Source organism: Neorhizobium huautlense (genome assembly GCF_002968575.1).
In the GTDB taxonomy this organism is placed as follows: Bacteria; Pseudomonadota; Alphaproteobacteria; order Rhizobiales; family Rhizobiaceae; genus Neorhizobium; species Neorhizobium huautlense.
In genome coordinates this window covers 1-54,744 of the sequence record NZ_PVBM01000002.1, presented here as the reverse complement: position 1 = coordinate 54,744, position 54,744 = coordinate 1, and the positions used below count along the sequence as shown (strand labels likewise).

60 protein-coding genes (1 of these 60 only partly in view) are annotated in these 54,744 nt (G+C 61.1%); 38 read left to right on the top strand and 22 right to left on the bottom strand.

The annotated features are described in order from the left end of the window. On the top strand, window positions 1-904 hold the 3' portion of the coding sequence (locus C5L12_RS02365; RefSeq protein WP_105370427.1) for a threonine/serine dehydratase. It extends 53 nt beyond the left edge of the window; only the last 904 of its 957 coding nucleotides appear in the window; the start codon falls outside the window, past its left edge; its stop codon occupies window positions 902-904. Between the two features lie 10 nt (window positions 905-914). Here C5L12_RS02365 and C5L12_RS02360 read toward each other — a convergent pair whose 3' ends face one another. Next, window positions 915-1,442, bottom strand: coding sequence for an Lrp/AsnC family transcriptional regulator (locus C5L12_RS02360; protein ID WP_105370426.1), 528 nt, complete (start codon window positions 1,440-1,442; stop codon window positions 915-917). Between the two features lie 82 nt (window positions 1,443-1,524). Here C5L12_RS02360 and C5L12_RS02355 point away from each other — a divergent pair, with 82 nt between their 5' ends. Beyond that, on the top strand, window positions 1,525-1,911 hold the full coding sequence (locus tag C5L12_RS02355) for a RidA family protein (RefSeq protein WP_105370425.1): 387 nt from the start codon (window positions 1,525-1,527) through the stop codon (window positions 1,909-1,911). 6 nt (window positions 1,912-1,917) lie between these two features. Here C5L12_RS02355 and C5L12_RS02350 read toward each other — a convergent pair whose 3' ends face one another. Then, window positions 1,918-3,501: a peptide chain release factor 3 gene (locus C5L12_RS02350; RefSeq protein ID WP_105370424.1), complete on the bottom strand. Its 1,584-nt coding sequence runs from the start codon at window positions 3,499-3,501 to the stop codon at window positions 1,918-1,920. Between the two features lie 90 nt (window positions 3,502-3,591). On the opposite strand from C5L12_RS02350, the gene dut reads away from it, so the two are divergent. Then, complete coding sequence (dut, locus tag C5L12_RS02345) at window positions 3,592-4,062, top strand: dUTP diphosphatase (RefSeq protein ID WP_105370423.1); 471 nt, start codon at window positions 3,592-3,594, stop codon at window positions 4,060-4,062. A 130-nt stretch (window positions 4,063-4,192) separates the two neighbouring features. Further along, on the top strand, window positions 4,193-5,161 hold the full coding sequence (gene cysK, locus C5L12_RS02340) for a cysteine synthase A (RefSeq protein ID WP_105370422.1): 969 nt from the start codon (window positions 4,193-4,195) through the stop codon (window positions 5,159-5,161). Between the two features lie 19 nt (window positions 5,162-5,180). Here cysK and C5L12_RS02335 read toward each other — a convergent pair whose 3' ends face one another. From C5L12_RS02335 to rsmI, 9 genes are all read right to left on the bottom strand, one after another. After that, window positions 5,181-6,716: a YifB family Mg chelatase-like AAA ATPase gene (locus tag C5L12_RS02335; RefSeq protein WP_105370421.1), complete on the bottom strand. Its 1,536-nt coding sequence runs from the start codon at window positions 6,714-6,716 to the stop codon at window positions 5,181-5,183. 184 nt (window positions 6,717-6,900) lie between these two features. Next, complete coding sequence (gshB, locus tag C5L12_RS02330) at window positions 6,901-7,851, bottom strand: glutathione synthase (RefSeq protein ID WP_105370420.1); 951 nt, start codon at window positions 7,849-7,851, stop codon at window positions 6,901-6,903. A gap of 75 nt (window positions 7,852-7,926) precedes the next feature. After that, window positions 7,927-8,430, bottom strand: a complete 504-nt coding sequence (locus C5L12_RS02325) for a cupin domain-containing protein (RefSeq protein WP_105370419.1) — start codon at window positions 8,428-8,430, stop codon at window positions 7,927-7,929. 108 nt (window positions 8,431-8,538) lie between these two features. After that, window positions 8,539-9,639, bottom strand: coding sequence for a sn-glycerol-3-phosphate import ATP-binding protein UgpC (locus C5L12_RS02320; protein ID WP_105370418.1), 1,101 nt, complete (start codon window positions 9,637-9,639; stop codon window positions 8,539-8,541). 1 nt (window position 9,640) lies between these two features. Next, window positions 9,641-10,489 (bottom strand): sn-glycerol-3-phosphate ABC transporter permease UgpE, encoded by an 849-nt coding sequence (ugpE, locus tag C5L12_RS02315; protein WP_105370417.1) that lies wholly within the window; start codon window positions 10,487-10,489, stop codon window positions 9,641-9,643. A 9-nt stretch (window positions 10,490-10,498) separates the two neighbouring features. Continuing rightward, entirely contained in the window at window positions 10,499-11,383 is an 885-nt protein-coding gene (gene ugpA / locus C5L12_RS02310) for a sn-glycerol-3-phosphate ABC transporter permease UgpA (RefSeq protein WP_105370416.1), read from the bottom strand. Window positions 11,384-11,461: 78 nt separating this feature from the next. Continuing rightward, complete coding sequence (ugpB, locus tag C5L12_RS02305) at window positions 11,462-12,784, bottom strand: sn-glycerol-3-phosphate ABC transporter substrate-binding protein UgpB (protein WP_105370415.1); 1,323 nt, start codon at window positions 12,782-12,784, stop codon at window positions 11,462-11,464. A gap of 111 nt (window positions 12,785-12,895) precedes the next feature. Continuing rightward, window positions 12,896-13,261, bottom strand: a complete 366-nt coding sequence (locus C5L12_RS02300) for a YraN family protein (protein WP_105370703.1) — start codon at window positions 13,259-13,261, stop codon at window positions 12,896-12,898. Continuing rightward, window positions 13,251-14,168 carry a 16S rRNA (cytidine(1402)-2'-O)-methyltransferase gene (gene rsmI / locus C5L12_RS02295; RefSeq protein ID WP_105370414.1) on the bottom strand — a complete coding sequence of 306 codons (918 nt, stop codon included), beginning with the start codon at window positions 14,166-14,168 and terminating at the stop codon, window positions 13,251-13,253. The genes C5L12_RS02300 and rsmI overlap by 11 nt, the downstream gene beginning before the upstream one ends. 258 nt (window positions 14,169-14,426) lie before the next feature. On the opposite strand from rsmI, the gene dnaN reads away from it, so the two are divergent. The 4 genes from dnaN to pyrF all read left to right on the top strand — a co-directional run bounded on the left by dnaN (window position 14,427) and on the right by pyrF (window position 17,539). Next, entirely contained in the window at window positions 14,427-15,545 is a 1,119-nt protein-coding gene (gene dnaN, locus C5L12_RS02290; RefSeq protein ID WP_105370702.1) for a DNA polymerase III subunit beta, read from the top strand. 116 nt (window positions 15,546-15,661) lie between these two features. Next, window positions 15,662-16,255, top strand: coding sequence for a phospholipid N-methyltransferase PmtA (gene pmtA / locus C5L12_RS02285; RefSeq protein ID WP_105370413.1), 594 nt, complete (start codon window positions 15,662-15,664; stop codon window positions 16,253-16,255). Further along, the gene (locus C5L12_RS02280) at window positions 16,255-16,857 is read left to right on the top strand and encodes a histidine phosphatase family protein (protein WP_105370412.1); all 603 of its coding nucleotides are present in this window, start codon (window positions 16,255-16,257) and stop codon (window positions 16,855-16,857) included. Before pmtA ends, C5L12_RS02280 begins: the two co-directional genes overlap by 1 nt. Continuing rightward, window positions 16,844-17,539, top strand: a complete 696-nt coding sequence (pyrF, locus tag C5L12_RS02275; RefSeq protein WP_105370411.1) for an orotidine-5'-phosphate decarboxylase — start codon at window positions 16,844-16,846, stop codon at window positions 17,537-17,539. Before C5L12_RS02280 ends, pyrF begins: the two co-directional genes overlap by 14 nt. 87 nt (window positions 17,540-17,626) lie before the next feature. Here the strand turns inward: pyrF and C5L12_RS02270 are convergent, their stop codons facing one another. Further along, window positions 17,627-18,004: a winged helix-turn-helix transcriptional regulator gene (locus tag C5L12_RS02270; RefSeq protein ID WP_105370410.1), complete on the bottom strand. Its 378-nt coding sequence runs from the start codon at window positions 18,002-18,004 to the stop codon at window positions 17,627-17,629. A gap of 124 nt (window positions 18,005-18,128) precedes the next feature. Here C5L12_RS02270 and C5L12_RS02265 point away from each other — a divergent pair, with 124 nt between their 5' ends. The 5 genes from C5L12_RS02265 to C5L12_RS28335 all read left to right on the top strand — a co-directional run bounded on the left by C5L12_RS02265 (window position 18,129) and on the right by C5L12_RS28335 (window position 21,548). After that, a complete protein-coding gene (locus C5L12_RS02265; protein ID WP_105370409.1) occupies window positions 18,129-18,854 on the top strand; it encodes an SDR family NAD(P)-dependent oxidoreductase in 726 nt (241 codons plus the stop codon). Window positions 18,855-18,946: 92 nt separating this feature from the next. Continuing rightward, the gene (locus C5L12_RS02260) at window positions 18,947-19,588 is read left to right on the top strand and encodes a DsbA family oxidoreductase (RefSeq protein ID WP_105370408.1); all 642 of its coding nucleotides are present in this window, start codon (window positions 18,947-18,949) and stop codon (window positions 19,586-19,588) included. A gap of 178 nt (window positions 19,589-19,766) precedes the next feature. Beyond that, window positions 19,767-20,054 carry a DUF1330 domain-containing protein gene (locus C5L12_RS02255; protein WP_105370407.1) on the top strand — a complete coding sequence of 96 codons (288 nt, stop codon included), beginning with the start codon at window positions 19,767-19,769 and terminating at the stop codon, window positions 20,052-20,054. A 102-nt stretch (window positions 20,055-20,156) separates the two neighbouring features. Continuing rightward, complete coding sequence (locus C5L12_RS02250; RefSeq protein ID WP_105370406.1) at window positions 20,157-21,137, top strand: complex I NDUFA9 subunit family protein; 981 nt, start codon at window positions 20,157-20,159, stop codon at window positions 21,135-21,137. A 258-nt stretch (window positions 21,138-21,395) separates the two neighbouring features. Next, entirely contained in the window at window positions 21,396-21,548 is a 153-nt protein-coding gene (locus C5L12_RS28335; RefSeq protein ID WP_165924080.1) for a hypothetical protein, read from the top strand. Between the two features lie 48 nt (window positions 21,549-21,596). On the opposite strand, the gene C5L12_RS02245 is transcribed toward C5L12_RS28335, so the two are convergent. After that, window positions 21,597-22,403, bottom strand: coding sequence for an undecaprenyl-diphosphate phosphatase (locus C5L12_RS02245; protein WP_105370405.1), 807 nt, complete (start codon window positions 22,401-22,403; stop codon window positions 21,597-21,599). A gap of 156 nt (window positions 22,404-22,559) precedes the next feature. On the opposite strand from C5L12_RS02245, the gene C5L12_RS02240 reads away from it, so the two are divergent. From C5L12_RS02240 to guaA, 13 genes are all read left to right on the top strand, one after another. Next, window positions 22,560-23,252: a glutathione S-transferase family protein gene (locus tag C5L12_RS02240; RefSeq protein ID WP_105370404.1), complete on the top strand. Its 693-nt coding sequence runs from the start codon at window positions 22,560-22,562 to the stop codon at window positions 23,250-23,252. Then, window positions 23,233-24,408 carry a tRNA epoxyqueuosine(34) reductase QueG gene (gene queG, locus C5L12_RS02235; protein ID WP_105370403.1) on the top strand — a complete coding sequence of 392 codons (1,176 nt, stop codon included), beginning with the start codon at window positions 23,233-23,235 and terminating at the stop codon, window positions 24,406-24,408. Before C5L12_RS02240 ends, queG begins: the two co-directional genes overlap by 20 nt. Then, window positions 24,408-25,280 carry an SDR family oxidoreductase gene (locus tag C5L12_RS02230; protein ID WP_105370402.1) on the top strand — a complete coding sequence of 291 codons (873 nt, stop codon included), beginning with the start codon at window positions 24,408-24,410 and terminating at the stop codon, window positions 25,278-25,280. Before queG ends, C5L12_RS02230 begins: the two co-directional genes overlap by 1 nt. A gap of 383 nt (window positions 25,281-25,663) precedes the next feature. Further along, complete coding sequence (locus tag C5L12_RS02225; RefSeq protein ID WP_105370401.1) at window positions 25,664-26,074, top strand: septal ring lytic transglycosylase RlpA family protein; 411 nt, start codon at window positions 25,664-25,666, stop codon at window positions 26,072-26,074. Between the two features lie 83 nt (window positions 26,075-26,157). Then, a complete protein-coding gene (locus C5L12_RS02220; RefSeq protein ID WP_105370400.1) occupies window positions 26,158-27,447 on the top strand; it encodes an RsmB/NOP family class I SAM-dependent RNA methyltransferase in 1,290 nt (429 codons plus the stop codon). 134 nt (window positions 27,448-27,581) lie between these two features. Beyond that, complete coding sequence (locus C5L12_RS02215) at window positions 27,582-28,856, top strand: imelysin family protein (RefSeq protein WP_105370399.1); 1,275 nt, start codon at window positions 27,582-27,584, stop codon at window positions 28,854-28,856. A gap of 50 nt (window positions 28,857-28,906) precedes the next feature. Further along, complete coding sequence (locus tag C5L12_RS02210) at window positions 28,907-30,445, top strand: di-heme oxidoreductase family protein (protein ID WP_105370398.1); 1,539 nt, start codon at window positions 28,907-28,909, stop codon at window positions 30,443-30,445. Then, window positions 30,445-31,548, top strand: a complete 1,104-nt coding sequence (locus tag C5L12_RS02205; RefSeq protein ID WP_105370397.1) for an imelysin family protein — start codon at window positions 30,445-30,447, stop codon at window positions 31,546-31,548. Before C5L12_RS02210 ends, C5L12_RS02205 begins: the two co-directional genes overlap by 1 nt. Window positions 31,549-31,553: 5 nt before the next feature. Further along, window positions 31,554-32,636, top strand: a complete 1,083-nt coding sequence (locus C5L12_RS02200) for a DUF1513 domain-containing protein (RefSeq protein ID WP_105370396.1) — start codon at window positions 31,554-31,556, stop codon at window positions 32,634-32,636. 37 nt (window positions 32,637-32,673) lie between these two features. Then, a complete protein-coding gene (locus C5L12_RS02195) occupies window positions 32,674-33,126 on the top strand; it encodes a TspO/MBR family protein (protein WP_105370395.1) in 453 nt (150 codons plus the stop codon). 71 nt (window positions 33,127-33,197) lie between these two features. Beyond that, on the top strand, window positions 33,198-33,647 hold the full coding sequence (locus C5L12_RS02190; protein WP_105370394.1) for a PaaI family thioesterase: 450 nt from the start codon (window positions 33,198-33,200) through the stop codon (window positions 33,645-33,647). Beyond that, a complete protein-coding gene (locus tag C5L12_RS02185) occupies window positions 33,644-34,297 on the top strand; it encodes a 5'-methylthioadenosine/S-adenosylhomocysteine nucleosidase (RefSeq protein WP_105370393.1) in 654 nt (217 codons plus the stop codon). The genes C5L12_RS02190 and C5L12_RS02185 overlap by 4 nt, the downstream gene beginning before the upstream one ends. A 39-nt stretch (window positions 34,298-34,336) precedes the next feature. After that, window positions 34,337-35,926, top strand: coding sequence for a glutamine-hydrolyzing GMP synthase (guaA, locus tag C5L12_RS02180; protein WP_105370392.1), 1,590 nt, complete (start codon window positions 34,337-34,339; stop codon window positions 35,924-35,926). 133 nt (window positions 35,927-36,059) lie between these two features. On the opposite strand, the gene C5L12_RS02175 is transcribed toward guaA, so the two are convergent. Together C5L12_RS02175 and C5L12_RS02170 are read right to left on the bottom strand one after the other, a co-directional pair. Beyond that, window positions 36,060-36,566, bottom strand: a complete 507-nt coding sequence (locus C5L12_RS02175; RefSeq protein WP_105370391.1) for a ClbS/DfsB family four-helix bundle protein — start codon at window positions 36,564-36,566, stop codon at window positions 36,060-36,062. Between the two features lie 127 nt (window positions 36,567-36,693). Then, window positions 36,694-37,251 (bottom strand): methylated-DNA--[protein]-cysteine S-methyltransferase, encoded by a 558-nt coding sequence (locus tag C5L12_RS02170; protein ID WP_105370390.1) that lies wholly within the window; start codon window positions 37,249-37,251, stop codon window positions 36,694-36,696. A gap of 256 nt (window positions 37,252-37,507) precedes the next feature. On the opposite strand from C5L12_RS02170, the gene C5L12_RS02165 reads away from it, so the two are divergent. After that, a complete protein-coding gene (locus tag C5L12_RS02165) occupies window positions 37,508-38,107 on the top strand; it encodes a 2'-5' RNA ligase family protein (protein WP_157948977.1) in 600 nt (199 codons plus the stop codon). 82 nt (window positions 38,108-38,189) lie between these two features. Continuing rightward, window positions 38,190-38,699 carry a VOC family protein gene (locus tag C5L12_RS02160; protein ID WP_105370388.1) on the top strand — a complete coding sequence of 170 codons (510 nt, stop codon included), beginning with the start codon at window positions 38,190-38,192 and terminating at the stop codon, window positions 38,697-38,699. On the opposite strand, the gene C5L12_RS02155 is transcribed toward C5L12_RS02160, so the two are convergent. Further along, complete coding sequence (locus C5L12_RS02155; RefSeq protein WP_105370387.1) at window positions 38,696-40,132, bottom strand: methyl-accepting chemotaxis protein; 1,437 nt, start codon at window positions 40,130-40,132, stop codon at window positions 38,696-38,698. The two genes, C5L12_RS02160 and C5L12_RS02155, sit on opposite strands and share 4 nt — an antisense overlap. A 128-nt stretch (window positions 40,133-40,260) precedes the next feature. Further along, entirely contained in the window at window positions 40,261-40,422 is a 162-nt protein-coding gene (locus C5L12_RS28330; RefSeq protein ID WP_170109037.1) for a hypothetical protein, read from the bottom strand. A 174-nt stretch (window positions 40,423-40,596) separates the two neighbouring features. Here C5L12_RS28330 and C5L12_RS02150 point away from each other — a divergent pair, with 174 nt between their 5' ends. From C5L12_RS02150 to C5L12_RS02135, 4 genes are all read left to right on the top strand, one after another. Further along, entirely contained in the window at window positions 40,597-40,950 is a 354-nt protein-coding gene (locus tag C5L12_RS02150; RefSeq protein WP_105370701.1) for an ArsC family reductase, read from the top strand. Between the two features lie 4 nt (window positions 40,951-40,954). Beyond that, the gene (ybaK, locus tag C5L12_RS02145) at window positions 40,955-41,428 is read left to right on the top strand and encodes a Cys-tRNA(Pro) deacylase (RefSeq protein WP_105370386.1); all 474 of its coding nucleotides are present in this window, start codon (window positions 40,955-40,957) and stop codon (window positions 41,426-41,428) included. Between the two features lie 8 nt (window positions 41,429-41,436). Next, window positions 41,437-42,327 carry an MBL fold metallo-hydrolase gene (locus C5L12_RS02140; protein ID WP_105370700.1) on the top strand — a complete coding sequence of 297 codons (891 nt, stop codon included), beginning with the start codon at window positions 41,437-41,439 and terminating at the stop codon, window positions 42,325-42,327. A 107-nt stretch (window positions 42,328-42,434) separates the two neighbouring features. Beyond that, the gene (locus tag C5L12_RS02135; protein WP_105370385.1) at window positions 42,435-43,688 is read left to right on the top strand and encodes an aminopeptidase; all 1,254 of its coding nucleotides are present in this window, start codon (window positions 42,435-42,437) and stop codon (window positions 43,686-43,688) included. Between the two features lie 5 nt (window positions 43,689-43,693). Here the strand turns inward: C5L12_RS02135 and C5L12_RS02130 are convergent, their stop codons facing one another. Then, a complete protein-coding gene (locus C5L12_RS02130) occupies window positions 43,694-44,803 on the bottom strand; it encodes an endonuclease/exonuclease/phosphatase family protein (protein ID WP_105370384.1) in 1,110 nt (369 codons plus the stop codon). 159 nt (window positions 44,804-44,962) lie between these two features. Between C5L12_RS02130 and C5L12_RS02125 the strand changes: the two genes are divergently transcribed. Continuing rightward, window positions 44,963-45,904 (top strand): cyclase family protein, encoded by a 942-nt coding sequence (locus tag C5L12_RS02125; protein ID WP_105370383.1) that lies wholly within the window; start codon window positions 44,963-44,965, stop codon window positions 45,902-45,904. Between the two features lie 3 nt (window positions 45,905-45,907). Here C5L12_RS02125 and C5L12_RS02120 read toward each other — a convergent pair whose 3' ends face one another. Together C5L12_RS02120 and xseA are read right to left on the bottom strand one after the other, a co-directional pair. Continuing rightward, entirely contained in the window at window positions 45,908-46,501 is a 594-nt protein-coding gene (locus C5L12_RS02120; protein WP_105370382.1) for an NAD(P)H-dependent oxidoreductase, read from the bottom strand. Next, window positions 46,501-48,111: an exodeoxyribonuclease VII large subunit gene (xseA, locus tag C5L12_RS02115; protein WP_105370381.1), complete on the bottom strand. Its 1,611-nt coding sequence runs from the start codon at window positions 48,109-48,111 to the stop codon at window positions 46,501-46,503. The genes C5L12_RS02120 and xseA overlap by 1 nt, the downstream gene beginning before the upstream one ends. 292 nt (window positions 48,112-48,403) lie before the next feature. On the opposite strand from xseA, the gene C5L12_RS02110 reads away from it, so the two are divergent. Together C5L12_RS02110 and C5L12_RS02105 are read left to right on the top strand one after the other, a co-directional pair. Continuing rightward, window positions 48,404-48,721 (top strand): hypothetical protein, encoded by a 318-nt coding sequence (locus C5L12_RS02110; RefSeq protein ID WP_105370380.1) that lies wholly within the window; start codon window positions 48,404-48,406, stop codon window positions 48,719-48,721. Between the two features lie 74 nt (window positions 48,722-48,795). After that, entirely contained in the window at window positions 48,796-49,026 is a 231-nt protein-coding gene (locus C5L12_RS02105) for a hypothetical protein (RefSeq protein WP_105370379.1), read from the top strand. A 19-nt stretch (window positions 49,027-49,045) separates the two neighbouring features. Here the strand turns inward: C5L12_RS02105 and C5L12_RS02100 are convergent, their stop codons facing one another. After that, window positions 49,046-50,893 carry a hypothetical protein gene (locus tag C5L12_RS02100; RefSeq protein ID WP_245422730.1) on the bottom strand — a complete coding sequence of 616 codons (1,848 nt, stop codon included), beginning with the start codon at window positions 50,891-50,893 and terminating at the stop codon, window positions 49,046-49,048. A 139-nt stretch (window positions 50,894-51,032) separates the two neighbouring features. Here C5L12_RS02100 and C5L12_RS02095 point away from each other — a divergent pair, with 139 nt between their 5' ends. After that, window positions 51,033-52,037 carry a glycosyltransferase gene (locus C5L12_RS02095; protein ID WP_105370377.1) on the top strand — a complete coding sequence of 335 codons (1,005 nt, stop codon included), beginning with the start codon at window positions 51,033-51,035 and terminating at the stop codon, window positions 52,035-52,037. Beyond that, entirely contained in the window at window positions 52,034-52,408 is a 375-nt protein-coding gene (locus C5L12_RS02090; protein WP_105370376.1) for a GtrA family protein, read from the top strand. The genes C5L12_RS02095 and C5L12_RS02090 overlap by 4 nt, the downstream gene beginning before the upstream one ends. Before the next feature lie 12 nt (window positions 52,409-52,420). Here C5L12_RS02090 and C5L12_RS02085 read toward each other — a convergent pair whose 3' ends face one another. After that, on the bottom strand, window positions 52,421-53,407 hold the full coding sequence (locus C5L12_RS02085; RefSeq protein WP_105370699.1) for a Gfo/Idh/MocA family protein: 987 nt from the start codon (window positions 53,405-53,407) through the stop codon (window positions 52,421-52,423). 196 nt (window positions 53,408-53,603) lie between these two features. Here C5L12_RS02085 and C5L12_RS02080 point away from each other — a divergent pair, with 196 nt between their 5' ends. Beyond that, on the top strand, window positions 53,604-54,554 hold the full coding sequence (locus C5L12_RS02080) for an aldo/keto reductase (protein WP_105370375.1): 951 nt from the start codon (window positions 53,604-53,606) through the stop codon (window positions 54,552-54,554). The last annotated feature ends 190 nt before the right edge of the window (window positions 54,555-54,744 follow it).

Sequence of the window (54,744 nt, the reverse complement as noted above, 5' to 3'; positions counted from 1 at the left end):
AGCCGAGGCGCTGATCCGTCCGTTCATTCGCCACACGCCGGTGATGCGGGTCGACCTCAAGAATTTTGGCGGCACGGCGCGGCCGGTCGACCTGAAGCTTGAACTGCTTCAGCATTCGGGTTCCTTCAAGGTACGCGGTGCCTTCACCAGCCTGCTGACCCGCGATATCCCGGCAGTTGGCGTGGTGGCTGCATCCGGCGGCAATCACGGTGCAGCGGTCGCCTATGCCGCCCGCGAACGCGGCGTGCCGGCGCTTATCTTCGTGCCAAGCGTCGCCTCGCAGGCGAAGATCGACCTGATCCGCTCCTATGGCGCCGAACTGGTGGTTGGTGGCGAGCGTTATGCGGATGCTCTTGCGGCAAGCGAGACCTATGCGGCGGCAAGCGGCGCGCTGCCGATCCATGCCTATGATCAGGCAGAAACACTGACCGGCCAGGGCACGCTTGGCAAGGAGATCGAAGAGGATTTGCCGGATATGACGACGCTGCTCGTCGCGGTCGGCGGCGGTGGGCTGATCGGCGGCATCGCCTCGTGGTTCCGCGGCCGGGTGAAGATCGTCGCGGTCGAATCGGACGGCGCGCCAACACTCGACCACGCTTTCAAGGCCGGCAAGCCGGTGGATGCGCCGGCCGGCGGCATCGCTGCGGATTCGCTCGCACCGAAGCAGGTCGGCCAGCTGATGTTTCCGATCGCTAAAAAATACGTTGAGCCGCCTGTGCTAGTCTCAGACGATGAGATCCTCACTGCACAGAAGGCGCTCTGGGCGGGCGCACGGCTCGTTGCAGAGCCGGGCGGAGCGGCGGCATTGGCAGCATTGCTTTCCGGCAAATACGTGCCGAAGCAGGATGAAAAGGTTTGCGTCCTCGTCTGCGGCTCCAATACGACCGCCGTCAAGTTCGGCTAAACGCCGGCACCTATTCCGGCGGAAGAGGCACGCCCGGCCAGTCGGTCGTGACCTCCGCCTGGACCGGCCGGTCCAGATAGGTGGAAAGCGCGATATAGCTCTTCGTGCCGCGTACGCCCGGCACCGAATGGATCTGCCCAAGCAGGAATTCCAGCGCCTGCGGGCTTTCCATCCGAACCTTGAAGATCACGCTCGCGTCGCCAGCGACGGAGTGCATCTCTTCCACCTCCGGAAAGCGGGCAAGCTGCATCAAACGCTCGCTCTTGCCCCAGCCGGCCGCCTCCACATGCACGAAGGCTGTCAGCGGCTTGCCGACAGCAGTTCCATCGAGCCGGGCTACCATATCCCGGATGGCGCCTGCCCGCTTCAATCGCTTGACCCGCTCGTGCACCGCGGGCGGCGAAAGCCCTACCTTTTCGCCGAGCGCCGCATAGCTTTGATCGGCATCGGCAGCCAGTGCGCCTAATATCTTTCGGTCAAAGGGATCGAGCGGGAGTGGCCCCCGCCGCTTCGGCCGAATGTCTTCTGTATTTTCCATCCAGCCGCCTCCTTTGCTTTTCTGGCGAATAATCTTCGGCGAAACTGCCTCAATTCCAGATAAAATTCCAGAGGAGACCGAGATGGAAATGATCGTCTGCAATCCACAAGAGGGTGTCTATGCCGCTACGCCCGACTACGTACATGCCATGGAGGTGCGCCAGCCGGAGCGCTTGCTTTTCGTCAGCGGGACGATGGGCCTCGATGAAGCGGGCATTGCCGGAACAGACCTTGATATGCAGCTCAAGCTGATCTGGTCAAACCTGAAGCGGATCCTCGCCGAAGCGCATATGGGCACGGACAATATCGTGCGGCTGACGAGCTATCTGCGCGACGCGGCGTACGTGGAGGCGAACCAGAATGCACGCCTCGCGGCACTCGGAAACCGCCGCATACCGACGACTGCCATCGTCGTCGAAACGCTGAGCGACGACTGGCTGGTGGAGATCGAGATAATCGCCGCTGCCTGACGGAAATCACGCCGCCTTGGCGACATGATATTCCTTGATGGCCACCATCTTGATGCTCGGATAGCGCTCTGCTTCGTAGCGCAGGGAAAAGGCATCCTGCGCCAGGAAGACCGGATCGCCGTCCAGATCGCGGGCGATGTCGCCGCGCTTGACGGTGAGGAACTTTTCAAGATCGGCCGGCTGATCCGAGGAGATCCAGCGGCAGACCGAGAAGCGCGACATCTCGAACGAGACCGGCAAACCATATTCGGCCGATAGCCGCTCCTTCAATACGTCGAGCTGCAGCGCGCCGACGACGCCGACGATGGCGGGCGAACCGTCTTCCGGCGAGAAGAGCTGCACGACGCCTTCTTCAGCCATCTGCTGCAGGGCTTCCTTGAGCTTCTTCGCCTTCATGGCATCCTCTAGCCGCACGCGGCGAAGGATTTCCGGCGAGAAGTTCGGCACGCCCTGGAAGACCAGCGGCTCACCTTCGGTCAGCGTATCGCCGATACGAAGGGTGCCGTGGTTCGGGATGCCGACCACATCGCCGGCATAGGCGGTGTCTGCCAACTGACGCTGCGAAGCAAAAAAGAACTGCGGCGCCGTCAGACCAAGCTGCTTTCCAGTCCGCGCCAGCCGCGCCTTCATGCCGCGCTCCAGCTTGCCGGAGCAGACGCGCGCAAAGGCGATGCGGTCGCGATGGTTCGGATCCATGTTCGCCTGGATCTTGAAGACGAAGGCGGTCATCCTGTCTTCGGCAGCGTGGACCTTGCGGATGTCGGCGACCTGGTCGCGCGGCGGCGGGGCAAAATCTCCCAGCGCGTCGATGAGATCGCGGACGCCGAAATTGCGCAAGGCAGAGCCGAAGAACACCGGGGTCATATGGCCTTCGAGGAAGGCCTGTCGATCGAAAGGCCTGCAGGCCTCGATCGCGAGTTCCGTTTCCTCGATGAAAGCCGCCCGTTCGTTTTCCGGCAGGCGATCGGCAACCGACTGCGGGCCATTGACCTTGGTCGGCTTCACTTCCGTGTCCGATCCCCGCACCGTGTTATCGGCGAGATGATAGGAACCGCAGAAGGTCTTGGAGCGGCCGATCGGCCAAGTGACCGGCGCCGTATCGAGCGCCAGCTTCTCCTCGACCTCGTCGAGAATCTCGAAGGGGTCCCGGCTTTCGCGGTCCATCTTGTTGACGAAGGTGATGATCGGGATGTCCCGCATGCGGCAGACTTCGAAGAGCTTCAGGGTCCGCGGCTCGATACCTTTTGCCGCGTCAATGACCATGACGGCCGCGTCTACCGCGGTCAGCGTGCGATAGGTGTCGTCGGCGAAATCCTCGTGGCCGGGGGTATCGAGAATGTTGAAGACATTGCCGCCATATTCGAAGGTCATCACCGAGGTGACCACCGAGATGCCGCGCTCCCGCTCGATCTTCATCCAGTCGGACCGGGTCTGGATGCGATCTTTCTTCGCCTTGACCTCGCCAGCGAGCTGAATGGCGCCGCCGAAAAGCAGCAGCTTTTCGGTCAGCGTCGTCTTGCCGGCGTCCGGGTGGGCAATGATCGCGAATGTGCGGCGGCGGGCAACCGCCTCGGCAATAGTCTCGGGCATGACATAAATCCTGTGAATTGCCGGCGTATCTAGCGATTAAAGCCCGCCATTGCAATTGACCCGCCGGCTACGGGGACAAAGTAATACCTTATGAACATGCACACCCCCTCCGCGCCCAAGCTCAGCCTCATCCGCCTGCCGCATGGCATGGACATGGACCTGCCGTCCTACGAGACTTCCGGGGCGGCCGGAATGGACGTGCGTGCGGCGGTGGCTGAAGATGCGCCGCTGACAATCCCGCCGGGCAAGCGGGTACTGGTCCCGACCGGCTTCATCTTCGAAATTCCAGACGGGTTCGAAATGCAGGTGCGGCCGCGCTCCGGTCTCGCCTTCAAGCACGGCATTACCTGCCTCAACACTCCAGGCACGATCGACAGCGACTATCGCGGCGAAGTGAAGGTGCTGCTGATCAATCTCGGCGAGGAAGATTTCGTGATCACGCGCGGCATGCGGATTGCTCAGCTGGTCGTGGCACCTGTGACCCAGGCACGGATCGCGGAGATTGCCGAGGCGACCGCCACCGCGCGGGGCAGCGGCGGCTTCGGCTCGACCGGCGTTTGACCGCAACGCCATTTTCGGGTTCCGCCTTCTCGTGGAACAAAATTTCGATTTCTCGCCTCCACCGGTGTGACGTTGCTGGCATTCGACCGGCACAAGCCCTACCTTCTCCCTCAAACTCAGGGAGAGCACCATGTCAGAGACCAGAAAGCCGGGCCGCGGCAAGATCTATTCCTCGATTACCGAAACCATCGGCGATACGCCGATCGTGCGTCTCGACAAACTCGCCAAGGAGAAGGACGTCAAGGCAAATCTCCTGGCCAAGCTGGAATTCTTCAACCCGATCGCATCCGTCAAGGACCGCATCGGCGTGGCGATGATCGAGAGCCTGGAAGACCAAGGCAAGATTGCCCCCGGCAAGACGACGCTGGTGGAGCCGACGTCCGGAAATACCGGTATTGCACTTGCCTTCGCCGCTGCCGCGAAGGGCTACAAACTGATCCTGACCATGCCGGAAACCATGTCGATCGAGCGCCGGAAGATGCTGGCACTGCTCGGCGCGGAACTGGTGCTGACCGAAGGCCCGAAAGGCATGAAGGGCGCGATCGCCAAGGCGGAAGAACTCGCCGCTTCGCTGCCTGACGCGATCATTCCGCAGCAGTTCGAAAACCCCGCCAATCCGGAAATACATCGCAAGACGACCGCCGAAGAGATCTGGAACGACACCGACGGAAAAGTGGATATCTTCGTTTCCGGCATCGGCACCGGCGGTACGATCACCGGTGCCGGCCAGGTGCTGAAAGGCTACAACCCCAACCTCAAGGTCATCGCCGTCGAGCCCGAAGAATCTCCGGTGCTTTCCGGCGGCCAGCCGGGTCCGCACAAGATCCAGGGTATCGGCGCCGGTTTCGCGCCGAAGATCCTCGACACGAAGATCTATGACGAGATCGTCACCGTCAACGGCCCGGAGGCCATGGAGATGGCCCGCCTGGTGGCCAGACTGGAGGGCGTGCCCGTCGGCATTTCCTCCGGTGCAGCCCTCGTCGCCGCCGTCAAGGTCGGCAGCCGCGAGGAGAACGCCGGCAAGAACCTGGTGGTCATCATACCCTCGTTTGCAGAACGTTATCTTTCGACCGCGCTTTTTGAAGGGCTCGGAGCCTAGGGCCCTCCGCCGTGCAACGTCACGCCGCCGCGGTTGCCAGCCGCTCGCCGGCCATGCGGTACGAGATGGCTTCGGCCAAGTGGATGCGGCCGACCGTATCCTTGTCGTCGAGATCGGCGAGCGTACGGGCGACCTTCAGCACCCGGTGATAACCGCGGGCGGAGAATTTCAATTTCTCCGCCGCATCCCGCAGCAATTGCAGGCCGCTTGCATCCGGCTCAGCGAATTTTTCGATCAACGACGTGGAACACCGGGCATTGGTGAGGATGGCCGGATAGCCGGCATGCTCCAGACGCTCCCGCTGCCTTTCACGCGCCGCGGCGACGCGCCTGGCGACGTCAGCGCTCTTTTCCGCCGGCATGGGACGGATAAGATCGGCCGCAGAAACCGCTGGGACATCGATGCGGATATCGATGCGGTCCATCAGCGGCCCGGAAATGCGGGCCTGGTAGTCGGCAGCGCAACGCGGGCCTCTGGCGCAGGTGTGTCCCGGTTCGCCGGCCATTCCGCAACGGCAGGGGTTCATGGCCGCGACAAGCTGAATGCTGGCCGGGTAGGAGACCCGGTGATTGGCGCGGGCGATGATGCATTCGCCGGTTTCGAGCGGTTGGCGTAGCGCATCGAGCGACTGCGGCGAGAATTCCGGAAATTCGTCCAGGAAGAGTACGCCATGATGGGCAAGCGAGGCCTCGCCCGGCCTGGCGCGCAAGCCGCCACCGACCAGAGCCGCCATGGTGGCGGAGTGATGCGGCGTGCGATACGGGCGGCGATCCGAAAGCTTGCCGCCGGAAAGCTGGCCGGCGATCGAATGGATCATCGATACTTCCAGAAGCTCGACCGCCGAAAGCGGCGGCAGTATCGATGGCAGCCGGGCGGCAAGCATGGACTTTCCCGATCCGGGCGGGCCGACCATCAGGAGGTTGTGGCCTCCGGCGGCGGCCACTTCCAGCGCGCGCTTGGCGCTTTCCTGCCCCTTGATGTCCACCAGATCCGGCAGGTTGGCCGGTAGCACGCGGATTGCCGGCTGCGGCCGCGAGATCACCTGCGTGCCGCGGAAATGGTTGGCGAGCGCAATCAGGCTGCGGGGTGCCAGGATATCGATATCGGGGCCGGCCCATGCGGCCTCCGCGCCGCTATCCGCCGGGCAGATCAGGCCCTTGCCGATCGCATTGGCGCCGATAGCGGCCGGAAGAGCCCCGGCAACGGGCGCCAGAGTGCCATCGAGATTGAGTTCTCCGAGAACCACATAGTCGGTCAGCGCATCGCCGGGGATAGCCCCGAGAGCCGCCATCAGCCCGAGCGCGATCGGCAGATCGTAATGCGAGCCCTCCTTGGGCAGATCGGCCGGCGCAAGATTGACCGTCACCTTCTTCGGCGGCATCGCAAGCCCTGAAGCGTGCAGAGCCGCCTGCACCCGCTCCCGACTTTCGGCCACAGCCTTATCCGGCAGGCCGACGATATGCATGTTCATCTTGCCCGGGCCGACCATGACCTGCACGTCGACCGGAACGCCCTCTATGCCCTGAAATGCAACCGTGCTGACGCGCGAAACCATGTGACCCTGCCCCCAAACATCATGTCCGGAGCGTCAGCGATACACGCTTTCCGCGCCAGCGATTGCAACCTGACATAGGATCAGCGGAAATACAAGAACATTAAGGGAACAAATTCGCGCTTGCGATGCAACTCGGTTGCACCGGGTTGCATCGCTGGAACAAAAGCGAACGCGAGAAGGAGACTCAGCCCCGCTTTGCTTCGATGGCGTTCCACAGCAGACTTGCGACATCGGCGCCGCCGAACTTCTTGACTTCACGGATTCCCGTCGGGGACGTGACGTTGATCTCGGTCATATAGTCGCCGATCACATCAATACCGACGAAAAGGAAGCCGCGTTCGCGCAGTGCCGGCCCGATCCGAGCGCAAATCTCCCTTTCGCGCGCCGTTATCTCGGTCGGCTCTGCACGCCCGCCGACATGCATGTTGGAGCGGCTGTCATGTTCGGCCGGCACCCGGTTGATGGCCCCCACGGGTTCGCCGTCCACCAGCAGGATCCGCTTGTCGCCCTTGCGCACGGCGGGCAGATAGGCCTGGGCGATATAGGGTTCGCCGCGATACATCTGGCCGAACATTTCGAGAAGAGAGGTAAAGTTGCGATCGTCGCGCGCCGAATGGAAGACGCCCGCACCACCATTGCCGTAGAGCGGTTTGAGGATGATATCGCCCATCTCCTCCCGGAAGCGGGCGATCTCCATCGGATCGCGCGAAATGAGGGTCGCCGGCATCAGATCGGCAAATTCGGTCACGAAGATCTTTTCCGGCGAGTTGCGCACCCAGGCCGGATCGTTCACCACCAGGGTCTTCGGATGGATGCGCTCAAGCAGGTGAGTCGACGTGATATAGCCCATGTCGAAGGGCGGGTCCTGACGCAGATGAACGACGTCCATGGTCGAAAGGTCGACACGTTGCTTTTCGCCAAGCGTGAAGTGGTCGCCTTTCACGTCCCGGACTTGCATCGGCTCGACGGTCGCAAAGATCCTGCCGTCCCGCTGCGTCAACCGGTCGGGCGTATAGTGGAAAAGCTCCAGGCCTCGCGCCTGTGCTTCCAGCGCCATGGCGAATGTCGAATCGCCGGCTATGTTGACGCTGGAGATATGGTCCATCTGGAACGCGACGGTGCGGATTTTTGCCATGACTTCAGCCCCTCACAAAATGCCCGCCTGATGTAGGACGGCGGGCGCTCGAAGGCAACGGCAATCAAACCGATATCAAGCCGCCAGGCCGACCTGGGCCTTGGGGCGCAGCATGTTGCGGAGACGATAGAGCATCGCGAGCGGCGCCGGGAACGGTTTGCGCAGGAAGGCGACTTTGCGGACATAGTTGTCGATTTGCCAGGTGGCCCAGGTACCGCCCTTGAAGTAGGCCACATCGCCGCTGCGCAGGGTGCGCTCGGTGCCGTCTTCGGCGGTTACATGCACTTCGCCTTCCAGGATCACGACCGTCTCGTCCCAGCCGAAGAACCAGCGGAAGCTGCCGGCCGTGCAGTCCCATACTCCCGTCGCGGCGCATTGGTCGTCGGCTTTGGAATGAGAGGCGGCACGGGCCTGCGGATTGCCGGAGATAATCCAGGAGGGCTCGATCGGCAGCGGAGCCATTTCAAGAGAATCCGGACAGGCGCCGACAAATGCTTTAACAGGCGCCTGCTCCGGCTCGTAGGATCTGTGCCGAACGGCCATGGCCGCCACACTCGCAGCAAGAACTTGCCAGCTCATATTGCCCCCTTGTAGTTCCCAGACCGGGAAACAATAGCCGCAAAGCGTAACCTGGCTGTTCAGGCCGACACTACAATTTTAGCGGTCGGCCCGATTTCAGGACGGCGGTCAGGCGACCGGCTCGACAGGAGCAAGTTTCGCCTCCGCCGGCACATTGCCGGGCAACCGCTTGCCGGTGTCGACGGCGAAAAAATGCAGGCGGCTCGCGTCGATGGCGATCTGCATCTCGGGCGCAAGTTCGAGTTCAGGCGATACGGCCGCCGTGATCTGCTGATCGCCCACCGTGCCGTGGATAAGGCGCTGAGCGCCCAGTTCCTCCGCATATTCCAGACGGAAGGGCAGAGCCTCCTCATCCGCACGTGCAATCCGGATATCCTCGGCGCGGACGCCCACGGTGACGGTGCCGGATGCGGGCGCAAAACCGTTGAGTCCGATCACCGACGGGCCGATCGCCAGCTTGTCGCCGTGCAGCTCCCCCTTGACGAGATTCATGGCCGGCGAGCCGATGAAGCTCGCGACGAAGGTGGATGCCGGCGCGTGATAGACCTCCAGAGGAGCACCGATCTGTTCGATCCTGCCGCCGTTCAGCACGACGAGGCGGTCGGCGAGCGTCATTGCCTCCAGCTGATCGTGGGTGACGTAGATCGACGTCGTGCCGAGCCGTCGCTGCAGGCGCTTGATCTCGCCGCGCATCGAAACGCGCAGCTTCGCATCGAGGTTCGACAGCGGTTCATCGAACAGGAAGGCGGCCGGCTTGCGCACGATCGCACGGCCCATCGCCACACGCTGGCGCTGACCGCCGGAAAGAGCGCGCGGCTTGCGGTCGAGATACTGGGTGATCTCCAGCATCCGCGCCGCCTCCGTCACGCGGGCATCGATCTCCGCCTTGGGCGTGCCGCGGTTTTTCAGGCCGTAGGCGAGGTTGTTGTAGACCGTCATATGCGGATAGAGCGCATAGTTCTGGAAGACCATCGCGATATCGCGATCGGCCGGCTCCACGTTGTTGACGACGCGGTCGGCGATCTTCACCTCACCACCCGATATCGTCTCCAGCCCGGCGACCATGCGTAAAAGTGTCGACTTGCCGCAACCGGACGGACCGACCAGTACGATAAATTCTCCGTCGGCGATGTCGATCGACACCGAATTCACGGCTTTTACGCCTCCGGCATAGACCTTCGAAACCTCGGCTATGTGAATGCCGGCCATGTCATTTCTCCGTTTCAGTAAGGCCGCGGATGAACAACCGCTGCATAAAGACCACGACCAGGATGGGGGGAAGCATGGCAAGCACCGAACCTGCCATGACGAGGTGCCATTCGATGACGCCGTCCTGAACGGTGACCATGCGCTTCATGCCCATCATCAGCGTGTAGTAGCCGGGATCCGTGGTCACCAGGAGCGGCCAGAGATACTGCACCCAGCCGTAGATGAAGAGGATGACGCATAACGCGCCGATATTGGTGCGCGAGAGCGGCAGCAGAATGTCCCGGAAGAACTTCAACGGCCCGGCTCCGTCCACGCGGGCCGCTTCCAAAAGCTCGTCCGGCACCGTCATGAAGAACTGGCGGAACAGGAAAGTCGCCGTGGCCGATGCGATCAGGGGAATGGTCAGCCCGGCCCAGGAGTTCAGCATGCCGAGATCGGCGACGATCTTGTAGGTCGGCATGATACGCACCTCGACCGGCAGCATCAGGGTGACGAAGATGATCCAGAAGGCCAGAAGCCTGAAAGGGAAGCGGAAGTAGACGATCGCGAAGGCGGAAAGGATAGAGATGCAAATCTTCCCAACCGTGATTGCCAGCGCCATGACCAGCGAATTCAGTGCCATATGCGAGTAGTTGGGCAAGCCGTGGGCAGCAGAGGCGCTGGTCAGGATGGTCGAGTAGTTTTCGATGAAATGCGAGCCCGGCAAGAGCGGAACAGGACCGCTCATCAGTGTCGAAATATCATGGGTCGACGCCATGATCGCGACATAGACCGGCAGAGCGACAATAACGAATCCCAGGATCAGGAAAGCGTGGGTGAGGAAGGTCAGGAAGGGGCGGTTTTCAACCATGATCGTTCCTCAATACTGGACGCGGCGTTCCACGAAGCGGAACTGGACGAAGGTCAGCAGCATCACGATCAGCATCAAAAGCACCGATTGCGCCGAAGAGGAGCCGAGGTTCAAGCCGACGTAACCATCCTGATAGACCTTGTAGACGAGCGTGGTCGTCGCCTGAGCAGGTCCGCCGCCTGTCGTGGCGTCCACGATCGGGAAAGTATCGAACATCGTGTAGTTCACGTTGATGATGAACAGGAAAAACGTCGTCGGCGACAGGAGCGGCAGCGAAATCGTGAAGAAGCGCTTGACCGGCCCGGAACCGTCGATCGCCGCGGCCTCCATCAGCGCCTGCGGCACTGACTGCAGGCCGGCGAGGAAGAAAAGAAAATTGTAGGAGATCTGCTTCCAGGCCGCGGCGATGATGATCAGGATCATGGCATGGGTGCCGTTGAGGTCGTGATCCCAGAGAATCCCGAAGCGCTCCAGAAAGAAAGGCAAGAGGCCGGTCGAGGTGTTGAACAGGAACCACCAGAGGACGCCGGCGACGACGGGAGCGACGGCATAAGGCCAGACCAAAAGCGTTGTGTAGACCTTCGAGGTCCGCGTCAGGCGATCGACCGCAGCCGCAAATGCGAGGCCCAGCACCATCGAAAGCAACGTAACCGACACGGCGAATACCGCGGTGCGCCAGAGAGAATCCAGATAGTTCGGATCAGCGAGCAGCTGCTGATAATGTGCCAGCCCGACAAAGACGGTCGAGAACCCGAACGGATCCTCCCGCTCGAAGGAGGATTTCACTGCCTGCGCAGCAGGCCAGATGAAGAAGATGAGCGTGATAGCGAGCTGGGGCGCAAGCAGCAGATAAGGCAGCAGGCGGTTGTTGAAGGTTGTTCTCTTGGTATCCACCGATCCCTCACCACAAAATAGGAAACGAGCAAGGGAGGCCCGGCAGGCGCCGGCCCTCCCTGCAGTGAATCGGGGTGATCAGTTCGAGTTGGCCGCTTCGAATTCACGCAGCAGCGCGTTACCACGCTGAACGGCACTGTCGAGCGCCTGCTTGGCGTCCTTCTTGTTGGCGAGCAGCGCCTGGAACTCCTCGTCGACAATGGTGCGGACCTGCGTGAAATTGCCAAACCGCAAGCCCTTGGAATTGTCCGAAGGGGTACCGCGGGTGATCTGCTTGATGGCGATGTCAGAACCGGGGTTCTTTCCGTAATAACCCTGCGTCTGGCCCAGATCATAGGCAGCATTGGTGATCGGCAGGTAACCGGTGAACTGATGCCAATCAGCCTGAACTTCAGCCTTCGAGAGGTAGCTGAAGAACTTGGCGACGCCCTTATAGGTTGCCTTGTCCTTGCCGTTCAACACCCAGAGGGTCGCGCCACCGATGATGGAATTCTTCGGCTCCTTGATCTCGTCGTCATAATAAGGCAGCGGAGCAAAGCCTGGGGTAAAGGTCTTGGCGTTGTTGATGACGCCGGCGCGGCCTGCAGACGAGTTCATGGTGATTGCGCATTCCTGCGCGTAGAACATCGTCGCCGCCTGATCGCCACCGACCGGACCGCCGTACTTGAACAGGCCCTCGTCCTGCCACTTCTTCAGATTTGCCCAATGCTTGACCTGAAGCGGGCCATTGAAGTTGAATTCGGATTTCACGCCGCCAAAACCGTTCTGCAGAGTGCCGAAAGGCTTGTCGTGAATCGCCGACAGGTTCTCCGTCTGAACCCAGGTGATCCAGGCCGAGGTGAAGCCACACTTGGCCGCGCCCGAAGAGACGATCTTCTTCGAGAATTCCTCGACCTCCTTCCAGGTCTTCGGAGCGACTTCCGGGTCAAGGCCAGCCTTTTTGAAGACGTCCTTGTTATAATACATTATCGGCGTGGAGGAGTTGAAGGGCAGCGACAGGATGTTGCCCTCAGTATCGGAATAATAACCGGTAACCGGCGCCAGGAAGGTCTTGGGGTCGAAGGTTTCGCCCTCGTCGGCCATCAGTTTGTAAACCGGATAGACGGCGCCCTTGGCAGCCATCATCGTGCCTGTGCCGACTTCGAAGACCTGAACGATAGCCGGCTGCTGTTTTGCGCGGAAAGCGGCGATCGCTGCCGTCAGCGTTTCCGGATAGCTTCCTTTGTAGACAGGCACGACCTTGTAGTCGGTCTGGCTCTCGTTGAATTTCTGAGCGATTTCTTCCAGCTTCTTGCCGAGTTCGCCACCCATGGCATGCCACCAGGTGACTTCCGTCGCAGCAAGCGAAGAGGTTGCCGACAGAGCGACCGCGAATGCGGCCATCGAAAGTTTTTTCAACATTTTACGTCCTCCACCTTGATTGGTGCCGGCCCCCAATAGGGTCCTCCCATGACACCGACTTAACAGTTTTATGTCATTTTTCTAACAGAGCAAGGATCGTTGTAAGTTTCCTTAAAACGCGTCCGGAAAATGCCGAGGAAGCCGGCTCGGCATTACGGCAATTATGTCGTAACGCTGCGAAAGCCTCGCCGCATCCTTCCGCTTCGAAAGCCAGAGATCGCTTGCCGCGCGGATGCGAGCCTGTGTGGTGAAGCCAACGGCATCGATCGCTTCCTGTTCGCCGATCCGAGCCTTCACTTCGACGAAGATGACGAGATCACCCTTGCGGGCAATCAGATCTATCTCGCCGAGCTTGGTGCGATAGCGGATCGCCAGAACCCGGTAGCCCTTTGCCAGCAGGTACAACGCGGCCAGATATTCCGAGACATGGCCTCGGCGTTCGGCCTTGCGCCGCTTCAGGTCGGGATCATTTTCCACCGCCACCCGTTTCCTTCAGGTCCAGGAGCCGCTGATAGAGATCTTTTCGGCCAAGCCCCGTGAGGCGGGCGGCTTCTGCTGCCGCCTTGGCCGTCGGCATTGTGGCCGAGAGTTCCCGCAGCAGTGCTTCCACCTCCACCTCGCCCGGCGCCTCTTCCGCCTGCGGAGGCGCGACAAGCAGCACGATCTCGCCTTTCACGGTCCGCTCCTCATCATAATAAGCGGCAAGTTCCTGCAGCGATCCGCGACGGAACTCCTCGAAGGTCTTCGTGAGCTCCCGGCAGACACAGGCGCGACGGTTTTTCCCAAGCACCTCCGCCGCCGCCGCAAGAGTGGCGCCGATCCGGTGCGGCGATTCGAAGAAGGTCAGCGTGGCAGGCACTTTGGAAAGCTCCGCCAGCCGATCTCGCCGTCCCTTGTCCTTAGCCGGCAGGAAACCGGCAAAAAGAAAGGCGTCCGAAGGCATGCCGGAGCCGACAAGAGCCGCAAGCGGCGCAGACGCGCCGGGGATCGGCACGACCCTATGACCAGCCTCGACTGCCATCTGCCCAAGCCGGTAGCCCGGATCGGAGACCAGCGGCGTGCCGGCATCGGAGACGAGTGCCACCGATTTTCCTTCCTCTAGCGCGGCAATCAGCTTCGGCCCGGCCTCATCCGCATTATGTTCATGGTAGGCAAAGGGGCGGTTGACGATACCGTAACGGTCCAGCAGGACCCGGGTGACGCGCGTATCTTCGCAGGCCAGCACGTCGACGCCCGCAAGCGTCTCCAGGGCGCGCAAGGTGATGTCCCCGAGATTGCCGATCGGCGTCGCCACCAGATAAAGCGCCGGCTCCTGCGGTCTGGCAGGCACGAATGTGTTGGCAACGCGATAGCCGCGCTGGGCGGCTTTATGTTCGTCTGCCACGGGATACCTTAGGGGATAGGATGCTCATGCCTCTTTATGAGCAACGCAGCCCGGTTCGGCAAGTAAACGGAGGAGATGTTTTCTGTGTGCAGTGCAGGCCGATCTGGCGATTTGGCATGGCAACTCCTTGTTCACCTCTTGCTTTTCGCCGCCGTTGTCTGCCATTTTGCGCGTCCACATCATCCGGCTGCCTTGGAGCCGGCACAATATCAGGGTCCGGCCCTGCCGGATCCGTCACGGTCGAAAGCGATAGCGTCCATGCGTATTACTCTTGAGCGGTCCAACCTTCTGAAATCGCTGAACCACGTGCATCGCGTGGTCGAGCGGCGGAACACGATCCCGATCCTTTCCAACGTGCTGATGCGTGCCTCGGGCAACAGCCTCGACCTGAAAGCGACGGACCTCGACCTGGAGATCACCGAATCCCTCCCGGCCATGGTGGAGAATGCGGGAGCGACGACGGTTCCGGCGCATCTGCTTTATGAAATCGTCCGCAAGCTGCCCGACGGTTCGGAAGTGCTGCTCGCGACCAATCCGGACGGCGGCTCCATGACCGTACAGTCCGGCCGCTCGAAGTTCTCGCTGCAGTGCCTGCCGGAATCGGATTTCCCCGATCTCACCGCCGGCAGCTTCACGCATACCTTCAAGCTGAAGGCGACCGATCTGAAGATGCTGATCGACCGCACGCAGTTCGCGATCTCCACCGAGGAGACCCGCTATTACCTGAACGGCATCTTCTTCCACACGATCGAGGCCGGCGGCGACCTGAAGCTTCGCGCCGTCGCGACCGACGGACACCGCCTGGCCCGCGCCGATGTCCAGGCGCCAGCCGGTTCGGAAGGCATGCCGGGGATCATTATTCCCCGCAAGACGGTCGGCGAATTGCAGAAGCTCATGGACGACGCCGAGGCAATCGTCACCGTCGAAGTTTCCGACGCGAAGATCCGCCTGACGATCGGCACGGTGGTGATGACTTCAAAGCTGATCGACGGCACCTTCCCCGACTACCAGCGGGTTATTCCGACCGGCAACGATAAGGAAATGCGGGTCGATTGCGAAAGCTTCACCAAGGCGGTCGATCGCGTCTCCACCATTTCCTCGGAGCGTGGCCGCGCCGTCAAGCTGTCGCTTACGGACGGTCAGCTCATGCTGACGGTCAACAACCCCGATTCCGGCAGCGCTACGGAAGAAGTGGCAGTCGGCTACGACAACGATCCGATGGAGATAGGCTTCAACGCCAAATACCTGCTCGACATCACGGCGCAATTGTCCGGTGATGACGCGATCTTCATGCTGGCGGATGCCGGCTCTCCGACGCTGGTACGGGACACGGCCGGCGACGATGCGCTCTACGTCTTGATGCCTATGCGCGTCTAATCATCGAAGCGGCTGGCAACCAGCCGCTTTTTTCATGACCTACGCCAGATGCGACATTTGCTCTTGCCTTTGCGGCATGAACATCGGCATAAGGCATTCAAGAGGGAGGACAGACGATGGAATTGCGTCTGAAAGAGCGGCTCGGTCGCAAGTTCGATGAGGAGATCCGGTTCTTCAAGGGCTGGATCGACGGGCCGAAACAGGTCGGCGCCATTCTTCCGACTTCCTCCGTCACTGCGAAGCGAATGGCAAGCGTCATCAACACCGCTTCAGGTCTGCCTGTCCTGGAACTAGGCCCCGGCACGGGCATCATCACCAAGGCTATCCTGAAGCACGGCGTTCGGCCTGAGGAACTCGTCTCCGTCGAATATTCGACGGACTTCTATCAGCATCTCCTTAAGGCCTTCCCCGGCGTGAATTTCATCAACGGCGACGCCTTCGACCTCGACCGCACCTTGGGCAACTTGAAAGACACGACCTTCGACAGCGTGATCTCCGCCATTCCGCTGCTGAGCTTCCCGATGGAGCGTCGCATCGCCCTGCTGGAAGATCTGCTCGACCGCATGCCGGCGGGCCGGCCGATGATGCAGATCACCTATGGCCCCATTTCGCCGATCATCGCCAATCCGGACCGCTACAAGATCAAGCACTACGATTTCGTCATGCGCAATATTCCGCCGGCGCAGCTGTGGACCTATACGCGCCCCTGATGTTCGGCCTCTACATCACGCATCCTCAGGTTCGGATCGACCCCGGCGTACCGGTGCCGAAGTGGGGACTTTCGGATATAGGACGGGTGCGCGCCGAACAGGCGAGCCGTTCGGGCTGGGCGAAAAAGCTCGGCCGGATCGTTTCCAGCGAAGAGGTGAAGGCAATCGAGACGGCAAAGATACTTGCCTCGGCGGCCAGCATCGAGGTCGAAGTCGCCCCTCGGATGCACGAGAACGACCGGTCCGCCACCGGCTTCCTGCTGCCACCCGAATTCGAAAAAGCGGCGGACTGGTTCTTTGCCCATCCGCAGGAGAGCTTCAAGGGCTGGGAGCGGGCTGTCGACGCGCAAGCCCGGATCGTCTCCTCCGTTGTTCGGATCCTCGACAGTCATGATCCCGACGTGCCGATCGCCTTCGTGGGCCATGGCGGTGTCGGCACCCTTCTGAAATGCCACCTTCTCGGCCTGCCGATTTCGCGGGACCGGGATCAGCCGGGCGGCGGCGGAAATCTCTTTCACTTCACCCTTGCGGATCGAACCGTCTCATGCGACTGGACGGCAATCGAGACATGGCAGGGAGTTCAAGCCGATGAACGCACGTAACCGTCTGATCGTAGGCCTCGACATCCCGACCGTCGGCGAAGCGGAAAAGATGGTCGCGACGCTCGGCGACAGGATTTCGTTCTACAAGATTGGCTACCAGCTCGCTTTTGCCGGCGGGCTCGAATTTGCCCGCGACCTGGCCAGAGACGGCAAGAACGTCTTTCTCGACATGAAGCTGCTCGATATCGACAATACGGTGGCGAAGGGCGTCGAGAATATCGCCAAGATGGGCATGACCATGCTGACCTTGCATGCCTATCCGAAGGCGATGCGTGCCGCGGTCGAGGCAGCAGAGGGCTCCGGCCTGTGCCTGCTTGCGGTGACCGTCCTGACGTCGATGGACGAAACCGATCTCATTGACGCCGGTTACGAATACGACCCGCATACCTTGGTGCTGCGCCGCGCCGAACAGGCGCTTTCAGCAGGCATGGGCGGCATCGTCTGCTCGGCGGAGGAGTCGGCTGCGGTTCGCAAGATCGTCGGCCCGGATATGGCGGTCGTCACACCGGGCATCCGGCCGGCCGGCTCGGACGCCGGGGATCAGAAGCGGGTGATGACGCCCGCAGACGCGCTGCAGGCCGGATCGAGTCACCTCGTGGTCGGCCGCCCGATCGTCAAGGCCTTAGACCCGCAGGCGGCGGCGGAGGCCATCCTGGCCGAGATGCAAACCGTCCTTTCTTAGGCCGCATTGACAAATTCAGCCGTGTCGGCCAATCGGCCAACAGCTTTCTCGGCATGATCCACATAGCCGCCGCTGTCGCCATGCACCTTAGCTTGCATCAAACCGGACGCGAGCGTCCTGGATATTCTCCTGATTGCTGTTCGCCCACGTCACGAGGGCCATTACTGGCGCAAGAAGCGTCCGTCCTACCTCCGTCAACTCATAGTCCACGCGCGGCGGAATAGTGGGAAACAATGTCCGCTTCACCAACCCGTCGCGTTCCAGTCGGCGCAAATTAATCGTCAGCATACGTTGTGAGATGCCGTCGATCTGACGCCGCAGTTCATTGAACCGAACTGGTCCATTTCTGAGCGTTGCGATGATGTACAAGGTCCATTTGTCGCCGACCAGATCAAGAATTTCCCGAACCACCCGGCAGTCGTCACCTTCACCTGGGGTGGGAAAATCAATGTCACTTAGTGTCATAGGAGTGCCTTCTTGCGGGGACGAGGATAGTCACCTTAATAGTGTTGGTAACAAAAGTGTACCACCCGGTGCACGTCAAAGCAAAGGCCGCCAGGCGGCGGCTCCCAACACAAAAGGACCTGTCATGACCACAAAGAAGACGATCGCGATATTCGGCGCCGGCATGGGGCTCGGCGCCTCTCTTGCCACGCGGTTCGGTCGAGAAGGGTACCGCGTTGCGCTCATCGCGCGTTCTGCCGAACCTTTAGAAACGCGAGTGGCCGAACTGGCCGAAGAAGGGATCGAAGCTGTCGCATTCCCTGCGGATCTCACCGATTTATCGGGCATTCCCGCACTCATTCGCTCGATTGAGGAGCACTTCGGGTCGATCGACGTCGCCATCTACTCGCCGGTACCCTCAGACGCCGGTTTCGTTTCGGCGGTCGATCTCGACAGCGCCAAGCTGCGGTCAATGACGCCGATCTTCACCTATGCGCCGGTCGAAGTGTCGCATGCGCTGCTGCCTGGCATGCTGGCGCGTGGCGATGGCGCGATCGTCCTCGTCACGGGCCTCACGGCCATAGTTACCGTGCCCGGCGTGAGCGGCGTAGGCCCCGCGATGACGGCGGCACGCAACTACATCCTCACGCTCAATGCCGAGGTGGCCGACAAGGGCGTGTTCGCGGGGTCCGTCAGTATCGGCGCCATGATCGAGCGCTCGACCGGCATGCGCATTGCGACTGCCGGCGGCGCAACCCTCGATCCGAGGCTTCCGACGATCGATCCGGACGTCATCGCGGAAGAGATCCGGACGCTCGTCGTCAAGCGCGACCGGGTCGAGGTGATCCTGCCCGCACCGCCGCAGTCCTGAACAGGCCGGGCAGGAAGAACTCATTTAGTCTAGGAGAGCGTGTGCTCCCGATAGCGCCGGAGTTGCACGCTCGACGGACCGAAGGATAACAGATGCTACAAATCGATCTGCACACCGAGATCACCTGCCCTTGGTGCATCATCGGCCATCACCGTCTCGATAAGGTCTTGGCGGAACGTTTCCCTGAGCTGGACGTGGATATCCGCCAATACCCGGTCCTTCTGCTTCCCGATGCGCCGGCGGAGGGTCTCTACATTCCCGATCTTCTCCGCTCGCGCTATGGCGTGATCGATCCGAAGGCGTCGTTTGCGCGACCTGAGGCGGAAGCGCGGGCTTCCGGCCTCGACCTCGATCTCAGCCGTCAGCCTTGGACTTACAGGACGCAGGCAGCGCACGGGCTGATCCTTGCGGCGCGAGATCGAGGTACGCAGCATCAGCTTGCGGTCGCGATCACCCATGCGCATTTTCTGGAAGCAAAGAACGTCTCAGACGCCGATGTCCTCGCGGATATCGCCGTGGCCTATGGCTTCGACCGCGAAGAAGCCCGGGCGATCGCGCTCGATCCTGAGCAACACAGACGTGTCGAGCAGGAGGCGGCCCGGTCGATGGCGGCAGGGGTCAGGTCAGTTCCTCACTTCGTCTTCGGCGGACACATCGCCATCAACGGAGGACGCAGCGAAGACGAGATTGCATCGGCCATCCGTAAAGCTGCGGGTGTCGCTCGGTCTGCCTAACAAAGCGGTCCGCAACTTTCGCCCCATCGTTCGCCACTGGCCCATGCTTGATCAAATTCGTCCACACGGCCTAAAGACCTTTGCGCGGCGGCTATATGCCTTGCCGGCTTTGATCATATTGACTTGCCGCGCAATTTGATCGAAGCCAGCTTTTTCGCACCGTATTGGAGGAATTCTCATGGCCAAGGGATACTGGATCGCCCGCATCGATATCCGCGATCCGGAACGTTACAAGGATTACGTTGCCGCGACGAAGGCCCCCTTCGAGAAGTACGGCGCGAAGCCACTTGCCCGCGGCGGTCCGTTCACCGAACTGGAAGGCAAGGCGCGGGCGCGCAATGTGGTGCTCGAATTCCCTTCGGCGCAGGCCGCGATAGACTGCTATAACTCGCCGGAATACCAGATTGCCGCGAAAATCCGCCAGGAAGCGGCGGATGGGGAACTGGTGGTGGTCGAAGGCATCTGACGCCTCGAAACCAAAAGCGATGCGGCAGTGTGGGTACTTCCACCTCTGCCACGATTCGGCTAAAGACCATTCAACCCTTCCAATCGGCTCCCGGAGCATGTCATGACCGTCAGTAACCTTCCGCCCCTCGTCACCGTCTTCGGAGGATCCGGGTTCGTCGGGCGGCACGTGGTCAGAACGCTCGTCAGGCGGGGCTATCGAGTGCGGGTCGCAGTGCGCCGTCCCGATCTTGCAGGTTTCCTTCTGCCGGCCGGTTACGTCGGCCAGATCGCGCTCGTACAGGCGAACCTGCGTTACCGTCAGTCGATCTTCCGGGCCGTCGAAGGCGCTTCTCATGTGGTGAACTGCGTCGGGATCATGTTCGAGTCAGGGCGCAACACCTTCGATGCCGTCCAGGATTTCGGAGCCCGCTCGATCGCGGAAGCCGCCCAGGCGGCCGGCGCCAAGCTCACGCATATCTCCGCGATCGGCGCCGATTCGAACTCCCCTTCCTCCTACGCCCGCACGAAGGCGCGCGCTGAGGCGACGATCCTGTCGCTCCTTCCGGATGCCGTCATCCTGCGCCCGTCGATCATGTTCGGCCATGAAGACAGCTTCTTCAACAAGTTCGCCGCGATGGCGAAGGTCTTCCCGGCGCTTCCGCTTGTGGGCGGCGGCAGGACAAAATTCCAGCCGGTCTATGTCGAAGATGTCGCCGAGGCCGTTGCCCGTTCGGTGGACGGCACGATAGCCCCCGGTAAGATCTATGAGCTGGGCGGCCCTGAGGTCATGACCTTCCGCGAATGTCTCGAGACGATGCTGCGTATTACCAACCGCTCCAATGCCTTGGTCTCGCTGCCTTTCGGCATTGCGTCGCTGATCGGCAGCATCGCGTCGCTCATTCCCTTCGTGAAGCCGCCGATTACCAGCGATCAGGTGAAGCTGCTCAAGGTCGATAACGTCGTTTCCGAGGCCGCCGCCAAGGAAGGCCGTACGCTTCAGGGGATGGGCATCCGTCCGACGCTCGCCACATCCATCCTGCCATCCTACCTCGTGCAATATCGCCCGCAGGGCCAATATACCGGGTCTGGCCGGGCCGCCTGATTTTTCTTTGCCTTGCCGAGACTTTACTTACCCTTGCGGAAAGACCGACTGCTCGCCTAAAAAGCGAGCAGTCTTTTGTTTTGGCTTATCTTTCGAGCATGAGATGTGGCACAAAGGCCGCACAGACCAATGCAGTGGCGTTAACGCCGGATTCAGCAAAATCCTTTATTGAATTCCTTGAATGCGAGCAATAAAGCTCGCCTCCCAACAAGACATTCAATCGTGACGATCAAACCATCCTTGGAAAGGCATTCCTTCATGGGCAAGCCCATCGCGCTCTTTTTTGCATGCGCTGCACTGATCATCCTGGCGGGCTCCTTCATGGCCCCGAAGACAGACGCAGCCACCAAGAGCGGATGCGCGCCGGCCTATGGCGTCGACCCGTGCAGCACGGCGTCCATCCAGCACTAAGGTAACCTGATCCGGATGCAAGGCGGCCTCTGGGCCGCCTTTTTTCGTTCATGCTACCAGGAGAAGCGCGATCAGGCCTGCGACGCCGACGATGATCCGCCACCAGGCGAAGGGCGCATAACCTCGGCTCGATACAAAATCCAAGAGGGAGCGCACGACGATGAGGGCGGTGGCGAAAGCGGCGATAAACCCCACGGCAATTACCGCGCCGTCATCGAAGCTCAACGCTGCGCGGTTCTTATAGAGATCCAACGTGAACGCGCCGAGCATGGTCGGCATGGCGAGGAAGAAGGAAAACTCCGCTGCCGAACGCTTGTCGGCGCCGAGAAGCAGCGCGCCTACGATGGTCGCGCCTGAACGAGACGTGCCTGGAACCATCGCAAGGCATTGGAAAAGCCCGATCTTGAACGCGAGCGACGGCGGATAGTCCATCACGTCGTGATAGACCGGCCGGAACTTGATCTTGTCGACCGCCAGCAGCACAAGCCCCCCGAGAATCAGCACCACGCAGATCAGCATCGGTGTTTCGAAGAGAACCGTCTTGATGAAATCATGCGCCAGAGCGCCGATGACGGCCGCAGGCAGGAAGGCGATGAGGACGGTTGCGACAAAACCTCGGGCCTTTGCGCTGCTGGGCAGGTCGGTGGCGATCTGCAGCAGCTTGCGGAAATAAACGAGCAGGATCGCCAGGATCGCACCCAGCTGGATCAATACGGCGAATGTGTTGCCTGGAGATTGAAAACCGAGAAAATGGCCGGCTAGCAGAACGTGGGCGGTGGACGATACGGGAAGAAACTCCGTGAGCCCCTCGATCAAGCCAAGAACGAGGGCGCTGATAATGGACTGATCCGCCATTCTTAATCCTTTATTGAGTAGATAAGGGCAGTTTTAAGCACTCTATGAGCCATTGCTTGTCTTGGCCCTACCAAATCCATATAGCTGTCATATGTCAGGCGGGCGCGTAAAGCAGCCTTACCCTTCCTAGACAATGTTCGTGAAGTTCAAATATCCATGCCCACTCTCTACCATCACTCCATGTCTTCGGCCTCCCGCTTCGTCCGGCTGATTCTGGCCGAATACGGGTTTCAGGCGGATCTGGTCGAAGAGCAGCCCTGGGAAAAGCGTCGCGAATTCCTGACGCTCAATCCGGCGGGCACCCTTCCCGTCTATGTGGACGACAGCATGAGAGTACTTTGTGGCCCTTCCGTGCTCTTGGAATTTCTGGATGAGACGCATGGCGTCTTGAAGCGCGACCGCCGGCTGCTCGCCGAAGACCCATGGCAGCGCGCCGAGATCCGCCGGTTGACGGAATGGTTCCTCCAGAAGATGGAACAGGACGTGACGCGTCCTCTGACCCGCGAGCGAATCTACAAGCTGCAGATGACGGCCGCCCAGGGCGGCGGTGCACCGGATTCCAAAGTGCTGCGCACCTCGCGCGCCAATATCAGGCAGCACATGAAATATCTCTCGTGGCTCGCAGGCTCGCGGCCCTGGCTCGCAGGGGATCGATTGAGTTACGCAGACCTTGCCGCCGCGGCCTCCATCTCGGTGCTCGACTACCTCGGCGAAATCGAATGGGCCGAAACGCCGGTGGCCAAGGATTGGTATCAGCGTCTGAAGTCCCGCCCCTCCTTCCGGCCGCTGCTTGCCGAACGCATCCGCGGCATCACTCCGGTATCTCACTATGCGGACCTTGATTTCTGAAGCCACGGCGCGAGAGGAGGACAAGGCACGGAGGCGGCGGGAGAAGCTGACCGCCTTCGTCCGCGAGGAGGCGGCCGCGCAGGGCTTCGACCTCTGCCGCATCACCGGCTCCGACAGCATTCCCAGAGCTCCCGAACGGCTCGGCGCCTTTCTGGCTGATGGTCACCATGCCACGATGGAATGGATGGCTGAGACCCGCGAACGGCGCGCCGACCCGAAAGTACTCTGGTCGGAGGTACGGTCGATCGTCATGTTCGGCCTCAACTACGGGCCGGAGGAAGATCCACGCGGCATTCTTGAGAAGCCCGATAAAGCGGCGATCTCCGTCTATGCCCGCAACCGCGACTATCACGACATCATCAAGGGCCGGCTGAAGGAAATCGCCACGCGCTTCGCCGCCCGCGCCGGCGAGGACGTCAAAGTCTTCGTCGATACGGCTCCTGTCATGGAAAAGCCGCTGGCGGAAGCGGCCGGACTTGGATGGCAGGGCAAGCATACCAATCTCGTCAGCCGCACCCACGGCTCCTGGCTCTTCCTCGGCAGCCTGTTCACGACGGCCGACCTTCTGCCGGATGCGCCGGAGGCCGACCATTGCGGCTCCTGCCGCGCCTGTCTTGACGCCTGCCCGACCGCCGCCTTCCCGGCACCTTATCGGCTCGATGCACGTCGCTGCATTTCTTATCTTACCATCGAGCACAAGGGGCCGATCGATGCGGAATTCCGATCGCTTATCGGCAACCGCATCTATGGTTGCGATGATTGCCTGGCCGCGTGTCCCTGGAACAAGTTCGCGGCAAGCGCATCGGAAATGAAGCTGAAGGCCCGGGAGGACCTGAAGGAACCGTCAATCTCATTTCTGTTGACCTTGGACGATCCGACCTTCCGCACCTTCTTCAGCGGCTCTCCGGTAAAGCGGATCGGCCGGGACCGCTTCATTCGCAACGTGCTGATCGCCGCCGGCAATTCCGGCGATGCCTCGCTGGTTGAGCGTTGCCGCGAGCTTGCGGACGACCCTTCGCCGGCGGTGCGGGGCATGGTCATATGGGCTCTGAAACGCCTGATGCCTGCCGACGAATTCCTGCGATTTGCGCAGAAACACCTTCTTGAGGACGAGCCCGAGGTGGTGGACGAATGGAAATTGGCGGGAGTGGCCTGATGCGTGTAATGATTTTCGGATGCGGTTATTCCGGCCAGGCAATTGCCGAGACCTTCAAGACGGAAGGCGCGCGGGTTTCCGGCACCGCGAGGAGCACCGAAAAGGCGCAGGATCTCGCAACCAAAGACATCCATGCATTCGTCTTCGACGGCAGTGCCTTCAGCAACGAACTCCTGATCGAACTGAGGGAGGTTACGCATCTCGTTCAGTCCATTCCGCCTGGCAAGGAAGGTGACCCGTTGCTGAAACTCCTCGCGAGACAGCTCCGCGAACTTTGCCCGAAGCTTCAATGGATCGGCTACCTCTCCACCGTCGGCGTCTACGGCGACCACGGAGGAGGCTGGGTGACCGAGGAGACGCCCGGCAGCCCGATCCTCGGCCGCTCGATCGAGCGGGTCGATACCGAGGAAGCCTGGATCTCCGAGGGCAAAGGCGGCGGCATACCGGTGGCAATCCTGCGGCTTGCAGGAATTTACGGACCGGGCCGCAACGCCTTCGTCAATCTTGCGCGCGGCACGGCGCGGCGCATCATAAAGAAAGACCAAGTCTTCAACCGGATCCGTGTCGAAGACATCGGCGGCGCCGCCTTGTTCCTCGCGAAGCGCGAGATGGAAGGAATCTATAACGTCACGGATGACGAGCCCGGTCCGCCGCAGGACGTCATCATCGAAGCCGCCCGGCTGATGGGTGTCGAGCCCCCTCCGGAACAGGACTTCGAAACGGCCGACATGACTCCCATGGCCCGGTCCTTTTACGGAGCCAACAAGCGCGTTTCCAATGCCAAAATCCGCGCGTCGGGGTTCCAGTTCCGCTTCCCGAACTACCGCATGTCACTTGCCGACATGTGGTCGACGGGCCGGTGGAGAGGATAATTTTCCCATTTTGAAACGGGTGAAAATTCCATCTTTAGCCATCCTAGCGGTTATTATTTCTTAAGGCCTACGGCAACTCGCCACATTATTTGCCCAAATGAGGCAAAGAATCTTGCATCGCAACAAATTTTTTTCCGCGATTTTCGTGAACGCCTGAGACGGCGCAACCGTTCAGGAATAGCTTTCCCCCTTCTGCCTGTTTTTAAAGGTTTTCTTCCGGAAAACGTTAGCTGGCTTCTTAAACGATTCGGCAAAATTGCAATCACAAATGTTACAGCCCGTAATATTCCGTGATCAGAAGTCCCACTTTTCCGCCACTTTTGGCCCCGCTTAGCCATTCTTGCACGCAACGTGCAGGGACCAATCGAACGGGGACGACCGACTTGACAACAATTCGACGCTCGACTTTCGCCGTGGCCGCAACTGCTTCTTTTGCACTTCTCGGCTCCGCGCAGGCCAATGCTGCGCCCGGGTGCGGTCACGCATCCTGGTACGCTCTGACTTCCAAGACGGCATCCGGTGAACGGATGAACGCTTCGCTACTCACCGCCGCTCATCGCTCGCTGCCTTTCGGCACCAAAGTAAAGGTGACGAACAAGCGCAACGGCAAGAGCGTCGTGGTACGGATCAATGACCGCGGACCATTCATCCGCGGACGCGTGATCGACGTTTCCAAGGCCGCCGCTAAGAACATCGGCATGGTCAGCTCCGGCACCGCGCAGGTCTGTTATCAGATCGTCGACGCCGGCACCCAGAAGATCGCCGGCAAGGGCCTGAAAGAGATCGACGGCTGAGCCTCAGCGACCCACCTCTTGCTCTTCGGAGCAATCGCGGCTAGGAGCCCTCCCATACGGGTGCAACCGACACGGAGAGCGACATGCGACTAGGCGGACGAGTGGCCGGAGCCATCGAGGTTCTGTCCGATATAGAGACGCGGAAGCGCCCTGTCGCCGACGCCCTCAAGGATTGGGGCCTCGCACACCGTTTTGCCGGCTCGGGCGATCGCGCAGCTGTCGGAAACATCGTCTATGACGCCTTGAGGATGCGGCTCTCGCATGCCTGGATCATGGACGACGAGAGCCCGACTGCTCTCGCCTATGCGGTCCTCATCCGGCAATGGGGCCTCTCGCCCGAGGCCCTGCATGCCGAGTTCGCCGATGACCGCTTTGCGCCGCCTGCTCTTACCGAGGCGAACCTTTCGGCACTTGCCTCCCGCAATCTCGAGGATGCGCCGCTCCATGTTCAGGGCGACATCCCGGACTGGATACAGCCATCCTTCGAAGCCAATTTCGGCGAGGACTGGCTTGTCGAGGCCAAGGCCCTCAACGGCCGGCCGACCCTCGATCTCCGCGCCAATACCCTGAAGGCGTCGCGAGAGAAGGTCGTAAAGGCGCTGGAACGCTCAGGTGCCAAACCCGCGCGCATCGCCCGCAACGGCATTCGGATTGCCGCCGGCGAAGGAGCATCCCGTCTGCCCAACGTCACCGCCGAGCTTTCGTTCCAAAAAGGGTGGTTCGAAGTTCAGGACGAAGGATCGCAGATCGTCGCCGAGCTCGTGCAGCCGGGCGAACATGACCAGGTTCTCGACTATTGCGCCGGCGGCGGCGGCAAGACCCTCGCCATGGCGGCCGCGATGCACAACAAGGGGCAGATCCACGCCTATGACGCCGACCGCAAGCGGCTCGCTCCGATCATCGAACGGCTGCGCCGAGCCGGCACCCGCAACGTGCAGGTCCATGACGACGCACGTCAGCTCGAGCCCCTGAGAGGGAAAATCGATGCGGTTCTTGTCGATGCGCCTTGCACCGGCACGGGAACATGGCGCCGGCGTCCGGACACGAAATGGCGCCTGACGCCCAAAAACCTGGACGAGCGCATCGCACAACAGCAGGAGGCGCTGACGGAAGCGGCAGCCTTCGTGAAGCCGGGCGGCGCGTTGCTCTACGTCACCTGCTCGATCCTGCCGGAAGAGAACGACCGGCAGACAGCCCGTTTCTGCGCGGATAACCCGCAGTTTTCGGTGGTACCGACCGAGCCGCAATGGGAGCAGGCGTTCGGAAAGGATGCTCCTCTGCCACGATCGAAGGATCATCTCTCCGTCACGCTCACCCCCGCAAGCACCGATACCGACGGTTTCTTTTTCTGCCGGATGCAGCGAAAGCGTTGAACGGAGCCGGCAAGGCGAAACGGCCTCTCCTTCTTTCAAAACGTTCTAAACTAGATCGTTTGACACCAGTTTCCATTTGCGCGAAGAACTCGATCGAGCGGCCAGGGAACCTCGGCCGCTGAAGGAGAGGGACCATGATCCGCAAGACCGTTCTGAGCGCCGCGCTGGCGCTTTTTGCCGCCTCCGCGGCCTATACCGTCACGCCGGCAAAGGCCGCCGATGCCGCCGCCGTCCTCAAGCATTATGCCGAGCTCGCGCATGCCAAATACGAAGACTCGCTGACGACGGCCAAGAAGCTCGACGCTGCAATCGATGCACTGATCACAAAGCCGAGCGACGAGACGCTGAAGGCCGCCAAAGCCGCCTGGATTGCGGCGCGCGTTCCTTATCAGCAGACGGAAGCCTATCGCTTCGGCAACCCCATTGTCGACGAATGGGAAGGCAAAGTGAATGCCTGGCCGCTCGATGAAGGCCTCATCGATTATGTCGACGGCTCCTACGGCAAGGAAAGCGACGAGAACGAGCTTTACACCGCCAATGTCATCGCCAATCCGAAAATCAAGGTCAACGGCGAAGAGATCGACGTCACCAACATCACGCCCGAGACCCTTCAGAGCCTGCACGAAGCCGGCGAGATCGAAGCGAATGTCGCGACCGGCTATCACGCGATCGAGTTCCTTCTCTGGGGACAGGATCTGAACGGCACCGGCGCGGGAGCCGGCAAGCGCCCCTTTACCGACTACGACAAGGCCAACTGCACCGGTGGAAACTGCGACCGCCGCGCCGCCTACCTGAAGGCTGCATCGACCCTGCTCGTAACCGACCTCGAGGACATGGTGAAAGCCTGGGCTCCCGATGGCGACGCCACCAAGAACGTCACAGGCGACCCTAAGGCGGGGCTGTCGGCGATCCTTACCGGCATGGGTTCGCTGTCCTACGGCGAACTTGCCGGCGAACGCATGAAACTCGGCCTTCTGCTACACGATCCGGAAGAAGAACACGATTGTTTCTCGGACAATACCTATGCCTCACATCTCAACGACGCGATCGGCATCAAGTCGGCCTATACGGGCGAATATCTCCGGGTCGACGGCACGAAGCTGAAGGGACCCTCGGTTTCGGAATTGGTCGTCGCCAAGGACAAGGCGCTCGACACCGAGATGAAGAGCAAGCTCGATGCGACGCTCGCCGCCATGAACGCCATGGCTGATCGGGGCCAGAAGGTCGAGGCCTATGACCAGATGATCGGCGAGAACAATGTCAAGGGTAATGCCGTCGTCCAGAAGGCGATCGATGGCCTGATCGATCAGACCAAGACGATCGAGCGCGTCATTGCGTCGCTGGATCTCGGCAAGATCGAGCTTGAAGGTTCCGACAGCCTTGATAATCCTGACGCTGTTTTCAAGTAATTTCCAATAAAGGCGGGCCGCGGCTTGATGAGCTTGCGGCCCGATGACCGATGAGAGCGCCAATATCCTCGCTGTTCCTGCTCCCGCTTGTTTCGGGCGCTCTTCTTCTCGCGCCGCTGATGGCCATCGGCGGTGAGACGCTTTTTCCGACATCACGCACGGATATCAATCCGAAGGATCAGAGACGTGTGGAAAGCGTCACGCGGCCCGCAACCGATTTTTCCAAGCCGGAGCAATTCGAGACGATGCAGGGCGGCGCGGCGACGACCAGGGCGCTCGTCAACGGAGACGCCTTTTCGCATTTTTCCGTCAATCTCGATTTCGACGAGGAAGAAAAGTTCAAGCTCGGCAACGCGTTGTTCCGGAAGCTCTGGGTTTCCTCGCCCTCCTCGACCCAGGCTTCCGACGGCCTGGGGCCGCTCTTCAATGCCCGGGCATGCCAAAGCTGCCATCTGAAGGATGGACGCGGGCATCCGCCCGAAGGCTCTGCGGATTCGACTTCGATGTTCCTCCGGCTTGCCCGCCCCGCCCGCACGGACGACGAGCGCGAGGCGATCGCCGATATCCGAAAGCTCAATTTTCCCGACGCGACCTATGGTGAGCAGTTGCAGGATCTGGCGGTGCCGGGCCTGAAATCGGAAGGCCGGATGCAGATTTCCTATGAGGAGATTCCGATAACGCTTGGTGATGGGGAGGTGGTGCAACTGCGCAAACCCACCTATTCCGCCGTCGATCTCGGCCATGGTCCGCTCGAAGGAGACGTGACGCTATCGCCGCGCGTGGCGCCTCCGATGATCGGCATGGGCCTCATCCAGGCGGTCCATGAGGCGGATATCCTCGCCAAAGCCGATCCCGACGACAAGGATGGCGACGGGATATCGGGCAAGCCTGCGCTGACACGCGACCACAAGACGGGCGACCTGAAACTCGGCCGCTTCGGCTTCAAGGCCCAGAATGCCTCCGTCCGGGACCAGAGTTCCGGAGCCTTTGCTGGCGACCTTGGCATTTCAACGCCGGACAAACCCTTCGATCATGGCGATTGCACCAAGGCGGAAGCCGAATGCCTTGCGATGCCGACCGGCGTGCAGGAAAGGCTCGGACCAGTCGAAGCGCCGGATCCGGTGCTGGAACTCGTCACCTTCTATTCCGAGAATCTAGCGGTGCCGGCAAGACGCGATATCGCGGACCCCACCGTACTCAGGGGCAAGGAGCTTTTCTACCAGTCCGGTTGCACTGCCTGTCATACGCCGAAATTCGTCACCCGCCGCGATGCCGGCAACAAGGCGCATGCTTTCCAGCTGATCTGGCCCTATTCGGATTTCCTCCTGCACGACATGGGCGAAGGTCTGGCCGACGGGCAACAGGTCGGCGTTGCCGACGGCCGCGAGTGGCGCACCCAGCCGCTTTGGGGCATCGGGCTGACCGAAACCGTCAACGAACACACCTTCTTCCTGCATGACGGGCGAGCCCGCAACCTCACGGAAGCCATCCTCTGGCACGGCGGAGAAGGGCAAAATGCCCGGGATGCATTCGCCTCGCTCTCCAAAGACGGCCGCGCCGCGCTGGTCAAATTCCTGGAGTCGCTCTGATGCGCATGATCCTCGTCGCCGGCCTGATCTCGCTCCTTCCCGCGGTGGCTTTTGCGCAGGCGGGCGAGCCCGCGCCATCGGTCGATTTGCCGGAAGCGGAGGTCTCCAAAGTCATGACGGCGGCCGTGGACGGCTTTATACGGCCAGGCTACAGCGCCTTCCATCGATCGGCGGAGAAGATGACGTCCGTCGTGAAGACGCTCTGCGGGACGCCTTCGGCGGCAAATCACGACTCTGCCAAGAGCGCCTTCCGTGCCGCCGCGGTAAGCTGGGCTCACATAGAGATCATTCGGGTCGGGCCTGTCATCGAACAGAACCGCTTCGAACGCATCCTGTTTTATCCCGATCGCAAGAGCACCGGCCTCAAGCAGGTTCAGGGCACCTTGTCGAAATCGGATGAAACGGCCACCGATCCCGCCACGCTTGCGACGAAGAGCGTCGCGACGCAAGGTTTCGGCGCCCTGGAATATCTCCTCTTCGGCACCGGGTCGGAGGCCCTTTCGAGGGAGAAGAACGGCTTTCGCTGCCGCTACGCCGCTGCCGTCGCTGGCAACATCACCAATGTTTCCGAGGAGATTTCCGGCATCTGGGATGCGCCGAACGGCATTCAAGAAGCCTGGAAACAACCGGGGCCTTCCAATCCCGTCTTCCGCACCGGCGGCGAGGCGGCCACAGCGCTCCTCGGCATCCTGGTGCACGGGGCCGAAACCGTGCGCGATCAACGCATCGAGACCTTCTACAAGGGACCGGAAAAGGCGAAATTCCCCAAACAGGCGCTGTTCTGGCGCTCCGAAACGACTTGGCCTTCCGTCAAAGGCAATATCGAGGGGCTGGCGGCATTGCTGGAGGCGTCCGGGATGGCGGACCTCCTGAAGCAATCCGACCGGCCGATCCTAGCCTCCACAAAGGCTCTCCTCAAATCCATGGCGGAGCTTTCAGAGCAGGTAACGCCCGACCTTGAAAGAGCGGTGGAGGATCCAAAGGAGCGCGAAAAGCTCGACACGCTGCTCTTCCAGGGTCGCGAGGTGATTATCAGCCTGAGCGAGGGTTATGGCGGCGCGATCGGCCTCGGCTCCGGCTTTTCCTTTTCGGATGGAGACTGACGGCCATGTGGCGCGGCGAGGCGATCGACCGGCGCGGCTTCCTGAAGGCGGCGGGTATATCTTTTACCGCCTCGCTTTCGCCACGCTCGCTGATGGCGCTGGAACGGGCCGATGCGGTCTATGCGGCGGGCTTTCGCGAATCTGACGGTTCCTTCGGCATCGCCACGATTTCCGAGCGCGGCGAAATCATCGATCGAGCGTCACTACCCGCTCGCGCCCATGGCTTGGCCCATAGCTCAGCCACCGGCCGTACCGTCGCATTTGCCCGGCGCCCCGGGACATTCGCCATGGTCTTCGATCTGTCGAGGCAGACGGAGCCGGTCGTCATCACCTCGCCCGAAGGCCGGCATTTCTACGGCCACGGGCACTTTTCGCCCAATGGCGCCCTGCTCTACGCCAGCGAGAACGATTTCGACGGCAATCGCGGCATGATCGGTGTCTACGACGCGCGAGACAAGTTCCGCCGCATCGGCGAATTCGACGCGCACGGTATCGGAACGCATGACATGACCGTCTCGGATGATGGCACGCTCCTGATCATCGCCAATGGCGGCATCGAAACCCACCCGGACTTCGGCCGCACCAAGCTCAATCTCGACCATATGGAACCGTCGCTGGTCCTGCTCGATGCCGGGACGGGTGCGCTCGTCCAGCGGCACGGCCTGCCTCCCGCGCTCCGCCAGCTTTCGACCCGGCATCTCGATATCGGCGCGGATGGCCGCATCTGGTTCGCCTGCCAGTGGGAAGGCCCGCGCAATGCGCTGCCGCCACTCGCCGGCTGGTTCTCGGAAGGCGGGGACCTCTCGTTCGTTTCGCTGCCGGAGGAGACCACCATCCGGCTTGGCAACTATGTCGGCGCGATCGCCGTCAACCGCCGCGAAGGCATCGTCGGCATGACGTCCCCCGTCGTCGGTGCGGCCGTCACTCTCGACGCAAGAACCGGGGCCGTACTGAAGGAAGAGCTGGTCCGCGACGCCGCCGGGGTTGCCCCCGCAGCAAGCGGCATCGCCGTTTCCTCCTATGACGGCCAGTTCAACGAGACCCGCAGCAAGGTGGCCTGGGATCAGCATATCGTTCGATTGGGGTGATCTTTTTCCGTCGGCGCATCGCCCTAATTGCAGCCTCATGAACAAGATCCTCATATTTTTCATCTTCATCCTGGCCAGCGTGGCGATCGGCGCGCTGAGTGGCCTCAGCAACCAGCCCGGCGAATGGTACCAGTCGCTGAACAAGCCCTTCTTCAATCCCCCGAACTGGATTTTCGGTCCGGTCTGGACCGTCCTTTACGGTATGATCGGTGGGGCGCTTGCCGCCACCTGGTATGATGAAAACAACAGGCGTCGCCTGCAGATCTTCGCCGTTCAGGCCGTCCTCAACCTCGCCTGGTCACCCGCCTTCTTTGGTCTGCAGAGCCCTATGCTTGGTCTCGTCATCATCGTGCCGCTGCTGATCTCGATCCTGCTGTTCATCGCCGCAAGCTGGCGGCCGAACCGCTGGGCGGCCTGGCTATTTGTCCCCTATGCCTTCTGGGTCGGCTTCGCGACGTTGCTCAATCTCGCGATCGTTCTCCTGAATTAACGACGTCAACGGCCCCCGCTTGCGGAACACTTTTGCCCATGCCAATTTCGCAGCTGCGAAAGGGATGAAACATGGACGGGAGAGATACGGGCGATTTTCGTCAACGCGTCAGGCAAAGCTTCGCACGCCAGGGCGCCATGGGCCTGCTTGGGGCGGAGTTGGCACGCGTCGAACAGGCCATGGTGGAGATCGAGCTGCCGTTTGATGCGAAGCTCACCCAGCAGCATGGCTTTCTGCATGCCGGCGTCATCTCCGCCGCGCTTGATTCCGCCTGCAGTTATGCCGCCTATACGGTGATCGAGCCGGAAGCCTCCATCCTGACCATCGAATTCAAGGTGAACCTGTTGTCGCCGGGCCGCGGCGAACGGTTTCTCTTCCGCGGCGAGATCACCAAGCCGGGATCCACGATCATCGTCGCGGATGGCCGTGCCTATGCCATCGGAGACGGTCCCGCCAAACTCATCGCTTCCATGACGGGCACCATGATGGTGATCCGCGGCCGGGAGGACATCATCGGATGATCACCGCACTTTCCATGGCCGAACCGGCGGCCGTCGGTGGCAAATCCATTCTCTTCGTCATGGCGGTCGATGCCGAATACGGCCCGGCGCTCCGATCCCGCATCAAACCGCTGATGACCGGCGTCGGGCCTGTCGAGGCCGCAGTTGTGTTGAGCCATGCGCTGACGACGCTGGAGGCATCGGGCAAGCTGCCCGATCTTATCGTCTCGCTCGGCTCGGCCGGTTCGCGCAGTCTCGAGCAGACCGAAATCTACCAGGTTTCCTCGGTCGCCTATCGCGACATGGACGCCTCGCCGCTCGGTTTCGAGAAAGGCAGAACGCCTTTCCTCGAACACCCGGCGATCATGCCGCTCCTCTTGCGCATCCCCGGCATTCCGGAGGCCTCGCTTTCGACGGGCGGCAACGTCGTCTCCGGCGCCGCATACGATATCATCGAAGCCGACATGGTGGATATGGAAACCTTCGCAGTGATGCGCTGCTGCCAGCTTTTCGCAATTCCCCTGATCGGCCTGCGTGGTATTTCGGACGGAAAGGAAGAGCTCAAGCACGTCAACGACTGGAGGGAATATCTGCACGTGATCGACGTGAAGCTGGCGGACGCGGTGGACGGCCTTTTTAACGCGCTTGAGAATGGCAAATTGGTCTTCTGAGCAGTTGCGTTAAAAACAACTTTTCTTTAAAGGCTCGCCATGACCCAAAACACGACCTTGGCAGCTCATCCCGACAGCATCCTCATCATCGATTTCGGCAGCCAGGTGACGCAGCTTATCGCGCGTCGCATCCGCGAATCCGGCGTCTACTGCGAAATCCACCCGTTCCAGAACGCGGCCTCCGCGTTCGAGAAGCTTCGGCCGAAGGGCGTGATCTTTTCCGGTGGTCCGGCCTCCGTGACCTCGGAAGGCAGCCCGCGTGCGCCGCAGGCGGTTTTCGATGCCGGCGTTCCGATCCTCGGCATCTGCTACGGGCAGCAGACGCTCTGCCTGCAGCTCGGCGGCGAGGTGGAAGGCGGTCACGCAGCAGAGTTCGGACGCGCCGACGTGGAGATCAGGGCACAGAGCCCGCTCTTCGATGGTTTCTGGGAAACGGGTAACCGTTATCCGGTCTGGATGAGCCATGGCGACCGCGTCACCAAGCTGCCCGAAGGTTTCGAGGTCATCGCAACGTCCGAAAATGCCCCTTTCGCGATCGCCGCCGACGAGAGCCGCCATTACTACACGACCATGTTCCATCCTGAAGTGGTGCACACGCCTGACGGTGCGAAGCTGCTTTCCAACTTCGTGCACAAGATCGTCGGGCTGAAGTCGGACTGGACTATGGCGGCCTATCGCGCCGAAATGATCCGCAAGATCCGCGAACAGGTCGGTTCCGGCCGCGTGCTCTGCGGCCTCTCGGGCGGCGTCGATTCTTCGGTCGCGGCAGTGCTGATCCACGAGGCGATCGGCGACCAGCTCACCTGCGTCTTCGTCGATCACGGCCTGATGCGCCTCAACGAGGCGGAGGAAGTGGTCAAGATGTTCCGCGACCACTACAACATTCCGCTCGTGCATGTGGATGCCTCCGACCTGTTCCTGACGGAGCTTGCCGGCGTCTCTGATCCGGAAGTGAAACGCAAGACGATCGGTCGTCTGTTCATCGAGGTTTTCGAAGCGGAAGCCAACAAGATTGCCGAAGACGGCAAGGGCGCACCCACCTTCCTCGCCCAGGGCACGCTTTATCCGGACGTGATCGAAAGTGTCTCCTTCTCCGGCGGCCCGTCCGTAACGATCAAGAGCCATCACAATGTCGGCGGCCTGCCTGAGCGCATGAACATGAAGCTCGTCGAGCCGCTCCGCGAACTCTTCAAGGATGAGGTCCGCGCGCTTGGCCGCGAACTCGGCCTGCCGGACCGTTTCGTCGGTCGCCACCCCTTCCCGGGCCCGGGACTTGCGATCCGCTGCCCCGGCGGCGTGACCCGCGAAAAGCTCGACATCCTACGCAAGGCGGACGCGATCTATCTCGACGAAATCCGCAAGGCCGGGCTCTACGACACGATCTGGCAGGCTTTCGCCGTACTTCTGCCGGTGCAGACGGTCGGCGTGATGGGCGACTATCGCACGTACGACTTCGTCTGCGCATTGCGCGCCGTCACCTCGGTCGACGGCATGACGGCGGATTTCTATCCCTACGACATGAACTTCCTCGGCCGTACGGCCACCCGCATCATTAACGAGGTGCGCGGCATCAACCGGGTCGTTTATGACGTGACGTCGAAGCCGCCCGGCACGATCGAGTGGGAATGATTTCGGCTTAACCGGCAGTATCCAAATCCGACGGATAGCGGACGACCGTCGGCTCAGTTGGAGCAACCTCTTTCGTCCACTGGTGCGGGATAAAAACGCGCTTGGCATGTGCGATGAACATTCGCGCTGAAGGTCAGTTTCCGGACAGGTCGGACCGGAGGCAAGCGCGGATCCATTTCGCAGCCGATCTATAGTGCGACGGGCCCGCCGCCTCGGCCCAGCGTCCTGTCGTCCACGGGCTGTTTCCGCCTTTCATTGGACCGGCATAAAGATCATCGTCGTCGTGACGATCGATGAAGTCGAGAAGTCTCCGATGAGAGCCTTCCAGTGACGCCCGTGCGTCAAGCCAGCTGAGATCCGCCTGCCTTGCCCGCAGGTCGGCATTGAAGGTTTTGAGCTCGGACCATTTGTAGCCCTTCGCGGGAATTTCAACCTTTTGCCCGGTCTGGCCGTCACGATACCAGCCAAGGAACAGTTCGATCCAATGGGCCCGGTGAGCGACGACGTCCTTGATCGACGTATCGTCTTCGCGTTTTCTCATCGCCTGCTCTTCGCCGATCCTATCGATCAGGCTCCTGAGCTTGGCATATTCCTCGACGGTGATTTCTTTCAATTGGGGTTTGGCGGCGGCGGCAGGCATCTCCTTCCTCCTTTCCCGCTTTCTGCCATGCCTGCCCTTGCAACAGGTTGTTCTGTGTCAACCGACGCGAGTGAAAAGGCGACCTAAACATCGGGTCGCCCTTTCCGCGAAGACACGCGTTCCGGGCCTAGAAGCCGAGCGATTGCTGGGCCGGTTCCGGCGGGCCGAGCCTGACGCCTTCCAGCTCGAGCATGCGTGCTTTGGACATTGCGCCTCCGGGCGCCGAGAAGCCGCCCAGCTTGCCGCCGGCGGCAAGCACCCGATGGCAAGGAATGATCAGCGCCACGGGGTTCCTTGCCATTGCCTGGCCGACATCCCGGGCAGCCTGCGGGCCTGCCCCCAATTCCTTGGCGATGGCGCCATAGGTCGTGGTATGGCCCCAGCCCACCCGCCGGGCGGCGGAATAAATTTCCCTGAATAAATCGTCCTGATCGTCGAGATCCAGCGTGAAGCGCGAAAAATCCACCGATTCGCCGGCAAAATACCGCTTCACCGCCTCCACGGCTTCCTGGATTTTTACCGTCGGTTGTCCCGGCTTCGCCGTCGGCATGCGACGGAGAAACAGCCGTTCCGTCGACTCCGCCGCCTTCGTGGGGAGCTGAAAGCGCGTGATCCCCTTGTCGTTCCACGCAATGCCGCAGAAACCGCCTGCCGTTTCAAAAACGAGATATTGATGCGCAGCCATGGGCAGACCTCCACATGTCGATCCTCCAAAATCGTCCTTCGCGCAAAGAGATTCAACCCGTTTCTTGCTTCGAAGGGGACTATCCTCACGAAAACCTCGCCGACGCAAATGTTCTTCTTTTGTTCTTTACTACAGGCATCGATCCCTTTAATCTGCTTCCAACTCAAATCGGAGCACGGAGATGGGACACAGGGGGACGAATCGGAAAGTTGCGACCGACCAGTTGCCGCTGTTCGGCAGCGACGGATGGCCGTCGATGCCAGTTGTCCCTGCCCGACCGGAAAGCAGCCTGATGTTCGTCCTGCGGCCTACAAACCCCGTGGCCTTGCGGATGCATGAGGATGCCGCAACTCATCTGGCGGTTCAGCGCGGACGGGACGCTTATCCGCCACATCTCCTGCATATGAGCCTGCTCTGCATGGGGCGGTTCGACAAACCTCCTTCACGGTTGATCGAGAGAGCCAGGGCTATCGCGGCCGGCATTCAGGCGCGACCGATCCCAATAACCCTCGACAGTGCCGGCTTGTTTGGCAACAGTCGCCATCTTGCCCTTTATCGTCCCAAGGGCAATGCCATGGTTGGCCAGTTCGTGAAGATGCTCGGGCGTGCCTTGGCACAACACAATCTTCCGAGTTTTCAGGCGAGCGCGCTCACGCCGCATGTAACGCTCGCTTATGATTGCAGGAATATCGAACCCCTGCCTCTCACGCGCAACTACGCGTGGATCTCCGGCGAATTCATGCTCGTCTATAGCTATCACGGCCAGACCCGCCACGAAGAACTCGGTCGATGGGCGTTCGATCCGAAAGCCGTACCTTACCCACCAAGCTTCGAACAACTGAGACTGATGGTCTGAGGGCATAAATATTTTTCGGAGCGATGTCGGATCGGCTGGTTCCGCCACGTTCTAAGAACGTCACCCGATAGAGGAGAGAAAAATGGCCATCGAGAAGCACAAGATCGTTCCGCATCTCTGGTTCGAAGACAATGCGGAAGAAGCCGTCAATTTTTATGTATCGGTGTTCGAAAACTCCCGCATCACCGAGGTTTCTCGTTATGGCGATGCCGGACCGGGACCGAAGGGCCAGGTCATGGCCATGGGTTTCGAGCTTGAAGGCCAGAGCTTTGCCGCGATCAACGGCGGGCCGTGGGCAAAGTTCAACGGCGCGGTGTCCTTTCTCATCCATTGCGAGACGCAGGAGGAAATCGACGCATATTATGAAAAGCTCGCCGAAGGCGGGCAGGAACAGCCCTGCGGCTGGTTGACCGACCGGTTCGGGCTCGCATGGCAGGTCAACTACGCCAGACTGCCGAAAATGCTGACCGACAGCGATGCCATGCGGGCCAACCGGGTCATGGAGGCGATGCTGTCGATGAGGAAGATCGACATCGCCAGGCTTGATGCAGCCTATGAAGAGAGTTCCACGTTGGAGGCAGCGCGGGCTTAGACCCGGATCGCCAGGCGCAGGCCGCCCCAATGACGGCCGTTCACGATGATCGGCGCGGAAATGTCCTTCATCAGCACGAACTGGCCGCCGCCCATGTCGCGGCGGTAGGTCTGCAGCAGAAATGGTTCCTTGTTGCGGCCCGCGGCGAGGCCGACCCGATCGTTGAAGATGCGCCGATTGCGGCAATTCGCCGTGTTCCAGGTGGGATCACCGGGACGCGGGCGCTGCGAGAACTTGCGATTGTGGGTCGGCAGATAGCCGTTTTCGTCCACAGCGGCACAGAAGGCGATCCGTTCGTCGGCTTCCGGCGCGCCTTCCTGGATCGGCGGCAGGACCGCGTCCGTGAACTCAGTAAAGCGGGTCATGTATTGAACAGGATCCGTGCCGGGGATCGCCGCATATTGTCGGTCGAAAAGCGAGGCCATGTCGATGCGGCCCGATCTGACACCTGCTTCGAAAGCGGTCGAGACGTCGGCGGCAAGCTTTATCACCTGCCGGATGTAGGGACTGTCCGGCGTCTCTACGCCGGCGTTGGCGGTCGCCTGGATCATCCGTTCGGAAATCGTCACCATGTCGCCGACGCGGGCAGAGGTCTGCTGAAGCTGATCGTTGGATTTCAGGATCGCGCTGGCAGCGGAGGCAATTGAGGAGGCGAATTCGCCGCATTGCCGGTCGACGGTTTCGGTGGTGCCCGCCAACGCGGATGCGTTGTCGAGGATCCGGGTCATCACGTCTTCGACGCCCTTGAAGGAGCCCTGCACTTTCATCGCAGTCGTCTTCACGCCTTCGGCGGAGCGGCTTGCGCCCTCGCCGGCCGCCACAAGCCGGTCGATGCGGCTGTTCAGCTGGTCGAGCGTCGCCTGAATGGAACTGGTCGTCTGAGAGGTCTGCAGCGACAGCGCCCGAACCTCCGCCGCAACCACCGCAAAACCCTTGCCCGCATCGCCTGCGCGCGCCGCTTCGATCGCCGCGTTAAGCGCCAGAAGGTTCGTCTGCCGGGCAATCGTGCCGATCGCATCCGCCAGCCGCCCGACGTCACCCAGCGCGGAGGAAAACAGTTTGATTTCCGCGCCGATCTCCTGAGAGGCGTTGACCATGTGGTCGATAGCGGTGACGGAACCGGAAAGCTGCTCGGCCTGCGCGCCCAATACCTGGCGGGCGCTCGTGGTCAATTCATCGGATTCATGCAGGGAGCGAGCGATCTGGCCATTGGCTTCGGCGATCGACTGGGCCGATTGCGTCAGACGCCCCAGAAGCGCTGCATGCTGCGAAGACTGGGCGGCGGTATCCTGTACAGCACCCGCGATATCGACGAGGTGGAGACCGAGAGCCGAAGCCTCACCAGCCAGCTTTACGACGGAATTCTTCAGGACTTCGGCATCGAGCGCGTCCGCATCCGGCCGCTCGGCTATTTTCAGGACCTGCCCGCTCACCTCAACCTCCAAAATATTAGGAGATAATAGGATAGCTATGGTTAACGGACAGTTTCCGCGCGCAATGCGCGCGAAACTATACTTTCGGATAAAGCCGTTACATTCGCGGCTGTTTCGCCGTAAGCCAGTTAAACGAGCTGATCAAAAGCCTTGGGGTCGATGCCGAGGGTGTTCAGATCACCGCTCTTCGGACGACGATGGTTTTCCACGGCAGCCGAAACTGCAATTGCGGCGCTGACGACGGCAAAGGCGCGGCCAAAAGCACCACGGTTTTTCTTCTGTGCGATCATGATAATCTCTCCTTTTCTTTCCACTAAAATATGAGGTCGGACCGTCGTTTGTGCAACGCACAACCACACAAGGGAGCCATGCAGGACGGACATAGCCCCAATTGAGCCAGATCAACGACTTGCATGAGGAGGGTGCCTGTTGATATCGATCCCTCACGGCATATGGGGTATTCGATGGCGATCACGATCTACGGCATCAAGAACTGCGACACGATGAAGAAAGCTCGCGAATGGCTCGACCGCAGAGGTGTCGCCTACGACTTTCACGACTACAAGACCGCGGGTATCGACCGCTCCCGTTTGGACTCCTGGACCAGCCGCGCCGGCTGGGAAATCGTGCTGAACCGGGCGGGAACCACCTTCAAGAAGCTCGATGACGCCGACAAGGCTGGCCTTGACCGCCAGAAGGTGATCGATTTGATGGCTGCTCAGCCTTCGATGATCAAGCGTCCGGTGCTGGAAGCCGATGGCAAGCTGATCGTCGGCTTCAAACCCGAGATCTACGAAGAGGCGTTCGGCGGGGACTGAAGCCATGTCGAAGACAACGCGTGCCACCCAAACCCTTCAGAAGGCCGGCGTCGCCTTCACGATCGTCACCTATGACTACGACCCGAACGCGGACCGGATCGGCCTGCAGGCGGCGGAGGCGATCGGCGAGGAGCCTTGCCGGGTGCTGAAGACGCTGATGGCGGAGGTGGACGGCAAGCCGGTCTGCGTCGTCGTGCCGTCCGATCGCGAGGTTTCGATGAAGAAGCTCGCCGCGGCCTTCGGCGGCAAGTCGGCGGCGATGATGAAGCCTGCCGAGGCGGAGCGCGCCACCGGCTATCATGTCGGGGGCATCAGTCCCTTCGGTCAGAAGAAGGTGGTTCCGACGGCAATCGAAATCGCTGCGCTCGATGAGCCGCACGTGTATATCAATGGCGGGCAGCGCGGCTTGCAGGTCAGGCTTGATCCAAAGGCCGCTCGCGATGTCCTGAAGGCAGTGGCCGCCTCATTGGTCGCATGAGGCTCACCATGCCTGAAATGACCGAGACGCTTCGCATCCTTGAACCCTATCCAGGCATCTTCGCCTATTACGACGGCCGCGTCGCGGGCAAGCGGCTCCATGCGCAAGCGGCCAACTGGTTGGACGACGGCGCCTATTCTCTCGGCATTGCCTCCTATGCCCTGATCGACCGGGATGAGGCGCTGGTCTATGACACGCACATATCCATCGAGCACGCCCAGGCGATCCGGCATCATCTGCAAGGCCTTGGCGTCACCAGGATCCGCGTCGTGCTGAGCCACTGGCACAAGGACCACATTGCCGGAAATGCGGTATTTGCCGATTGTGAGATCATCGCGCTTCGGCTGACCGCGGAGAAACTCGAGCAGAACCGCGACAAGATTGAAAACGCCAATCCGCCGATCCGGCCACTCGTCATGCCGACAACGGTTTTCGAAGGACGGCTCGAATTCACGATCGGTCATCGCAATGTGGAACTGCATCACTTCGCGATCCACAGCGCCGATGGCAACGTGCTCTGGCTGCCGGATGAAAAGCTGCTGTTTGCCGGCGATACGCTCGAGGATACGATCACCTATATTTCGGAAGCGGCCGAGATCGGGACCCATATCGCCGAACTCGCGCGAATGCGGAACTGGCCGATCGGAAAAGTACTGCCGGCGCATGGCGATGCGGATCGTATCGCCTCCGGCGGCTATGGACCGCGCCTGATCGGCGCCAACCATGCCTATCTTCAGCGGCTGGCGCGCGCTTTCGCCGCCGGCAAACCAGTCGAGCCGTCGCTCCGGGCCTTCGTCGCCGAGGAGATCGCCTCCGGCGCGGTGATCTATTTCGCGCCTTACGAGGACGTCCATGCAAATAACATTGCAGCGCTCGAAGCCGCGCTGCGGCAAGGATAGCGGATCCAAGATGAAGGCCTGAGCCGGTTTCTCGGCCTCGCGTCTTCATTTTCGCCCCAAAGCTCTTTAAGTCTCAGGAACCGGATAGAGAAAGCAGAGGGCCATCCATGACAATCGTGCCGAATTTTCAGACCGTCGTCGATCCTCAGAAACTCGAAAAGCTTGCGGAAGTGGCTGTCAAAGTGGGGCTCAGGCTCGAAAAGGGTCAGGATCTGGTGATCACGGCACCACTTCCGGCCCTGCCGCTCGTACGCCTGATCACCAAACATGCCTACAAGGCCGGCGCCGGGCTCGTCACCACCTTCTATTCCGACGAGGAGACGACGCTTGCCCGCTACGAGCATGCCCCGGACGCAAGCTTCGACAAGGCCTCCGACTGGCTCTACGAGGGCATGGCGCGGGCCTATGCGAATGGGGCGGCGCGGCTTGCGATTTCCGGAGACAATCCGATGCTGCTCGCGGCTCAGGACCCCGCCAAGGTAGCCCGCGCCAACAAGGCCAATTCGATGGCCTACAAGCCGGCCCTCGAAAAGATCGCCAACTTCGACATCAACTGGAACATCGTTTCCTATCCCAACCCTTCCTGGGCACGCCAGGTATTCCCGGATGTCCCCGACGATGTCGCCGTCGGCAAACTCGCCGAGGCGATCTTTGCGGCATCGCGCGTCGATGTGGCCGATCCGATCGCGGCGTGGGCGGAACACAACGCCAATCTCAAGAAGCGTTCGACCTGGCTGAATGGCGAACGGTTCGCGGCCCTCCACTTCACCGGTCCCGGCACCGATCTGACGGTCGGCCTTGCCGACGGCCATGAATGGCACGGCGGAGCTTCCACCGCCAAGAACGGCATCACCTGCAATCCGAACATTCCGACCGAAGAGGTCTTCACGACGCCGCACGCGCTCAAGGTCGAGGGCCATGTCTCGAGTACCAAACCGCTGTCACACCAGGGGACGCTGATCGACAACATCCAGGTGAAATTCGAAGCCGGCCGCATCGTCGAGGCCAAGGCTTCAAAGGGCGAGGAGGTACTGAACAAGGTGCTGGACACGGACGACGGCGCAAGGCGGCTCGGCGAGGTGGCGCTGGTGCCGCATTCGTCGCCGATCTCCAAAAGCGGCGTGCTTTTCTACAACACCCTGTTCGACGAAAACGCCTCCTGCCACATCGCGCTCGGCCAGTGCTATTCGAAATGCTTCCTCGACGGCGCCTCGCTCAGCCAGGAGCAGATCAAGGCGCAAGGCGGCAATTCCAGCCTCATCCACATCGACTGGATGATCGGCTCCAACCAGGTGGATATCGACGGCATCCGAGCCGACGGCGCCAGGGTCGCGGTCATGCGCAAGGGTGAGTGGGCCTGAAAACCCTAGATATCAAGATCGACCCAGATGGCGGCATGGTCGGATGCCGCTTGCTCCGGGCTTGTGACCTGCGGATAGGTGTCCCAGCGCTTCGGCCTTGATCCCGGCCAGGCGCCCTTGCGGAAGACTCCGCCCCGTTCCACCGTCTCAAAGAGTTTGGGCGAAAGTAGAAGATAGTCGATCTTGTTGTCGGCGTTGCCGAGCCCGAAGGTCCCCGGATGGCCGCCGTCGTCGAATTGCGGATGAACGAAGGCGTCCTTGAGCGACGTCTGCATCAAGGGTGCCAGCGGCGCGCTGTCCGGCGTGTCGTTCAGATCGCCGATGACGGCGATGTGTTCGAAGCCGGCGGACAGCAATTGTTCGTAGATCTCTGCAACCCGGGCCGCCTGCGCCTTGCGGCGTGCGTCGGAGGATTGAGCGCTGCCAAAACCCTTGCTCTTGAAGTGGTTGACCAGAACCACCAGCTTCGTTCCCCTCGGGGTCGTGATGTAATATTCCGGGCAATCGCGGGAAAAGACCGGGTCTCCATTCGCACCGCGGTCGTCCACATGGCTGCGCATCATGTCTATGACGTAGTTCTCGCGCGTCATGATGCCGACATCGATACCGCGATCGTCGTTGCCGTCGATGACCATCGCCTGCCGATAAGGCTTGCCGTTGATCGCCGGGAGAATCTGGTTGTTGAAAGCCCAAAGAACCGGTCGGCTTTCGGCCTCGACAACGCCCAGAACATCCGCTTCGATGTCGTGCATCACGCGGGCGGTGTTTCGCATGGCCTCTTCGTCCACTGGCTCATCACGCAATTCGAGTGACCCCACCCAATCGAACCGTCCGTTTGCGGTGATCACAACACCACCGGTCCTCGGCCGCTTGAGGAGATTGCCTCTATTGCGCCTGAGAATGACGAATGGGCCGGTGTCGCTCTTCTCCATACCGAGTTCGACAACCAGCTCCGCCATCCGCGCCTTGTCCGCCGGGCTGTATGTTACCTGCCCCAGGAGCTTGTCCAGCTCGGCGAACTGCTCCAGCACCTTTCTACCTTCGGCCCAGGTTTCGAGGTTCATCGCCTTGGCGCGGTCGAACAGGTTTTCAACGTTGAATGCCGCCAATCTCATGTGCCCCTCCCATTGTATCCGGGCGAAGGTAACACGTTTCTGTTGCATTTACGTGTCTGGGCCGAAGTTGACTTTTCCTCCGTTGCGGCAGGAGATTGAGAGTGCCGGCTTATTCCAGGTTCCGGCTAACGATGACGAAAGCCAAAGAGGGAAGTCGCGATGTTTTGCTCATTTGTTCGTCTGGCTGCGCCGATTGCTGCGGCGCTTCTTTATATTGCCCCGATCACCACTGCATTTGCCGAGGAGCCCGGGCTGTGGAAGGTCTACAACGAGACGCTGAAAGGCGCCAAATATGTCGATCTCACGCATACCATCACACCAGACATCCCTGTCTGGGCAGGCTTCGGAAAACCGAGCTTCGGGCAGGCTGCAGCCGGCGCCGATCTCGAAGGTTATGCCAAGAAGGGCGACACCTTCACCTACGAGAAACATGGCTTCAACGCCTCCACCTACAATCTCGCAACCGACCAGCTCGGTACGCAACTCGATCCGCCGGCCCACTGGGCGCCTGAATATGCTGCTATCGATGAAATCCCTGCGACCTATGCGGTGCGGCCGCTCGTGGTCATCAATATCGAAGATAAGGTGAAGGCCGACGCGGGCTATCATCTGCAGGTCGCCGACATCACGGGTTTCGAAGAAAAGCACGGGCGCATTCCGGAAGGCTCCGTCGTCTTCGTGCAATCCGGCTGGTACAAGAAGTGGCCGGATCCCTCGCTCTCCACCACCCGTCCCTTCCCCGGCGTTTCCCTCGACGCACTGAAGTTCCTGCATCTGGAACGAAAGATCCTGTTTCACGGACATGAGCCGCTGGATACGGATACAACGCCGACACTCGAAGGCGAGCACTGGCTGATGCACAATGGCTTCGCACAGGCCGAAGGCGTGGCCAATCTCGACAAGGTGCCGGAAACGGGCGCGCTGGTGGCGATCGGTTATCCCAAATTCGGCGGCGGGGTCGGCGGCTATGCCCGCTATATCGCAATCTGCCCACCGGATTGGCAATACGGCGTGACGGTGGGCTCAGTCCCGGAAGCGCCGCTGCAGAAATTCGACAAGCCCCTGCATTTCGACGAGAAGGCAGGGATGCGGATTCGCTGAGATCTACCGGAAATCCTGGAGCGCGGCCTTCACGCGTTCCAGGTGCCGCCTGCGCTTGCCGTCGGTCGCACGGTCCATGTCGTGCAGGGCCAGCATGCGGAAATCGACTTTCCGGTTACAGAAGATGGCGATACCGCGCTTGAGCTGCCGCCGCACCGGGTCGCCCATGTAGAACCGGACGACCCACCACGGCGAACCGGTCGTCGTGAAAGCCCAAAAGTGGCGGATATTGGTGAGAAGCGGTACGATCCTGCCGCCGTCCTTGTCATGCCGGAATGCCACGCCGGGAGCGAAAACGCGGTCGAAGAAGCCTTTCAGCACCGCCGGCAGGTTGAACCACCATTGCGGGAAGACCAGCATCAACGCTTCGGCCTGACGCAATCTTGCAACCAGATCGGCGACATCGGAGGTGTCGTAAGGCACATCGAAATAGCGGCGCCTCTCTTTCTCGGTCAGCCGTGGATCGAAATTCTCGGCGTAAAGATCAAGCAGGTCAACCGTATGGCCATTCGCCTCCAGCGTTTCCCGTATCGTCCGCGCAACGGAGGCTGCGAAACTCTCCGGCAAAGGATGGGCCAGAACCAGGAGCACGTGCATCAGAAGAGACTGCCCTGCTTCGGGGCGCCGCCCGCGGTTTCGGCCTTGGCAGGCCGTTTCTTCGCCTGAGGGATAGAACCCTGGCGCGGGCCACCGGCCTCGCCCTCACCGCCCGTGATCGCGGCGATCCGCCCATCGGCGAACTCCAGCGATACACCAAGCCCCTCGCCGATCCCGGCGGCGCGCGTAAGCGGCTTGTCGTCCTCGCCGCGAACGACCGCAAAGCCGCGTTTCAATACGTTCTTGTAGGAAAGCGACTGCAGCACCCGATCCTGCGCCATAATCGCAGAACGACCGCGGAGGAGCGTATGCGACATGGCCGTATCGGCATGACGGCCAAGCGAGACCAGATGCTGGCGTTCGCGCGCCAGTTGACCGAGCAGCCGCGGCGGCAAGGCGGACAATGAAGCGCCTGCCTTAGAAAGCCGATTATGCTCCTTCAGCAACTGCCGCTCCAGACAGCGCTCGCTGCGCGTGAGCCGGTCGGCCAGCAATTGCCGCTGCTGGGCCAGCCTGTTGGTGAGCAGGTCGAGCCTCAGGCCGGAAGAAACGCGCTCGAAACTGCGCCGTTTGACGACCGTTGTACGCTCCAGCCCGCGACCGAGGCCGGCGGCGGCCTCATCAAACCGGCGGCGTGGCAAAGCCAGCAACTGGTCGAGCGAAGGAAGCGCCCGGACGAGCGCCCGCAAGGATTGCCGCCGGTGGTCCATCTGTCGGGTGGCGCAGCCGCGCAGCCGCGCCGTCAAATTCGCTATCTGGGCATCGAGATCAGCCTTCACCGGCACCGCCATTTCGGCAGCCCCGGTCGGGGTTGGCGCCCGGACATCGGCAGCATGGTCGATCAGCGTCCAGTCCGTCTCATGGCCGACAGCCGAAATCAACGGAATCCGACTATCGGCCGCTGCGCGCACGACCGCCTCGTCATTGAAGCTCCAGAGATCCTCGAGGCTGCCGCCGCCGCGGGCGACAATCAGCACGTCCGGCCGCCTTACAGGGCCGCCCGGCTCGATCGCGTTGAAGCCGCGGATGGCAGCCGCCACCTCGTCGCCGGAACCCTCGCCCTGAACCTTCACCGGCCAGACGATGACATGCACCGGGAAGCGATCGGAAATACGGTGCAGGATATCGCGGATCACCGCCCCCGTGGGGGAGGTCACGACGCCGATGACATGCGGAAGGAACGGCAAGGACCGTTTGCGGCTCTGATCGAACAATCCTTCGGCGGCGAGCCTGCGGCGGCGCTCGTCCAGCAGCGCCATCAGCGCGCCCGCGCCTGCGGGTTCGAGGTTCTCGATGACGATCTGGTATTTCGACGAACCGGGGAATGTGGTGACCTTGCCGGTGGCAATCACCTCCATACCCTCCTCGGGGCGAAACTTGATGCGGGGGAATGTGCCCTTCCAGATCACCGCGTCGATGCGCGCCCGATCGTCCTTGAGAGAGAAATAGGCATGCCCCGACGAATGCTGGCCGCGGTATCCGGAAATCTCGCCCCTCACCCGCACATGGTCGAACGCGGTCTCGACCGTGCGCTTGATCGAGCCCGAAAGCTCCGACACCGAAAACTCGGTCAGGTTCGTCGGCGAATCGTTGGGGATCAGGCTGTTCATTTCTTCCTTCTAGAGGATATGGCCGGCAAATTCATCACTGCCGTAACCACAGAACCGTGGACGATCAAATCCAAAATAGCTCATCTCAAGGCGATTCCCTTGGGCGCCTCAGTCGCGCCGCTCTCGTTGGCCGGTGCGGTTGCCTGCTTATCATGCGCCTTTTCTTTTTTTGTCTCGGCCACATCTTGCCCTGGAGAATGACCTGTCCCCTCCGGGGAGCAGAGGAGAGCGACAATGGCATGGAGCGACATTTACCGAGATCGCCTGGCTGCTTTGATAACGATGGCCCCTTATGCAGCCTGAACGCCTGTTGCTTCGCTTCCAGGATAGGTCCCAGGCGGTTTCCGTACTGAGCGCGGTCGGTCTCCGAGCGGATGCCATTCCGGGCGACGGGACCCTCAGTGAAGCCACTGGCGAGACGGCTGCGTTCGAAGGTGAGGTGGTTGCGCTGACATCTCCCCTGTCGGGCTACTACATCAACCTCGTCTGGAAGGGTGAGGTCCCGCGCGCATTGAGGCCATACGTCCTACCTGACGCGGTCGCGGCCAGGTTATCGGATTCTGCTGTGGCCCAGATGGAGCCATTTTCGCCCGATGCCGGGAATTTCTGAACGAAGGCGGGTAAGCATTTCTTAGGACGTGCCTCATATCCTCCCGGCAATACAGGGCAAAACGGAGATTTGAGGTGCTGTTCCTGACCGCTGCATCGATAGGCGTTTGTGCCGCCATGATGCGGTCCGCCTTCTCCATGGCCTTTGTGGCGTTCCTGATTGTCGTGACTTTCGCGCTCGCGACGATCACCTCGCCCGGCCCAGCGTCCTATCTCAATCTCCTCATCGCGATGCTCGGCTATAATGCGGGCTTGATCAATTTCCTGGCCTGTCTTCTCATCGCCAAGCGTTTGCGCGCTACCTGAGCCTGACCGATTTTTCAGTTCAACCGCCTGCCGGCAGCACCCGATAGAACTGAAAGCCTCCGTTCCTGATTTCGCCCACCGGCTGCAGATAACCCGGAACCGCGCCGCGTGCGAGGCCCGCATAGAAGCCGTCGGCCTTCAGGCGGATCAGGCTCCGGGTCTGCGGATCGGTCTCACAGAAAGCGACAATCGTCACACCTGCCCCTCTGAGGAAGGCCTCGGCCTCCGCTGGCTGAGCGAGGCCGATGTGCAGTTCCGTCAGCATGCCCTTCTGATTGCGATGGTAGGGGGCAGACAGGACCCTGTGCGGCGTCCAACGCAGAATATCCGCTCCGCTGTTCGACGGGGCTGCGACCACACCGGTGTCGAGTTTATTGAGGCTGGCCATGTCTGCGGCGCTGCCGCACTCGCCCGTCTCGGCACCGGACGCATCGGGCTCTCCCGGCTGGGAAAGCGCGGAAACGTCGAAGCCGTCTCTCCAGCCGTTGATCACAATCACACCGCCAAAAGCCCAGATGATCGGCACGGAAGCCAAAACGGTGCCTATGTAACCGAGCGCAAGGCCGATATGCTTTGGTCTGGCTGCAGCACGCTGTCTGAGGTCGGCGATCAGCAGCGACAACGGCAGGATGCTCAGCATATTGGCAAAGAACGCACCCCGCACCTGCACCAACGCCACGCCCCACGAGACGCCGACCAGCGCAGCGAGGATGATATGGATTTCCACCGCCTCACCTCTGAGGCTGCGGCACAGACATATGACGATCGCAAAAAAGCCCACGGCGTAGAAGCCGCCCGCAACCCCCGGTTCGGCAGCCATCTCAGTCAGAAATGGACGCGCTTCGCTCACGGCCTTCAGCCACAACTCGACCAGCATGGGGTCCAGCGATCCGAGCGGATCTCCAAGACAGGCCGGCGCGACGAGGACAGCAGCCAGAAGGATAAGGCAGCCGGTTATCGCGACCAACATCAAGCGGCCGGCCCGCGGGGGCGTTCTCGGCAGGCTTGCCACGAGGAAAAGCGCCGTGCCCCCAAGCGCCGAGAGCGTATAAAAGCCGAACGAGAGATTGTCGCAGGTAACCATGCCATAGGAACGCGGCGGCACCGTCAGGAAGAAAAAGGCCGAAATCGACAGAGTCAGGGAAAGGCCGAAGGCTCGGGCGGGACGGGCGAATGCCTCGCCATGCCACAGCCACTGCAGGGCGACGATGACGCAGGCAATGGCCACGAGCGGCACTGTTTCGGCACCGACCGCTATCGCGAGGGCGCAGGCGAAGGCCGCGGCTCCGTAGCTCGAAACCCTCTTCTGCGGATCAACCAGCATGGCGGCGATCCACATGGAGAGGACAAGCTGGACGTTGTGATGATCCAGTGCGCCGGGGGAGAAGCGCACGCAGGTGAAAATGAAAATCGCGCCAAGCCCGAGCCCGACATGCATGGCGGACGCGCCACCGAGTCGCCGGCAGGCAAGGCCGAGCGGGAAGAGCAGGAAAGGCATCAGCAGGAACGGCCAGAGCGTCGCCGCCACAGCTTCGGCCTGCAACGGCTCCAGAAACAGCGAGAACAGCTTGATCAGCCCGGCGATCGGCAGATCGACCAGACGCGACCAGTGCATCAGCGTGCCTTCCGCAAGCCCCAGGCGGTATTGCATCAGGTCGAACCAGTTCTGCCCGGCCAGAAGATCGCGCACCTCGACGAGTCGCATGACATCGTCGTTGTCGCGACCGATATAGTCGGTACTTCTGGGAAGAAAAATGAGGAGGCTTATCGCGGCGGTCACGAGCCAATAGACTGCGACCGAGGGCCACAACCTGGAGAACAACGGCGCGGCCAGCCGATCCGCCACAATTCCACCGGGCCTGTCCATCGTGCTTTCCGCCATATTCATCCGGGAAGTTTTCATCTCGCGAGGTGGCGGAAACGTAGCCTTAACCTTCCCAAGAAATAGTAAAGCCGACGGCGCAGTCAGTTCCTGCGTTGGATTTTCCGTGTATCGAGTGAAAATCATGACCGACGCGCTGACAGGCCATCCGGATATTGCCATCCTGCTGCCCTGCTACAATGAAGCAACTACGATCGCTTCCGTGGTCCGCGGGTTCCGGGAGGCGCTTCCGGGTGCGCGCATCTACGTCTACGACAACAATTCCTCCGACGGTACGGCGCTTCAGGCCATGCTTGCCGGCGCGGAGGTGATGCGCGAACGGCGGCAGGGCAAGGGTCATGTGGTGCGGCGGATGTTCGCCGATATCGAGGCCGACATCTACGTGATGGCCGACGGCGACGGCACCTATGCACCGCAGGACGCCGAAGAGCTGGTCCGCACGCTGCGGACGGAGCGGGCAGACATGGTGGTCGGCACCCGTCGCGGCGTCCATGCCGATGCCGGGCGCCAGGGCCATGCAGTCGGCAACAGGCTGTTCAATCTCCTCTACCGGACGATCTTCGGATCCGATTTCACCGACATCTTTTCCGGCTACCGCGCCTTCTCGCGGCGGTTCGTCAAAAGCTTTCCCGCCGTTTCCGGCGGCTTCGAAATAGAGACCGAGATGTCAGTCCATGCCTCCCGGCTCAAATTGCCGGTCTGCGAGATCGAACTCGACTACGGTCGGCGGCCGGAAGGCTCCCATTCCAAGCTTTCGACGTTCAGGGACGGTTTCAAGATCCTCTGGATGTTCGCAATGCTGATGAAGGAAACGCGGCCTTTCGCCTTCTTCGGCATCATCAGCAGCGCCTTCATGGCAGCAAGCATGATCTTCATGGCGCCTGTATTACTTGCCTATTTCCAGACCGGCCTCGTCGAGCGCATGCCCACCTGGGTCTTCTCCCTGGTGCTGATGCTGATGTCCTTGCTGATATTTACTGCAGCGCTGATCCTCGATTCCGTCTCGCGCGCCCGCGCCGAACAGCTCCGCATCCATTACATGAACCTGCCCCGACGCGAGACGTCTTCGCAGCCGCAGCCGAAAACCCTTTCCGATAAACGCGGCAGAGCCGACAAGAGTGCTGCATGAAACGGCTCTTCTGGTTCGTGGTTGCCGGCGGCAGCGGATTTCTGGTCGATGCCGCCCTCACTCACCTCCTCATCACCGTCATCGGGCTCAGCCCTTTTGCGGCCCGCGTTCCGGCAATCATGGCCGCCATGGCCTGGACATGGTTCATCAACCGCAACCGCACCTTCGGCCGCTCCCGCCATTCACTGGCCGCCGAAGGTTTTCGTTACTGGGCGGTGGGCGTCACGTCGGCGCTCCTCAACTATGCCGTCTATTCCCTGCTTCTCTACCGCGCGCCATTCCTGCAGCCCGTTGTGGCGATCGTCTTTGCGTCGCTTGCGGCCATGCTCTACAGCTTCTTCGGTTATTCGCGCTTCGTCTTCCGCCAGTAAGAACCGACAGCCCTAGACTTTTTCCCAACCATCATGGTCGCTTGCGCGATAGATGGCGTCGATGAACCGCTGGTTCAGCAGCGAGTTCTCGAGCGTCACCACCTCGGCCGGTTCGCCCTTGGCGGCATGCGCGAATGCTTCCGCCTGCCTGCGATACTGGCGGCTGTCCTGGAAACGGAAGATCTGGGAAATATCGTGCTTCTGGTTTGTAAGCTCGACCTCTTCCGCACCCCAGCGATCGGCATTGAAGGGTGATTTCACCTCGATGTAGCCTTCGGTTCCGTGGAAGACCATGACCTGGCGGCCGGCCATCTGGGTCGCCACGTAAAAGGTCATCTCGAACGAACCGAAATCCGCCTTGACGCTCGAATAGATGTCGGTGCCGAATTCCGGATCCCGTCTCGTGACGGCCTGCACGCGCTCCGGCTCGGCACCCGTTACGAAGCGCGTCGTGATGGTCGGATAAACCCCGATGTCCGGCAGAGCGCCGCCACCAAGCTCCGGGATATTGCGCATGTTGGAAGGGTCGCGGTTGAAATAGGTAAAGGCGCCCTGCACGTGTTTCAGCTCGCCGATCGCCTTATCCTTCAGAAGCTCGCGCACCTTCAGCCAGACCGGCGCATAGGTCACCATAAAGGCTTCCGCGATCAGCACCTTGTGGCGATCCCGCGCAGCAATCAGCTTCTCGATTTCGGCGGCTTTCAGAGAGATCGGCTTTTCGCACAGTACATGCTTGCCGGCTTCCGCCGCTTTCAGCGACCATTCCACATGCTGGCTCGTCGGCAGCGGGATATAGACGGCGTCGATGACGTCCGAGGCCAGCATCTCCTCATAGGAGCCGAAGGCATGTGGCGCGCCGAAGCGGTCAGCCATGGCGCGGGCCTTGGCGACGTCGCGGCTGGCAACCGCGGTCACCACGCAGTTTTCAGCATCCTGAATGGCCGGCACCACCAGTTCGCGGCCGATCCTCGCGGTCGACAGGATTCCAAAACGCAGCATAAGGCCCTCCATCAACACATTGCGGGGCCGCACCATATGAGGCCCCTCCGGACGGCGCAATGGACGCGAGGGTTACTCGCGCTTGAAAAAATGATCTGGCGATCGAAATAGAGGCTGGTCGGCGGCGGTACATCCGTTAATCTCAGGTTCCTTTCCCCTACCTACCCCCGCTTATTTAGAAATTTTGGAGAATGTCATGGAGCTGCGCGCACTCGGCCGGACCGGTCTTTCCATTTCGCCCGTCGTTTTCGGCGGCAACGTATTCGGCTGGACCGCGGACGAAAAAACCTCCTTCGCCATGCTCGATCGTTTTTTCGATGCAGGCTTCAATACGATCGACACCGCCGACGCCTACAGCCGCTGGGTCCCCGGCCATCAGGGTGGAGAGTCCGAGGCGATCATCGGTGCATGGCTAAAGAAAAGCGGCCGCTCGCGAGACGAAGCGATCATCGTCACCAAGGTCGGATCCGATATGGGTCAGGGAAAGCGGGACCTCTCGGCCAAATGGATCCTCGAAGAAGCCGACAATTCGCTGCGTCGTCTGCAGACGGACTATATCGACCTCTATCTCGCCCACTGGCCCGACGAGACCACCTCTCACGAGGAAACGCTCGGCGCCTTCGCAAAGCTCAAGGAACAGGGCAAGATCCGCGCGATCGGCTGCTCGAATTACGATGCCGGGATGATGCAGGACTCCTTCGACGCTGCAGGCAAGGCCGGCCTGCCCCGCTACGACGTGCTCCAGCCAGAATATAATCTCTATACGCGGAACTCATTCGAAGGACCGCTTGCCGAACTCTGCCTCAGGGAAGAGATCGGCGTCATCAACTATTTCGGTCTCGCCTCCGGCTTCCTGACCGGCAAATACCGCGACAGGACGGATGCAGAGGGCAAGGCCCGCGGCGGCCGCGCGCTTACCTATCTGAACGACAAGGGATACCGCATCCTTGCCGCTCTCGATGAGGTGGCCGTCGAGACGAATGCCGAGCCTGCTTCCATCGCGCTCGCCTGGCTTATCCAGCGGCCGGGCATCACCGCTCCGATCGCCAGCGCCACCAGCATCGACCAGCTCGACGCGATCATCGCCGCCGGCAACCTGACGCTCTCGGACGACCAGATGAAACTGCTCACTGAAGCCGGCGCCTGAATCCGGGCACGCCGCGCCGCGCGTCCCACTCGCAAAGGAGGTGGCATGAAAGAGGCCACGTCTATGGAGAGAACGGATCTCTGAGATGCAGATGATCTTAGGACAGTCACGCTTTGCGCCGTTTGGCTTACCTTTCCTGGGTTTTCGCGAACTCAGTGAAGGAGAGCAAAGCGTGACTGCACCTTATGAT

Excerpts from the sequence above, each read along its gene's own strand:
- C5L12_RS02090 (WP_105370376.1), top strand. The coding sequence starts at position 52,034 with ATGAAACGGCTCTTCTGGTTCGTGGTTGCCGGCGGCAGCGGATTTCTG.
- C5L12_RS02150 (WP_105370701.1), top strand. The coding sequence starts at position 40,597 with ATGGCGATCACGATCTACGGCATCAAGAACTGCGACACGATGAAGAAA.
- C5L12_RS02220 (WP_105370400.1), top strand. The coding sequence starts at position 26,158 with ATGCGACTAGGCGGACGAGTGGCCGGAGCCATCGAGGTTCTGTCCGAT.
- C5L12_RS02215 (WP_105370399.1), top strand. The coding sequence starts at position 27,582 with ATGATCCGCAAGACCGTTCTGAGCGCCGCGCTGGCGCTTTTTGCCGCC.
- C5L12_RS02135 (WP_105370385.1), top strand. The coding sequence starts at position 42,435 with ATGACAATCGTGCCGAATTTTCAGACCGTCGTCGATCCTCAGAAACTC.
- C5L12_RS02185 (WP_105370393.1), top strand. The coding sequence starts at position 33,644 with ATGATCACCGCACTTTCCATGGCCGAACCGGCGGCCGTCGGTGGCAAA.
- xseA (WP_105370381.1), bottom strand. The coding sequence starts at position 48,111 with ATGAACAGCCTGATCCCCAACGATTCGCCGACGAACCTGACCGAGTTT.
- C5L12_RS02200 (WP_105370396.1), top strand. The coding sequence starts at position 31,554 with ATGTGGCGCGGCGAGGCGATCGACCGGCGCGGCTTCCTGAAGGCGGCG.
- C5L12_RS02360 (WP_105370426.1), bottom strand. The coding sequence starts at position 1,442 with ATGGAAAATACAGAAGACATTCGGCCGAAGCGGCGGGGGCCACTCCCG.
- pyrF (WP_105370411.1), top strand. The coding sequence starts at position 16,844 with ATGAACGCACGTAACCGTCTGATCGTAGGCCTCGACATCCCGACCGTC.
- C5L12_RS02120 (WP_105370382.1), bottom strand. The coding sequence starts at position 46,501 with ATGCACGTGCTCCTGGTTCTGGCCCATCCTTTGCCGGAGAGTTTCGCA.
- C5L12_RS28335 (WP_165924080.1), top strand. The coding sequence starts at position 21,396 with ATGGGCAAGCCCATCGCGCTCTTTTTTGCATGCGCTGCACTGATCATC.
- C5L12_RS02270 (WP_105370410.1), bottom strand. The coding sequence starts at position 18,004 with ATGACACTAAGTGACATTGATTTTCCCACCCCAGGTGAAGGTGACGAC.
- C5L12_RS02325 (WP_105370419.1), bottom strand. The coding sequence starts at position 8,430 with ATGAGCTGGCAAGTTCTTGCTGCGAGTGTGGCGGCCATGGCCGTTCGG.
- dut (WP_105370423.1), top strand. The coding sequence starts at position 3,592 with ATGAACATGCACACCCCCTCCGCGCCCAAGCTCAGCCTCATCCGCCTG.
- ugpE (WP_105370417.1), bottom strand. The coding sequence starts at position 10,489 with ATGGTTGAAAACCGCCCCTTCCTGACCTTCCTCACCCACGCTTTCCTG.
- C5L12_RS02110 (WP_105370380.1), top strand. The coding sequence starts at position 48,404 with ATGCAGCCTGAACGCCTGTTGCTTCGCTTCCAGGATAGGTCCCAGGCG.
- C5L12_RS02100 (WP_245422730.1), bottom strand. The coding sequence starts at position 50,893 with ATGGACAGGCCCGGTGGAATTGTGGCGGATCGGCTGGCCGCGCCGTTG.
- C5L12_RS02165 (WP_157948977.1), top strand. The coding sequence starts at position 37,508 with ATGCCAGTTGTCCCTGCCCGACCGGAAAGCAGCCTGATGTTCGTCCTG.
- gshB (WP_105370420.1), bottom strand. The coding sequence starts at position 7,851 with ATGGCAAAAATCCGCACCGTCGCGTTCCAGATGGACCATATCTCCAGC.
- C5L12_RS02230 (WP_105370402.1), top strand. The coding sequence starts at position 24,408 with ATGCGTGTAATGATTTTCGGATGCGGTTATTCCGGCCAGGCAATTGCC.
- C5L12_RS02170 (WP_105370390.1), bottom strand. The coding sequence starts at position 37,251 with ATGGCTGCGCATCAATATCTCGTTTTTGAAACGGCAGGCGGTTTCTGC.
- C5L12_RS02085 (WP_105370699.1), bottom strand. The coding sequence starts at position 53,407 with ATGCTGCGTTTTGGAATCCTGTCGACCGCGAGGATCGGCCGCGAACTG.
- ugpB (WP_105370415.1), bottom strand. The coding sequence starts at position 12,784 with ATGTTGAAAAAACTTTCGATGGCCGCATTCGCGGTCGCTCTGTCGGCA.
- C5L12_RS02210 (WP_105370398.1), top strand. The coding sequence starts at position 28,907 with ATGAGAGCGCCAATATCCTCGCTGTTCCTGCTCCCGCTTGTTTCGGGC.
- C5L12_RS02280 (WP_105370412.1), top strand. The coding sequence starts at position 16,255 with ATGTTCGGCCTCTACATCACGCATCCTCAGGTTCGGATCGACCCCGGC.
- C5L12_RS02250 (WP_105370406.1), top strand. The coding sequence starts at position 20,157 with ATGACCGTCAGTAACCTTCCGCCCCTCGTCACCGTCTTCGGAGGATCC.
- ybaK (WP_105370386.1), top strand. The coding sequence starts at position 40,955 with ATGTCGAAGACAACGCGTGCCACCCAAACCCTTCAGAAGGCCGGCGTC.
- dnaN (WP_105370702.1), top strand. The coding sequence starts at position 14,427 with ATGCGTATTACTCTTGAGCGGTCCAACCTTCTGAAATCGCTGAACCAC.
- C5L12_RS02240 (WP_105370404.1), top strand. The coding sequence starts at position 22,560 with ATGCCCACTCTCTACCATCACTCCATGTCTTCGGCCTCCCGCTTCGTC.
- C5L12_RS02350 (WP_105370424.1), bottom strand. The coding sequence starts at position 3,501 with ATGCCCGAGACTATTGCCGAGGCGGTTGCCCGCCGCCGCACATTCGCG.
- C5L12_RS02255 (WP_105370407.1), top strand. The coding sequence starts at position 19,767 with ATGGCCAAGGGATACTGGATCGCCCGCATCGATATCCGCGATCCGGAA.
- C5L12_RS02195 (WP_105370395.1), top strand. The coding sequence starts at position 32,674 with ATGAACAAGATCCTCATATTTTTCATCTTCATCCTGGCCAGCGTGGCG.
- C5L12_RS02205 (WP_105370397.1), top strand. The coding sequence starts at position 30,445 with ATGCGCATGATCCTCGTCGCCGGCCTGATCTCGCTCCTTCCCGCGGTG.
- pmtA (WP_105370413.1), top strand. The coding sequence starts at position 15,662 with ATGGAATTGCGTCTGAAAGAGCGGCTCGGTCGCAAGTTCGATGAGGAG.
- C5L12_RS28330 (WP_170109037.1), bottom strand. The coding sequence starts at position 40,422 with ATGATCGCACAGAAGAAAAACCGTGGTGCTTTTGGCCGCGCCTTTGCC.
- C5L12_RS02320 (WP_105370418.1), bottom strand. The coding sequence starts at position 9,639 with ATGGCCGGCATTCACATAGCCGAGGTTTCGAAGGTCTATGCCGGAGGC.
- C5L12_RS02140 (WP_105370700.1), top strand. The coding sequence starts at position 41,437 with ATGCCTGAAATGACCGAGACGCTTCGCATCCTTGAACCCTATCCAGGC.
- cysK (WP_105370422.1), top strand. The coding sequence starts at position 4,193 with ATGTCAGAGACCAGAAAGCCGGGCCGCGGCAAGATCTATTCCTCGATT.
- C5L12_RS02265 (WP_105370409.1), top strand. The coding sequence starts at position 18,129 with ATGACCACAAAGAAGACGATCGCGATATTCGGCGCCGGCATGGGGCTC.
- C5L12_RS02245 (WP_105370405.1), bottom strand. The coding sequence starts at position 22,403 with ATGGCGGATCAGTCCATTATCAGCGCCCTCGTTCTTGGCTTGATCGAG.
- C5L12_RS02125 (WP_105370383.1), top strand. The coding sequence starts at position 44,963 with ATGTTTTGCTCATTTGTTCGTCTGGCTGCGCCGATTGCTGCGGCGCTT.
- C5L12_RS02095 (WP_105370377.1), top strand. The coding sequence starts at position 51,033 with ATGACCGACGCGCTGACAGGCCATCCGGATATTGCCATCCTGCTGCCC.
- queG (WP_105370403.1), top strand. The coding sequence starts at position 23,233 with ATGCGGACCTTGATTTCTGAAGCCACGGCGCGAGAGGAGGACAAGGCA.
- guaA (WP_105370392.1), top strand. The coding sequence starts at position 34,337 with ATGACCCAAAACACGACCTTGGCAGCTCATCCCGACAGCATCCTCATC.
- C5L12_RS02080 (WP_105370375.1), top strand. The coding sequence starts at position 53,604 with ATGGAGCTGCGCGCACTCGGCCGGACCGGTCTTTCCATTTCGCCCGTC.
- C5L12_RS02190 (WP_105370394.1), top strand. The coding sequence starts at position 33,198 with ATGGACGGGAGAGATACGGGCGATTTTCGTCAACGCGTCAGGCAAAGC.
- C5L12_RS02355 (WP_105370425.1), top strand. The coding sequence starts at position 1,525 with ATGGAAATGATCGTCTGCAATCCACAAGAGGGTGTCTATGCCGCTACG.
- C5L12_RS02160 (WP_105370388.1), top strand. The coding sequence starts at position 38,190 with ATGGCCATCGAGAAGCACAAGATCGTTCCGCATCTCTGGTTCGAAGAC.
- C5L12_RS02130 (WP_105370384.1), bottom strand. The coding sequence starts at position 44,803 with ATGAGATTGGCGGCATTCAACGTTGAAAACCTGTTCGACCGCGCCAAG.
- C5L12_RS02175 (WP_105370391.1), bottom strand. The coding sequence starts at position 36,566 with ATGCCTGCCGCCGCCGCCAAACCCCAATTGAAAGAAATCACCGTCGAG.
- C5L12_RS02335 (WP_105370421.1), bottom strand. The coding sequence starts at position 6,716 with ATGGTTTCGCGCGTCAGCACGGTTGCATTTCAGGGCATAGAGGGCGTT.
- C5L12_RS02260 (WP_105370408.1), top strand. The coding sequence starts at position 18,947 with ATGCTACAAATCGATCTGCACACCGAGATCACCTGCCCTTGGTGCATC.